General features: G+C 68.2%; 54 protein-coding genes, 3 tRNA genes, 2 other RNA genes and 2 pseudogenes (1 of these 61 running past the window's edge). 35 read left to right on the top strand and 26 right to left on the bottom strand.

Annotation, left to right across the window (positions count from 1 at the left end):
- A protein-coding gene (locus ROA7023_RS09615) for a pyridoxal-phosphate-dependent aminotransferase family protein (RefSeq protein WP_085878804.1) crosses the window boundary here: on the bottom strand, positions 1 to 230 show its start. 976 nt of this gene lie to the left of the window's left edge; only the first 230 of its 1,206 coding nucleotides appear in the window; the start codon lies at positions 228 to 230; the stop codon falls past the left edge of the window.
- 190 nt (positions 231 to 420) lie between these two features.
- Here ROA7023_RS09615 and ROA7023_RS09610 point away from each other — a divergent pair, with 190 nt between their 5' ends.
- From ROA7023_RS09610 to ROA7023_RS09600, 3 genes are all read left to right on the top strand, one after another.
- Complete coding sequence (locus tag ROA7023_RS09610) at positions 421 to 2,175, top strand: ABC transporter ATP-binding protein (protein WP_234992117.1); 1,755 nt, start codon at positions 421 to 423, stop codon at positions 2,173 to 2,175.
- A complete protein-coding gene (ygfZ, locus tag ROA7023_RS09605) occupies positions 2,172 to 2,936 on the top strand; it encodes a CAF17-like 4Fe-4S cluster assembly/insertion protein YgfZ (RefSeq protein ID WP_085878802.1) in 765 nt (254 codons plus the stop codon). The genes ROA7023_RS09610 and ygfZ overlap by 4 nt, the downstream gene beginning before the upstream one ends.
- 213 nt (positions 2,937 to 3,149) lie before the next feature.
- A complete protein-coding gene (locus ROA7023_RS09600; RefSeq protein WP_085878801.1) occupies positions 3,150 to 3,476 on the top strand; it encodes a DUF6280 family protein in 327 nt (108 codons plus the stop codon).
- A gap of 103 nt (positions 3,477 to 3,579) precedes the next feature.
- On the opposite strand, the gene ROA7023_RS09595 is transcribed toward ROA7023_RS09600, so the two are convergent.
- A complete protein-coding gene (locus ROA7023_RS09595) occupies positions 3,580 to 4,152 on the bottom strand; it encodes a cobalamin biosynthesis protein CobQ (protein WP_085878800.1) in 573 nt (190 codons plus the stop codon).
- A 51-nt stretch (positions 4,153 to 4,203) separates the two neighbouring features.
- Here ROA7023_RS09595 and ROA7023_RS09590 point away from each other — a divergent pair, with 51 nt between their 5' ends.
- Positions 4,204 to 5,685, top strand: a complete 1,482-nt coding sequence (locus ROA7023_RS09590; protein ID WP_085878799.1) for a cobyric acid synthase — start codon at positions 4,204 to 4,206, stop codon at positions 5,683 to 5,685.
- Between the two features lie 117 nt (positions 5,686 to 5,802).
- Here ROA7023_RS09590 and ROA7023_RS09585 read toward each other — a convergent pair whose 3' ends face one another.
- Together ROA7023_RS09585 and ROA7023_RS09580 are read right to left on the bottom strand one after the other, a co-directional pair.
- Positions 5,803 to 6,768, bottom strand: a complete 966-nt coding sequence (locus ROA7023_RS09585; protein WP_200812483.1) for a DNA cytosine methyltransferase — start codon at positions 6,766 to 6,768, stop codon at positions 5,803 to 5,805.
- A gap of 47 nt (positions 6,769 to 6,815) precedes the next feature.
- The gene (locus tag ROA7023_RS09580; RefSeq protein WP_200812482.1) at positions 6,816 to 7,922 is read right to left on the bottom strand and encodes a hypothetical protein; all 1,107 of its coding nucleotides are present in this window, start codon (positions 7,920 to 7,922) and stop codon (positions 6,816 to 6,818) included.
- 219 nt (positions 7,923 to 8,141) lie between these two features.
- On the opposite strand from ROA7023_RS09580, the gene ROA7023_RS09575 reads away from it, so the two are divergent.
- Together ROA7023_RS09575 and ROA7023_RS09565 are read left to right on the top strand one after the other, a co-directional pair.
- Entirely contained in the window at positions 8,142 to 8,660 is a 519-nt protein-coding gene (locus ROA7023_RS09575) for a hypothetical protein (RefSeq protein WP_159458474.1), read from the top strand.
- Positions 8,661 to 8,922: 262 nt separating this feature from the next.
- Entirely contained in the window at positions 8,923 to 9,165 is a 243-nt protein-coding gene (locus tag ROA7023_RS09565) for a hypothetical protein (RefSeq protein WP_085878795.1), read from the top strand.
- A gap of 74 nt (positions 9,166 to 9,239) precedes the next feature.
- Here the strand turns inward: ROA7023_RS09565 and ROA7023_RS09560 are convergent.
- Positions 9,240 to 9,313: transfer RNA gene (locus ROA7023_RS09560), tRNA-Cys, on the bottom strand.
- A 125-nt stretch (positions 9,314 to 9,438) separates the two neighbouring features.
- On the opposite strand from ROA7023_RS09560, the gene ROA7023_RS09555 reads away from it, so the two are divergent.
- From ROA7023_RS09555 to ROA7023_RS25475, 4 genes are all read left to right on the top strand, one after another.
- Positions 9,439 to 10,092: a protein-L-isoaspartate O-methyltransferase family protein gene (locus tag ROA7023_RS09555; protein WP_085878794.1), complete on the top strand. Its 654-nt coding sequence runs from the start codon at positions 9,439 to 9,441 to the stop codon at positions 10,090 to 10,092.
- 73 nt (positions 10,093 to 10,165) lie between these two features.
- Positions 10,166 to 11,530 carry a TolC family outer membrane protein gene (locus tag ROA7023_RS09550; RefSeq protein ID WP_085878793.1) on the top strand — a complete coding sequence of 455 codons (1,365 nt, stop codon included), beginning with the start codon at positions 10,166 to 10,168 and terminating at the stop codon, positions 11,528 to 11,530.
- Positions 11,531 to 11,674: 144 nt separating this feature from the next.
- Positions 11,675 to 13,480: a hypothetical protein gene (locus ROA7023_RS24405; protein ID WP_085878792.1), complete on the top strand. Its 1,806-nt coding sequence runs from the start codon at positions 11,675 to 11,677 to the stop codon at positions 13,478 to 13,480.
- Positions 13,481 to 13,625: 145 nt separating this feature from the next.
- Positions 13,626 to 14,843, top strand: a complete 1,218-nt coding sequence (locus ROA7023_RS25475; protein WP_143535505.1) for a 3-deoxy-D-manno-octulosonic acid transferase — start codon at positions 13,626 to 13,628, stop codon at positions 14,841 to 14,843.
- Here the strand turns inward: ROA7023_RS25475 and ROA7023_RS09535 are convergent.
- Together ROA7023_RS09535 and ROA7023_RS09530 are read right to left on the bottom strand one after the other, a co-directional pair.
- Positions 14,818 to 15,951, bottom strand: coding sequence for an acetoin utilization protein AcuC (locus ROA7023_RS09535; protein WP_234992115.1), 1,134 nt, complete (start codon positions 15,949 to 15,951; stop codon positions 14,818 to 14,820). The genes ROA7023_RS25475 and ROA7023_RS09535 overlap by 26 nt on opposite strands.
- On the bottom strand, positions 15,941 to 16,489 hold the full coding sequence (locus tag ROA7023_RS09530; protein WP_085878791.1) for a glutathione peroxidase: 549 nt from the start codon (positions 16,487 to 16,489) through the stop codon (positions 15,941 to 15,943). Before ROA7023_RS09530 ends, ROA7023_RS09535 begins: the two co-directional genes overlap by 11 nt.
- A gap of 44 nt (positions 16,490 to 16,533) precedes the next feature.
- Here ROA7023_RS09530 and ROA7023_RS09525 point away from each other — a divergent pair, with 44 nt between their 5' ends.
- From ROA7023_RS09525 to ROA7023_RS09510, 4 genes are all read left to right on the top strand, one after another.
- Positions 16,534 to 17,061 carry an NUDIX hydrolase gene (locus ROA7023_RS09525; protein WP_306372483.1) on the top strand — a complete coding sequence of 176 codons (528 nt, stop codon included), beginning with the start codon at positions 16,534 to 16,536 and terminating at the stop codon, positions 17,059 to 17,061.
- Positions 17,062 to 17,214: 153 nt separating this feature from the next.
- Complete coding sequence (locus ROA7023_RS09520; protein ID WP_085878789.1) at positions 17,215 to 17,694, top strand: DUF1178 family protein; 480 nt, start codon at positions 17,215 to 17,217, stop codon at positions 17,692 to 17,694.
- Entirely contained in the window at positions 17,694 to 18,335 is a 642-nt protein-coding gene (locus tag ROA7023_RS09515) for an SDR family NAD(P)-dependent oxidoreductase (protein WP_085878788.1), read from the top strand. Before ROA7023_RS09520 ends, ROA7023_RS09515 begins: the two co-directional genes overlap by 1 nt.
- 16 nt (positions 18,336 to 18,351) lie before the next feature.
- Complete coding sequence (locus ROA7023_RS09510) at positions 18,352 to 20,166, top strand: M3 family oligoendopeptidase (protein ID WP_085878787.1); 1,815 nt, start codon at positions 18,352 to 18,354, stop codon at positions 20,164 to 20,166.
- 280 nt (positions 20,167 to 20,446) lie between these two features.
- On the opposite strand, the gene ROA7023_RS09505 is transcribed toward ROA7023_RS09510, so the two are convergent.
- Positions 20,447 to 20,755, bottom strand: a complete 309-nt coding sequence (locus ROA7023_RS09505) for a DUF4389 domain-containing protein (protein ID WP_085878786.1) — start codon at positions 20,753 to 20,755, stop codon at positions 20,447 to 20,449.
- A gap of 28 nt (positions 20,756 to 20,783) precedes the next feature.
- Positions 20,784 to 21,755 carry a Gfo/Idh/MocA family protein gene (locus ROA7023_RS09500; RefSeq protein WP_085878785.1) on the bottom strand — a complete coding sequence of 324 codons (972 nt, stop codon included), beginning with the start codon at positions 21,753 to 21,755 and terminating at the stop codon, positions 20,784 to 20,786.
- A 106-nt stretch (positions 21,756 to 21,861) separates the two neighbouring features.
- Here ROA7023_RS09500 and ROA7023_RS09495 point away from each other — a divergent pair, with 106 nt between their 5' ends.
- Positions 21,862 to 22,716, top strand: a complete 855-nt coding sequence (locus ROA7023_RS09495; RefSeq protein WP_085878948.1) for an oxygenase MpaB family protein — start codon at positions 21,862 to 21,864, stop codon at positions 22,714 to 22,716.
- A 218-nt stretch (positions 22,717 to 22,934) separates the two neighbouring features.
- Complete coding sequence (locus tag ROA7023_RS09490) at positions 22,935 to 23,735, top strand: endonuclease/exonuclease/phosphatase family protein (RefSeq protein WP_085878784.1); 801 nt, start codon at positions 22,935 to 22,937, stop codon at positions 23,733 to 23,735.
- Positions 23,736 to 23,917: 182 nt separating this feature from the next.
- Here the strand turns inward: ROA7023_RS09490 and rpoH are convergent, their stop codons facing one another.
- Together rpoH and ROA7023_RS09480 are read right to left on the bottom strand one after the other, a co-directional pair.
- The gene (gene rpoH, locus ROA7023_RS09485; RefSeq protein WP_085878783.1) at positions 23,918 to 24,814 is read right to left on the bottom strand and encodes an RNA polymerase sigma factor RpoH; all 897 of its coding nucleotides are present in this window, start codon (positions 24,812 to 24,814) and stop codon (positions 23,918 to 23,920) included.
- A gap of 165 nt (positions 24,815 to 24,979) precedes the next feature.
- A complete protein-coding gene (locus tag ROA7023_RS09480; protein WP_085878782.1) occupies positions 24,980 to 26,005 on the bottom strand; it encodes an RluA family pseudouridine synthase in 1,026 nt (341 codons plus the stop codon).
- On the opposite strand from ROA7023_RS09480, the gene ROA7023_RS09475 reads away from it, so the two are divergent.
- A complete protein-coding gene (locus tag ROA7023_RS09475) occupies positions 26,004 to 26,312 on the top strand; it encodes a DUF6476 family protein (RefSeq protein WP_085878781.1) in 309 nt (102 codons plus the stop codon). The genes ROA7023_RS09480 and ROA7023_RS09475 overlap by 2 nt on opposite strands.
- 64 nt (positions 26,313 to 26,376) lie before the next feature.
- Here ROA7023_RS09475 and ROA7023_RS09470 read toward each other — a convergent pair whose 3' ends face one another.
- From ROA7023_RS09470 to ROA7023_RS09460, 3 genes are all read right to left on the bottom strand, one after another.
- On the bottom strand, positions 26,377 to 28,434 hold the full coding sequence (locus ROA7023_RS09470) for a capsule polysaccharide biogenesis protein (RefSeq protein ID WP_234992113.1): 2,058 nt from the start codon (positions 28,432 to 28,434) through the stop codon (positions 26,377 to 26,379).
- Entirely contained in the window at positions 28,397 to 29,533 is a 1,137-nt protein-coding gene (locus tag ROA7023_RS09465) for a polysaccharide biosynthesis/export family protein (RefSeq protein ID WP_085878779.1), read from the bottom strand. Before ROA7023_RS09465 ends, ROA7023_RS09470 begins: the two co-directional genes overlap by 38 nt.
- A 342-nt stretch (positions 29,534 to 29,875) precedes the next feature.
- Positions 29,876 to 30,913 (bottom strand): ABC transporter substrate-binding protein, encoded by a 1,038-nt coding sequence (locus ROA7023_RS09460; RefSeq protein ID WP_159458473.1) that lies wholly within the window; start codon positions 30,911 to 30,913, stop codon positions 29,876 to 29,878.
- A gap of 674 nt (positions 30,914 to 31,587) precedes the next feature.
- Here ROA7023_RS09460 and ROA7023_RS09455 point away from each other — a divergent pair.
- On the top strand, positions 31,588 to 32,010 hold the full coding sequence (locus ROA7023_RS09455; protein ID WP_234992112.1) for a VPLPA-CTERM sorting domain-containing protein: 423 nt from the start codon (positions 31,588 to 31,590) through the stop codon (positions 32,008 to 32,010).
- Positions 32,011 to 32,726: 716 nt separating this feature from the next.
- Positions 32,727 to 33,671: pseudogene (locus tag ROA7023_RS23765) on the top strand (transposase); the annotation flags it as partial.
- 59 nt (positions 33,672 to 33,730) lie between these two features.
- Here ROA7023_RS23765 and ROA7023_RS09450 read toward each other — a convergent pair.
- Complete coding sequence (locus ROA7023_RS09450) at positions 33,731 to 35,017, bottom strand: capsule polysaccharide biogenesis protein (protein WP_085878776.1); 1,287 nt, start codon at positions 35,015 to 35,017, stop codon at positions 33,731 to 33,733.
- A gap of 171 nt (positions 35,018 to 35,188) precedes the next feature.
- Between ROA7023_RS09450 and ROA7023_RS09445 the strand changes: the two genes are divergently transcribed.
- The 7 genes from ROA7023_RS09445 to ROA7023_RS09415 all read left to right on the top strand — a co-directional run bounded on the left by ROA7023_RS09445 (position 35,189) and on the right by ROA7023_RS09415 (position 39,554).
- Positions 35,189 to 35,791: a riboflavin synthase gene (locus ROA7023_RS09445; protein ID WP_085878775.1), complete on the top strand. Its 603-nt coding sequence runs from the start codon at positions 35,189 to 35,191 to the stop codon at positions 35,789 to 35,791.
- A complete protein-coding gene (locus ROA7023_RS09440; RefSeq protein ID WP_085878774.1) occupies positions 35,788 to 36,009 on the top strand; it encodes a hypothetical protein in 222 nt (73 codons plus the stop codon). Before ROA7023_RS09445 ends, ROA7023_RS09440 begins: the two co-directional genes overlap by 4 nt.
- A 197-nt stretch (positions 36,010 to 36,206) precedes the next feature.
- Positions 36,207 to 37,337 (top strand): 3,4-dihydroxy-2-butanone-4-phosphate synthase, encoded by a 1,131-nt coding sequence (gene ribB, locus ROA7023_RS09435; RefSeq protein WP_085878947.1) that lies wholly within the window; start codon positions 36,207 to 36,209, stop codon positions 37,335 to 37,337.
- A complete protein-coding gene (locus ROA7023_RS09430; RefSeq protein WP_085878773.1) occupies positions 37,337 to 37,876 on the top strand; it encodes a 6,7-dimethyl-8-ribityllumazine synthase in 540 nt (179 codons plus the stop codon). The genes ribB and ROA7023_RS09430 overlap by 1 nt, the downstream gene beginning before the upstream one ends.
- On the top strand, positions 37,873 to 38,352 hold the full coding sequence (gene nusB, locus ROA7023_RS09425) for a transcription antitermination factor NusB (RefSeq protein WP_085878772.1): 480 nt from the start codon (positions 37,873 to 37,875) through the stop codon (positions 38,350 to 38,352). The genes ROA7023_RS09430 and nusB overlap by 4 nt, the downstream gene beginning before the upstream one ends.
- A gap of 213 nt (positions 38,353 to 38,565) precedes the next feature.
- Complete coding sequence (locus tag ROA7023_RS09420) at positions 38,566 to 38,922, top strand: hypothetical protein (protein WP_085878771.1); 357 nt, start codon at positions 38,566 to 38,568, stop codon at positions 38,920 to 38,922.
- A gap of 83 nt (positions 38,923 to 39,005) precedes the next feature.
- Complete coding sequence (locus ROA7023_RS09415) at positions 39,006 to 39,554, top strand: HdeD family acid-resistance protein (RefSeq protein ID WP_085878770.1); 549 nt, start codon at positions 39,006 to 39,008, stop codon at positions 39,552 to 39,554.
- A 62-nt stretch (positions 39,555 to 39,616) separates the two neighbouring features.
- Here the strand turns inward: ROA7023_RS09415 and ssrS are convergent.
- A non-coding RNA gene (gene ssrS / locus ROA7023_RS25800) (6S RNA) lies at positions 39,617 to 39,772 on the bottom strand.
- A 198-nt stretch (positions 39,773 to 39,970) separates the two neighbouring features.
- Here ssrS and ROA7023_RS09410 point away from each other — a divergent pair.
- A complete protein-coding gene (locus ROA7023_RS09410) occupies positions 39,971 to 40,432 on the top strand; it encodes an MmcB family DNA repair protein (protein ID WP_085878769.1) in 462 nt (153 codons plus the stop codon).
- Positions 40,433 to 40,476: 44 nt separating this feature from the next.
- Here the strand turns inward: ROA7023_RS09410 and ROA7023_RS09405 are convergent, their stop codons facing one another.
- Positions 40,477 to 40,677 carry a DUF6324 family protein gene (locus ROA7023_RS09405; protein ID WP_085878768.1) on the bottom strand — a complete coding sequence of 67 codons (201 nt, stop codon included), beginning with the start codon at positions 40,675 to 40,677 and terminating at the stop codon, positions 40,477 to 40,479.
- Between the two features lie 78 nt (positions 40,678 to 40,755).
- Between ROA7023_RS09405 and ROA7023_RS09400 the strand changes: the two genes are divergently transcribed.
- The 3 genes from ROA7023_RS09400 (at position 40,756) to ROA7023_RS09390 (ending at position 43,622) form a co-directional block, all read left to right on the top strand.
- Positions 40,756 to 41,241 carry a GNAT family N-acetyltransferase gene (locus ROA7023_RS09400; RefSeq protein WP_085878767.1) on the top strand — a complete coding sequence of 162 codons (486 nt, stop codon included), beginning with the start codon at positions 40,756 to 40,758 and terminating at the stop codon, positions 41,239 to 41,241.
- Between the two features lie 125 nt (positions 41,242 to 41,366).
- Positions 41,367 to 41,443: transfer RNA gene (locus tag ROA7023_RS09395), tRNA-His, on the top strand.
- 184 nt (positions 41,444 to 41,627) lie between these two features.
- Positions 41,628 to 43,622: a hypothetical protein gene (locus ROA7023_RS09390; protein WP_159458472.1), complete on the top strand. Its 1,995-nt coding sequence runs from the start codon at positions 41,628 to 41,630 to the stop codon at positions 43,620 to 43,622.
- A gap of 27 nt (positions 43,623 to 43,649) precedes the next feature.
- Here ROA7023_RS09390 and ROA7023_RS09385 read toward each other — a convergent pair whose 3' ends face one another.
- Together ROA7023_RS09385 and rpmG are read right to left on the bottom strand one after the other, a co-directional pair.
- A complete protein-coding gene (locus ROA7023_RS09385) occupies positions 43,650 to 44,144 on the bottom strand; it encodes a GNAT family N-acetyltransferase (protein ID WP_085878765.1) in 495 nt (164 codons plus the stop codon).
- 110 nt (positions 44,145 to 44,254) lie between these two features.
- Positions 44,255 to 44,422, bottom strand: coding sequence for a 50S ribosomal protein L33 (gene rpmG / locus ROA7023_RS09380; RefSeq protein ID WP_028093607.1), 168 nt, complete (start codon positions 44,420 to 44,422; stop codon positions 44,255 to 44,257).
- A gap of 326 nt (positions 44,423 to 44,748) precedes the next feature.
- Here rpmG and ROA7023_RS25660 point away from each other — a divergent pair, with 326 nt between their 5' ends.
- Positions 44,749 to 45,171, top strand: coding sequence for a GFA family protein (locus ROA7023_RS25660; protein ID WP_370739212.1), 423 nt, complete (start codon positions 44,749 to 44,751; stop codon positions 45,169 to 45,171).
- A gap of 236 nt (positions 45,172 to 45,407) precedes the next feature.
- On the opposite strand, the gene rnpB is transcribed toward ROA7023_RS25660, so the two are convergent.
- From rnpB to ROA7023_RS09345, 6 genes are all read right to left on the bottom strand, one after another.
- Positions 45,408 to 45,804: RNase P RNA component class A (gene rnpB, locus ROA7023_RS09370), an RNA gene on the bottom strand.
- Between the two features lie 85 nt (positions 45,805 to 45,889).
- Positions 45,890 to 46,531 carry an N-acetylmuramoyl-L-alanine amidase gene (locus ROA7023_RS09365; RefSeq protein WP_085878944.1) on the bottom strand — a complete coding sequence of 214 codons (642 nt, stop codon included), beginning with the start codon at positions 46,529 to 46,531 and terminating at the stop codon, positions 45,890 to 45,892.
- Positions 46,532 to 46,617: 86 nt separating this feature from the next.
- Complete coding sequence (locus tag ROA7023_RS09360; protein ID WP_085878764.1) at positions 46,618 to 47,412, bottom strand: hypothetical protein; 795 nt, start codon at positions 47,410 to 47,412, stop codon at positions 46,618 to 46,620.
- A gap of 36 nt (positions 47,413 to 47,448) precedes the next feature.
- Complete coding sequence (gene gatA, locus ROA7023_RS09355) at positions 47,449 to 48,927, bottom strand: Asp-tRNA(Asn)/Glu-tRNA(Gln) amidotransferase subunit GatA (RefSeq protein WP_085878763.1); 1,479 nt, start codon at positions 48,925 to 48,927, stop codon at positions 47,449 to 47,451.
- A complete protein-coding gene (gene gatC / locus ROA7023_RS09350; protein WP_085878762.1) occupies positions 48,924 to 49,211 on the bottom strand; it encodes an Asp-tRNA(Asn)/Glu-tRNA(Gln) amidotransferase subunit GatC in 288 nt (95 codons plus the stop codon). Before gatC ends, gatA begins: the two co-directional genes overlap by 4 nt.
- Positions 49,212 to 49,242: 31 nt before the next feature.
- Positions 49,243 to 49,905 (bottom strand): ceramidase domain-containing protein, encoded by a 663-nt coding sequence (locus tag ROA7023_RS09345; protein WP_085878761.1) that lies wholly within the window; start codon positions 49,903 to 49,905, stop codon positions 49,243 to 49,245.
- Positions 49,906 to 49,962: 57 nt separating this feature from the next.
- Between ROA7023_RS09345 and ROA7023_RS09340 the strand changes: the two genes are divergently transcribed.
- From ROA7023_RS09340 to ROA7023_RS23760, 4 genes are all read left to right on the top strand, one after another.
- The gene (locus ROA7023_RS09340) at positions 49,963 to 50,655 is read left to right on the top strand and encodes a metal-dependent hydrolase (protein WP_085878760.1); all 693 of its coding nucleotides are present in this window, start codon (positions 49,963 to 49,965) and stop codon (positions 50,653 to 50,655) included.
- 119 nt (positions 50,656 to 50,774) lie between these two features.
- Positions 50,775 to 52,541 carry a single-stranded-DNA-specific exonuclease RecJ gene (gene recJ / locus ROA7023_RS09335; RefSeq protein WP_085878759.1) on the top strand — a complete coding sequence of 589 codons (1,767 nt, stop codon included), beginning with the start codon at positions 50,775 to 50,777 and terminating at the stop codon, positions 52,539 to 52,541.
- Between the two features lie 103 nt (positions 52,542 to 52,644).
- A tRNA-Glu gene (locus ROA7023_RS09330) sits at positions 52,645 to 52,719 on the top strand.
- 263 nt (positions 52,720 to 52,982) lie between these two features.
- Complete coding sequence (locus ROA7023_RS23760) at positions 52,983 to 53,603, top strand: hypothetical protein (protein WP_143535503.1); 621 nt, start codon at positions 52,983 to 52,985, stop codon at positions 53,601 to 53,603.
- 74 nt (positions 53,604 to 53,677) lie between these two features.
- Here the strand turns inward: ROA7023_RS23760 and ROA7023_RS23755 are convergent.
- Positions 53,678 to 53,792, bottom strand: a pseudogene (locus ROA7023_RS23755) (IS5/IS1182 family transposase); the annotation flags it as partial.

Here is a 53,792-nt window from a genome sequence, read left to right as displayed (position 1 = left end):
ACATTGGCCAGCGACGCCTCCCAGACGCCATGGCCGTTGGCGCCGTAAAGCGCGACCTGGCCGGTCGTGCCCGCGATCGTCTTCAGATCCCGGGTCACGCCCTCCATCAGGGTGACGATGTCGCCCTCGTAGATATTGGGGGCAGGCTGGTGCATCGCGGCGAGAACTTCGTCGGGCATGACCGACGGTCCGGGGATGGCAAGGTAATGGCGGCCGTTCGAGAGTGTCATGGGCGGGGTCCGGAGGTTGTGGGCGGCGCGACCGGCCGACGGCAGGACATTAGACCCATGGCCCGAAAGGTCAACGCGCGACCGGTCGCAGCGGGCGCACATCCGGCCCGCGCCGGCACGGGCCCGCTTGCAATGCCCGCCCTGCCCGCCTTATCTGCCCGCCATGAAAGCCGCCAGCGCCCCCAAAGAAATGGCCAGCCGCCCGCTCTTCACCTGGCTCTGGCGCGGATACCTGCGCAAGCACCTGTGGGGATTGCTCGCGGCGCTGGCCATCATGTCGATCGAGGGCTCGTCGCTCGGTCTCTTCAGCCTGCTGGTGCAGCCTATGTTCGACACGGTGCTGGTGGGCGGGGATTACACCGCGCTCTGGCAGGTCGGATTCGCGATCTTCGCGATCTTCCTGGTGCGCGGCATCGCCGCCATGGCGCACCGGATCCTGTTGACCCGCATCGCCCAGCGCACCGCGGGGGCGATCCGCTCGGACCTGCTCGCGCATCTGATGACCCTTGACAGCAGCTTTCACCAGACCAAGGCCCCGGGCGAGCTGATCGAGCGGTGCCAGGGCGACGTGCAGGCGATCAACTCGGTCTGGGCCACGATCATCACCGGGGTCGGGCGCGACATGGTGGCGCTGGTCTGGCTGTTCGGCGTGGCGCTGTCGATCGACTGGCGCTGGACGCTGGTGACCATGGTCGCGGCGCCGCTGCTGGTGATCCCGTCCTACCTGGTGCAGCTCTACGTCCGCCGCGCCTCGCGCCGCGCCCGCGAGATCGCAAGCCGGATGTCCACCCGGCTCGACGAGGTCTTTCACGGCATCAACCCGATCAAGCTGAATGCGCTCGAACGCTACCAGTCCCGCCGCGACCGGGCGCTTGTGGACCAGCGGATCGAGGCCGAGGTGACGACTGCGGTCTGGCAATCAGCCATCCCGGGGCTTCTCGACCTGATGTCGGGGATCGGGTTCCTGTGCGTGATGCTTTATGGCGGCAGCCAGATCATCGAGGGCGACAAGACCGTGGGCCAGTTCATGGCCTTCTTCACCGCCATCGGCCTTGCTTTCGACCCGCTGCGCCGGCTGGGCTCGCTCTCGGGCAAGTGGCAGAACGCCGCCGCCAGCATCGAGCGGATCCTCGGCCTGTTCAACGAGAGCCCCACTATCCTCGGCCCCGCAACGCCGAAACCCGCGCCCAGCGGCGCACCCGACCTGGCGCTTGACGGCGTCAGCTTCGCCTATGGCGACATGTCCGTCCTGCGCGACGTCTCGTTCACCGCCCCCGCCGGCAAGACCACCGCCCTGGTGGGCGCTTCGGGCGCGGGCAAAAGCACCATTTTTCACGTCCTGACCCGGTTGCAGGATCCGACCTCTGGCCGCGTCCTGATCGGCGGCACCGACGCGCGGGACCTGGCGCTCGGCGAGCTGCGCGGGCTGTTCTCGGTCGTCTCGCAGGACGCGGCGCTGTTTGACGAGACCCTGCGCGAGAACATCCTGCTGGGCCGCGAGGGCGTGTCCGACGCGCATCTGGACGAGGTGCTGCGCGCCGCCCACGTGGCCGACTTCCTGCCCAACCTCGCCGACGGGCTCGACAGCCCCGCCGGGCCGCGCGGCTCGAACCTGTCGGGCGGCCAGCGCCAGCGCGTGGCCATCGCCCGCGCCCTGCTGCGCGACACGCCGGTGCTGTTGCTGGACGAGGCGACCTCGGCGCTCGACACCCGCTCCGAGCAGATCGTGCAGGGGGCGCTGGAACGGCTCAGCCAGGGCCGCACCACGCTGGTGATCGCGCACCGGCTCTCGACCGTGCGCGATGCCGATCAGATCGTGGTGATGGATCAGGGACGGGTGATGGACATCGGCACCCACGATGCCCTCCTTGAACGGGGCGGGATCTATGCCGATCTCTATGCCATGCAATTCAAATCCGACGACGCAGACGCCGAGGCTTCATGACCGACCGCACCATCATCGCCATCACCGGCGCGGACCGCGAGAAATTCCTCGACGGGCTGGTGACCAATCGCCTGCCCGCCGTGGGCGACGGGCTGCGCTATGCCGCGCTGCTGACGCCCCAGGGCAAGTATATCGCCGATTTCCTGATACTGACCGAGCCCGACCGTCTCCTGCTCGACGTCAGCGCCGCCCTGGCCCCCACGCTGGCCCAGCGCCTGGGCATGTACAAGCTGCGCGCCGACGTGGGCATCGACGACAGCGGCCTGTCGGTGTCGCGCGGCACCGGGCCGGCCCCCGACGGCGCCTGGCCCGACCCCCGCCACCCGGCGCTCGGCTGGCGGCACTATGGCGATGGCGGGCTGGACGACGGCACCGATTGGGACGCCCTGCGCATCGAGCACCTGATCCCCGAGGCGGGGTCCGAGCTCACCCCCGAGAGCTACATCCTCGAGATGGGGTTCGAGCGGCTGCACGGGGTCGACTTACGCAAGGGCTGCTATGTGGGCCAGGAGGTCACCGCACGGATGAAACACAAGACGGAGCTGCGCAAGGGTCTCGCCCGGGTCAGCCTCGACCGGCCCGCGCCCACGGGCGCCGAGATCACGGCCGCCGGAAAACCCGCCGGCACCCTGCTGACCGCGCGGGCCGACCGGGCGCTGGCGTACCTGCGTTTCGACCGGGCGACGGGGCCGCTCGCCGCGGACGAGGCCGGTGTCACGATGGAGGTGTCGGCGCAAGAGGCGGCTGCATCCGGATTGTGACGATTCCGTGGCGGAAACTTGATCTTGTTCCGGTCCAAACTATATCCGGCGCATGACGAAGGGAATTTCAACCAAATACGGCGCAAAGAGGTGCCAACCTATGCGCCGCACGCATAGCAGCCATTCCGAGATCGGCGACCCGAATCGGATCGAAACCTGCATATTCCCCCAACGCTGAAAACGACAAGATCAAAAAACAACGAAGGACGCGAGATGACCGATTTCGTTGATGGCACCGCCTTCAACAATGAGCAAGGCAAGCGCGCACGCAAGCTTTTTGCGGCGGTGGTTCTGGCTGCGCTCGACGATGCAATCGCCGACGACAAGAAGTATGGCAATGGCCCGGACCAGATCGCCCGCTGGGCACGCTCCCGCGACGGGCGCGAAGTTCTGTCCTGCGCCGGCATCGACCCGAACGAACGTGTCGTGAAGGGTCTGATGGACTTCGTGGGCAAAGGTGTGCGCACCTCTGTCGCTCTGTCTCGTGAAGAGAGTGAGCGCCGCAATGCGGCCGAGGCCTTGGCCCGCGCCGCCGCCTGATCGTCAAAACCCACCTTTGACGCGGCTCCCCCCCGGGGGGCCGCGTTTTTCGTTGGACCGGCAGGGTCTTGGCGCCATCCGCCGGTTGGCGGAGCGCCCTCGCCTAACCGAACACGACCGCCCAGAGCACGAGCGGCGCGAGTTCGGCGAGGCCCAGCAGCGCGATTCCGCCCCGCAGCGCTGGATGCCGGAACCGCAACCACAGCAGGACGCAAAGCGCGAGGCTCGCCGCGATCTCCAGCGTGCCCACAAGCTCGCCATGATGGTCGGGGTCCCAATAGCTGACCAGGCTTTCAAACACCCAATCGCTCAGCGGCCAGAAATGGGCGCGGGCATCATCGTGGTGCAGCAGAAAATCGCAACCCACATGCAAGAGCCCGGCCCCGGCGAAGGCCACCCCCACGCGTGACCGGGTCATCAACGCGAGCGTCAGCCCCGCCCCCCACAGCACTGCCGAATTGTCGACCCGGAAGATCGCCTGCCAGGTGTCCGAGTAATAGAGCTGTCCGAAAACCACCTGCGGCGACAGCTGCGAAACCGTCAGCGCCCAGCCCGTCAGCAGGTAAAGCGACAGGTCCGGCAACAACGCCCCGGCCACCGCCGCCGTCGTCACGGCGGGCTGGTGCGCCCGGCCAAAGGCCGCGGCCCCGAATATCAGATGCGCCGGTGTGTTCATGGCTTTTCCCTGCCGTCCGATTTGCCTAGAGACCTAACCCGGAGGCAGGCGATGACCAAGGCGATCATGATCCAGGGCGCGGGCTCCAACGTGGGCAAATCGCTCTTGGTGGCGGGCCTGTGCCGCGCGGTGCACCGCCGCGGCCTGTCGGTCGCGCCGTTCAAGCCGCAGAACATGTCCAACAATGCCGCCGTCACCGCCGATGGCGGAGAGATCGGCCGCGCCCAGGCGTTGCAGGCCCGCGCCGCCGGGCTCGCGCCGACGGTCGACATGAACCCCGTCCTGCTCAAGCCCGAGACCGACACCGGCGCCCAGGTCATCGTCCAGGGCCGGCGCACCGCGACCCTGCGGGCGCGCGACTACGGCCGGATGAAATCGACCCTTCTGCCCTCGGTTCTGGAAAGCTACAGGCGTCTGGCCGCGGCCCATGACCTGGTGCTGGTCGAAGGGGCGGGCAGCCCGGCCGAGGTCAACCTGCGCGCCGGCGACATCGCCAACATGGGCTTTGCCGAGGCCGCCGGCTGCCCCGTGGTGCTGGTCGGCGACATCGACCGGGGCGGCGTCATCGCCCAGCTTGTCGGCACCCACGTGGTGCTGCCGCCCGAGGATCGCGCCCGGATCAAGGCCTTCGCGATCAACAAGTTCCGCGGCGACCCGACCCTCTTTGCCGAGGGCATGACGGCGATCCGCGACCATACCGGCTGGGCCGGGCTGGGCATTCTGCCCTGGTTCGCCGACGCCTGGCGTCTGCCCGCCGAGGACGTGATGGACATCCGTCCGAAACCGGACGGCGGTCCAGTGCGCATCGCGGTCCCGCGCCTCGGCCGGATCGCCAATTTCGACGATCTCGACCCGCTCTCGGCCGAGCCCGGCGTCTCCGTCGACATCATAGAGCCCGGCCGCCCCCTGCCCGGCGACGCCGCCCTCGTGCTGATCCCCGGCACCAAGTCCACCATCGCCGATCTCGCCGATTTCCGCGCCCAGGGCTGGGACGTGGACCTTGCCGCCCATGTCCGCCGGGGCGGTCATGTGCTGGGTCTTTGCGGCGGCTACCAGATGCTGGGGCGCCGGATCGCCGACCCGGACGGCATCGAAGGCCCGCCGGGTGCGGTTGCGGGGCTAGGCCTTCTCGACATCGAAACCACCATGGGCCCGGTCAAGGAAGTGACCCTGACGACCGCCACCCACCGCGCCTCGGGCCTGCCCGTGACCGGCTACGAGATCCATATCGGGCGCACCACCGGCGCCGATTGCGCCCGGCCCTGGCTCGACCTCGCCGGACGGGCCGGCCGGGCCGGGACGCCCGAGGGCGCAAGCTCCGCCGACGGCCGCATCCTCGGCTGCTACCTGCACGGGCTCTTCGCCGCCGACGGGTTCCGCGCGGCCTATCTCGCCGGGCTCGGCGCCCCCGCCGCGGCGCAGGGCTTTGACGCGGGGGTCGAGACCACGCTCGACGCCCTCGCCCGGCACCTGGAGGCGCATCTGGACGTGGAGGCCCTGCTGGACCTCGCCTCCCGCCTGCCCGCCCCCTAGGACCCGCCGCGACCTCCGCCCGGGTCGTGGCACCTCGCCACGCGCTGAATGAGAGGCGCGCGGCAGCGCGGCCGTTTGGCTGGCTCCCCCGCGCGGCGCGGGCCTTGACGGCCCGCGCTACTCCGCCGCCATCGTGGGCAGCGCCTCGCCGCCCAGCGCCGCGAGCGTCCTTTGCAGGCTCGTCCCCAGATGCCAGGCCAGCACCGGCGGCACCGCATTGCCGATCATCCGCTCGGTCTCGCGCAGCCGCGCCTTGAACAGGTAACTGTCGGGAAAGGTCTGGAACCGCGCCGCCTCGCGCATGGAGATCCGCCGCGGCAGGGCATAGTGGAACTGGTTGTTGCCGTGACATTCCGCCCGGATCGTGTGCGAGGTCTTGCCCGGATCGAGCCGCCGCCCGCCCTGGTCGCTGCTCTTGCGGGCCAGCGACCAGATATGGCTGAATTCCGCGTCCTGCGCCCGCGTCTCAAGATCCGCGATCGCCGCCTTCGAGGTGATCCAGCTGGTCTTGTCCAAGAGCGGCGCCGGCGCCTCGAACGGCGCCGCGCCTCCGCGCACGCCGACGATGAACACCCGCTCGCGCCGCTGCGGCACCTCGTAATCGGCCGCGTGGTAAAGCTGGTAGGTCACGTCATAGCCCAGCCCCGAGAAGTCCCGCAGCACCTGGCGCAGGGACTCCTCGTTGTATTTGTAAAGCAGCCCACGGACGTTCTCGGCCACGAACACCTTGGGCTTCAGCCGCCGCACCGCCTCGACCATGGCGCGGTAGAGCCCGCTGCGCGCGCCCGCCACCCCCGCCCGCTTGCCGTTGATCGAGATGTCCTGGCAAGGAAAGCCGCCGACGACCACGTCGCAGCTCTCGGGCAGGGTTGCCATGTGGTCCCAGATGTCGCCCTGCCGGATCGCGTGGCCCAGGTTGTGGGCATAGGTCAGGCAGGCATAGGGGTTGAGGTCGTTGGCCCAGACCACCTCGAACGGCCGCCGCGCATAGGGTTTGCCCAGCACCTCGAAGCCGCCCATCAGCCCCAGATCCATCCCGCCGCAGCCGCTGAACAACGAGACGATACTGTAGGCTTTGATCATGCGCGTCGCTCCATGGGCCCGGCCGGGCATGTCGTATCCCGAACTGGTTAACACTTTCCTTGCTCCTGCAGGAACAGGAAGCCGGACGGTGTCCACCCCTGCGCGAAGCCGTCTGCCCGGCGGAGCCATTCCAGAAGCCTGCCCTCGGGGTCCGGGCAGTCTCCCCAATACTCCAGAAACAGCGCGTCCTCAAGATGTAGTGCGGCCTGGCGCAGCTCGTGCTGTATGTCGATGAGCGAATTGAGCACAAAGTTGTCCGTCGGCCCCTGCTCGCCGACGCTGCCGGCGGAATAGAGGTCGCGGGCCTGCGGGCAGAGCACGCCGCGATAGGTCATCAGATACATCACCGCATCAACGTATTTGCGCCGCTGCCGGGCCCCGCCCACAACCTGCGGGCACATCAGGGCAGCTTCCGCCCGAAGCCGCCGTTTCTCGTCCCGAGGCAGGTCCATGTAGACCCGGACCTCCAGCGGCAGCGAGTGGGTCTGCTCCTCGGGGTCGGTGTCCTCCAGCCACCACAACCGCTCGCCGGGCCTCAGGCGGCCCCGGGCGTATTGGCGGATCAGCGGCATCTTGTCCTGCATCGGCAGGCCGCGGAAGGACTCGTAAGCCAGCCCCAGCTGGTCGAAGAGCGGGCGCCGGGTGCCGATCTCGATCTCGAAGCGCGGCACGTGGCTGGTGCGGACATGCATGATCGAGGCGCCGTAATCGGCCCAGCGCACCTCGGGCCGGCCGCCGAACTTGCCGTAGACGACATATATATGATCGACCTCGAGCGCCCGCTGCCCTTCGGAAACAGACTTGGCGATGCAGCGCCAGCTGTCGCTCTGCGTGGCCTTGACCTCCACCCCGAAGGCGCCCACGACGATGTCCGGAAAGCCCTGGTCGATATCGGGCGCGGCCTCATGGCCGGTCCCGGCGAGCAATGCCCCCAGCACGGCACGGACCCGCCCCTCGAAGGCGGCCGGCCCATGGTGCTCGGCCGAGGCCCTGACCTCCGCGGTCAGCCTCTCGCAGAGCGCGGCCAGATGTCGCTCGAACTGGTCCCTGTCCATATCCTGTGTCCCCTCGCCTCCGACAGTGCAGATCTTGCCGCGATTCGACCAGCCAGAGCGGCCCAGGACCATCCGCTCATCCCCCCCCCGCAGCGCCATGGGCAGACCCGGGCTCGGGCCCAGAGGACGACGGGTCGAGATATGTCAAATATGGGCCAGCCACCAAGCCCGCCACGCAACACTCGCCGGCCAGGGTCAGGCTTGAGGAACAGCGGTGAGTGTCACGGTCGGCACGCACTTGATGCAATTGCATTTTTCGCTTTGCCTCTTGTCGCTCATCTGCATGAATACAATTGTATTAATATGCGATGATCGATGATGGACATGTTTGCTCACCGGTATTCCGCGGCCGACGTTGCCGAAATTGCTCGCATCAAGCCGCCAACTCTGCAGGCATGGCTGAAGCGGTATGAGCGGACTGAAGAAGCTGGTCCTTCCGGTGGAGGCAGGCAAGGGAAGGCGCACAGCTTCAACTATTTCAATGTGATGCACTTCGTGATTGCGGCCGAGTTGGTCGATCAAGAAGTTGACACGCCGCAGGCACTCAAAGCCAGTGCGCACTTCGGGCAGGCCGGCTCAATTCCGTCGACCCGCAGCTTTGGGTTACCATTCGATGAAGACGGCGGGCGGACCGATACAATGCTACTGACCTCGGGTAATGGGACCTGCATTGTGCCGATGCGCAAAGGAGAGGACTGGTGGACTCAAGGCATCATGCTTCTGGGGAACCCGTCTGGCGCATTCTGCATGCCGATCCTTCGCGTTTGGCAGGATGCTTGCCGGCGCATGAAGGTTTCGCCGGGTGCAGTGAGGGCCGCTGCAAAGGCAACGACCTGATGCCCCGTCCGTCCCTCCACAAGGTGGACCGCCTCGAGGTGGTCCGGACCCCGGCGGATCGTGACGCGATCGACGCCAAGGCCCTCGAATGGGTGCGCCGCATTCTCCGCGCCGCCTGCGAATCCGCACGAACAAGCGCGGTCGCGTGGCACATATCCAGGTCACTCCGGAACTTGCCGGGTTGCACGACGCGCCCCCGCGCGACCGCCTCTTGATACGGACCAACGCAACGGAGGGTCTATTTGCCGGGCATCGGGCCTCCGTGGGCCTGCGCCACTGGCACGACAAGGCCGTCCTGAGCCGCGACCTCTGCTTGCAGGACTGCCGGGTCACGGTGTCGACCCGGCTGCTGAAAACGGCTCCGACCCTGTCGGAAATCGCCAATCTCATGGCTTGGCCGATCCGCCATGCCGCCAACGTGATCGAGCATTTCGCCCGCGTCTCGCCAAGCAACAAGGGCGGTGTGCCGGTAAAGCCGGCGCAGGCGAAAGGAGGCGGACAGTGAAGAGAACCGTAGACGCCCCTGAAAACCGCGCACCCTGCGCAATCAGAAAGTCGACCCAAGTGCTTGAAATGAAATGGAGGCGAGTACCGGAATCGAACCGGTGTGGACGGATTTGCAATCCGCTGCGTCACCACTCCGCCAACTCGCCGACCGTCGCTGTCTTAGCTGAGGCACATTCGCATCGCAAGGGGCGATCCTTGCACATGCCCGTTGCCCGCTGCGCGGCCCTGTGGCATCACGGATGCGTTGAAACTGAACGGAAGAGTCTAGCCCGTGGCCGATTTCAAGACCCGCCGGACATTCATGGTCGACACCCAGGTCCGGCCCTCCGACGTGACGAAGTTCCCGATCATCGACGCGATGCTGTCCGTCCCGCGCGAAGCCTACGTGCCCCATGACCTGCGCGAGGCCGCCTATATCGGCGAGAACCTCGCCCTCGGCGACGGCCGGGTCATGCTCGAGCCGCGCTCCTTCGCCAAGCTGCTCGATGCGGTCGCGGTGCAGCCGACGGACGTGGTGCTCGACCTCGGCTGCGGGCTTGGCTACTCCACCGCTGTTCTGGCCCACATGGCCGAGTTCGTCGTCGCCATCGAGGATGACGAGGCCCGCGCCGCCGAGGCCCAGAGCACACTGTCCGAGCAAGGCGTCGACAATGCCGCGGTGGTCCACGGCCCCCTCGCCGAGGGCGCGGCCGACAGCGGGCCCTATGACGTGATCCTGCTCGAAGGCGCGGTCGAAACCGTGCCCGACTCGCTGATCGACCAGATCAAGGACGGCGGCCGCATCGGCGCGATCTTCTCCGAAGGCACGCTGGGCGTCGCCCGCATCGGCCACAAGTCGGGCGGCCGCCTGACCTGGCGCTATGAATTCAACGCCTCCGCCCCTGTTCTGGCCGGTTTCCGCCGCGCCCCGAGCTTCGCCCTGTAAGTTTCGCAGTCAACGTATTCCCGTGCACAAGATCACAAGACGCGGTGCACCAGTCAGTTAGCCGAGAGGACACATGAGCAGGTTCATACATCGGATCGGAGGGCTGGCCACCGGGCTGCTTCTTGCGATCACCGCCCCCGCCGCCTGGGCCAACAGCCTGGCCGACACGCTCGCCGATGCCTACGAGGCCTCGGGCCTTCTGGAACAGAACCGTGCCCTGCTGCGGGCCGCGGACGAGGATGTGGCCCAGGCCGTCTCCAGCCTGGCGCCGATCCTGTCATGGTCGGCCAATGCCAGCGTCACCGACCCGCGCCCGGTCGGCGGCGATTTCCTGACCACCAACGTGGCGCTCAATGCCGAGCTGCTGATCTATGACGGCGGCGGCTCGCAGATCGCCATCGAGGCGCAGAAGGAACTGGTGCTGGCCACCCGTCAGGAGCTTGTGCAGATCGAGCAGGAAGTGCTCCTGCGCGCCCTCGAGGCGCACCTGAACATCCGCCGGGCGTTCGAATTCGTCCAGCTTCGGCAAAGCAACGTCCGCCTCATCACGCAGGAACTGCGCGCCGCCCGCGACCGGTTCGATGTGGGCGAGGTGACCCGCACCGACGTCTCGCTCGCCGAGGCGCGCCTGGCCTCCTCGCGCAGCTTCCTGGCCTCGGCCGAGGGCGATCTGGCCCAGGCGATCGAGGAATATCGTGCCGCCGTGGGCCGTGCGCCCGGCAACCTCTCGCCGGTGCCGCCGGCGAACATCGGCTACGATGCCAACGCCGCGCGCTCCTTCGCGGTCCGCAACCATCCCTCGATCCGGGCCGCGATGCACAATGTCTCGGCGGCGGAGCTCAACATCCGCCGCGCCGAGGCCGCTCTGCGTCCGCGCGTCACCTTCCAGGGCTCGGTCGGCTTCAATGACGATTGGGACAGCTCCGAGAGCATCGGCCTGAACATCTCCGGCCCGATCTCGCAGGGGGGGCGCCTGGCCAGCACGAGCCGCCAGGCCATGGCGCGCCGCGACGCCCAGCGCGCCGGCCTGCACATCGTGCGCCAGCAGATCGAGCAGCAGGTGGGCAACGCCTATGCCCTGCTCACCGTCGCCCGCGCCAGCCGCGAGGCGTCCGAGCGGCAGATCCGCGCCGCCCGGGTCGCCTTCCAGGGCGTCCGCGAAGAGGCGACGCTCGGCGCCCGGACAACGCTCGACGTGCTCAACGCCGAGCAGGAGTTGCTCGACGCGCAGGCCAATTCCATCGCCGCCCAGATCGACGAGACCCTGGCCAGCTACCGCGTCCTGTCCTCCATGGGCCTGCTGACGGCCGAGGATCTGAACCTCGGGGTGCAATCCTACGACCCGTCGGCCTATTACAACCTGGTCAAGGACGCGCCGCTGGGCCAGTCCGACCAGGGCCGGGCGCTCGACCGGGTGCTGCGGGCCATCGGCGATTGACCTGATCGTGCCGGGCCGGACCGGCGGCGCGGACCGCGGCGAATGCGCCGCAACGCCGCCGGGAATTGCTTCGGATTCGTCCTATCTGTTGTCCGGCGGTCGGAGGGAGGCTAGTCTGACCCCCGAGGCCAAAGCAGGAATCGCATGTCTGATCCTCTGACGAATGTCGAGATCGAGGACGTTCTCGCGTCCATCCGCCGTCTCGTGGCCGCAGGTGATCCGGCGGACGAGGGCGACGGGAAGGAGTCCGGGCCGCGGACGGACCGGCTTGTCCTCACCCCGAATTTCCGGGTCAAGGACGCCCCCGAGGTTACCGCCGCGCCCCCAACCCGGACCGCGCCCGCCGCGCGAGAGCCGTGGCAAGACCCCAAGGCGCAGGCCGCACAGCCGACCCCAGAGCGTGATGCCCCGGTCGATGGCACCGTGGATCGGCCATCCCATGGGGCGGGCAAGGCCGCCGACAGCGCCGCGACCACCGAAGACACGGAGAGACCCCAGACCGGGGTGTTCACCCGGTTCTCCCGCAGCCAGCGAATGGCCCGCAAGGCAGACGGCAACAGTGCGCCCGCTCCGCGCGAAGCCCGTGCCTCCGACGGCGACACATCCACCCCGCTCACGCTCACGTCCCCCATCCTGCCGGTCCCCGACCCGCCGGAAGCGCCGCCCGCGCACACCACAGGCGCGGATGCACCGGCGACCGGCCCCACCGCGACGACGGCCACAACCGACATCCGCGCGGATTGGCCCGAGGCTGACAGATGGCCGGAAACCCCCAAGGCCGCCAGCCGCGCCGAGAGACCCGCGGCTGACAGCCGGCCCGAAACCCGGCCGGAAACGCCCGCGCCCCCCCCCCACGTCGATAGCCCCGCGCCGGCCCCTGAAAAGGACACCCCCGACGCGGAAGCGGCAGGCCCCATCGACGTCGAAGACGACGCAGAGGTCGAGGCGCTGCTCGAAGGTGTCATCTCGGCCATGCGCCTCTCCCGCGAGGACATCCCGGACGCCGAGCTCGTCGAGACGACTGACGACCATGACAGGCAGCGCGACGACGAGACCGCCGAGCCGTCCGCCGCAGACAATCCTGGCACGACCCCGGTCGCAGAGGCAATGCAGAGCGCCGAGAGCCGTGCGCCGGACGCGCCCGTCGCCGAGCCCCCGCTCATCCTCGAGACCCCCAGCACCCCGCGCCAGCGGATCGAGGAAACCATAGCGGAACTCGAAGCCGCGGTGACCTTCTCCGGTCAGGACTTCGAGCCCGACGGCAGCGAACTGGCCGATTGGGCCCCCACCGGCCGAGGCCGCCCCGGCCGGCTTCACCTCGTCGTCACCGGCGAAGATGGCCCCGCCCCCCCGAAGCCCGCCGACGACCTCGACCTCGACCTCGACCTCGAAAATGACAACGACGAGCCCCGGTTCCGAGTCTATCCGGGCGAACGTCTCTTCGACCGCGCCGGCGTTGAAAACAGCGATGGCGCGGCGGCCGAAAATGTCGCCGGGCACGACCGCGCGGCGGAAGACGGGAAAGCGGACGACAGAGCCGCAGCAGACCTCGCCGAGCAAGACGTCGCCGAGGCCGCAACGCCCGCAGCAGCGACACAGCCCAATGGGGCCCCTGCCGGCAATCAAAACGCCCCGGCGGATACACAGGCCCCCTGGCACAGCCCCGAAGACAGCCGCGCGGACACCGCCGCCCGATCCAGACCGGGCGCACCCGCCCGGGGCGACGCAGACCGCCGCCCGGTGCCGAGCCCCGATCTCGACGACGATGCCGAGCTCACAGCCTATCTCGAAGAGGAAAGCCTCCTCGACGAGGAAGCCCTGCGTGACCTCGTCGGCACCATCGTCCGCGAAGAGCTTCAGGGCGTGCTGGGCGAACGCATCACCCGCAACGTCCGCAAGCTCGTCCGGCGCGAGATCCACCGCATCCTGAACAGCCAGGAATTCGACTGACCTGCCCGGCGTCCCGCACCGACGCCCATAGGGGATGGTGGGCGGGGCGATGCTCCGCGCCCTGGCGCGGGGCGAGCGTCGTTCACCATCCCGACAATCCAAGTCCCGCGGGACCCGCCCGCCGGGCTCCGCCCAGGGCCCGCTCGTGATCGGCTACCGCCTCCTCGTCAGCCTCGCCGCGCCGGTCCTCCTGGCCCTGGCCCTCTGGCGCCGGCTGAAAGGGCGCGAGGACGGCGCCGCCCTGCGCGACCGCCTGCTGGGCCCCGGACCGCCCGAGGGCGCGATCTGGATCCACGGCGCCAGCAACGGAGAGCTCGCCTCCGCCCGGCCGCTGATCGAGGCGCTGCTGGCCGATCCCGACCGGCAGCTGCTGATCACCGCCAATACCCGGACCGGGCGCGACCTGGCCGCCGGCTGGCACCTGCCCCGCACGCAAACCGGTGTCGCCCCCTTCGACCTGCGGCTCTGCACCGCGCGGACGATGGCGCGGATCTCGGCGCTGGTCCTGCTGGAAAACGAGGTCTGGCCGAACCGGATCGCGATGACGCAGAGCCGCGGCCTCCCGCTGATCTTCGCCGGCGCCCGGATGTCGGCCCGCAGCGCCCGGCGCTGGGCCCGCCGCCCGGCCCTGGCCCGCGCCCTGCTGGGCGGGGCCCGGCTCGTGGCCCCACAGGACAGCGCCAGCGCCGCGCGGTTCCGCGACCTCGGGGTCGCGCCCGACCGGCTGCTGCCCCCGTTCCAGCTCAAATCGCTCTACCTGCCACGCAGCGCCCCGCCGGACCCGGCACTGGCCCGCACCTTTCCCCGCGACGCCAGCCTGCTCGCCGCCTCCACCCATCCGGGCGAGGAAGACATCGCGCTCGACGCCTTTGGCATCGCCCGCAAGCACCGCCCCGACCTGCGGCTGATCCTCGTGCCCCGGCACCCGGATCGCGCCCCGGCCATCGCCCGGCTGGCCCCGATGGCCCGCCGCAGCCTGGGCGAGGACCCGGCAAGCCACCCGGTCTATCTCGCCGATACCTTTGGCGAGATGGAAACCTGGTACCGCCTGGCCCCGGTGGCCCTAGTCGGCGGCTCGCTGACCGAGACCGGCGGCCACACGCCCTATGAGCCCGCGGCGCTCGGCTGCGCCATCCTCCACGGACCCCATGTCGCGAACTTCGCCGAGGATTACGCGCATCTCGACGCCGGCGGCGGCGCCCTGCAGGTCAGCGACGCCGCAAGCCTCGCCGCGGGCTGGCTCGCCCATCTGGACGCCTCCGCGATGCCCGCGCGTGCGCGCGGCCTGCTGACCCCGGCCGACCCCACCGAGATGATCGTCCGGATCGAGGCCGCGCTCAGACCCAGGCCGCCTGCCGCCTGATCAGCCCGTCGACCCGCGCCCGCAGGTCGCCGCCCAGCGGGCCGGTCCGGGGCGCGTCGCGCAGGGTCTCGACCCAGTGATCCTGGGGAAAGACCTCGCGCCGCTGTCCCTGCCAGCGCAGGGTGCGCAGAACCGCCTCGCCCGCGGGCGGCAGCCGGTCGGGCAGCTCCTCGCCCAGCAGCGTGCCCCAGACCCCGGCCCAGAGCCGCCCCACCGACCAGGGGTTGTAGCCCCCGCCCCCCAGCACGACGAAGCGCGGCGCCAGCCCGCGCAGCCCGGCCACCACCGCCCAATGCGCGTTGTTCGACAGCGCCAGCCGCGATTGCGGATCCTCCAGCACCGCATCCGCCCCGCATTGCAGCACGATCGCGTCGGGCCGAAAGGCGGCGACCACGGGCAGGATCACCTCCTCGCGGATCAGCGCCATCTCGTCGTCATGCAGGCCGCGCGGCACCGGCAGGTTCCAGACCTGCCCCAGGCCGCGGTCGGTCAGCGCCCCGGTGCGGGGCCAGCGGCCCTCCTCGTGGGTCGAGATCAGGCAGACGTCGGGATCGTCGGCAAAGGCGGCCTCGACCCCGTCCGCATGATGCGCGTCGATGTCCACATAGGCCACGCGGCCCGCCCCGTTGCGCCGCAGGGAGAGGATCGCGAAGACCGGATCGTTGAGATAGCAGAACCCGTTGGCGCGGTCTGGCATGCCGTGATGGGTGCCCCCCGCCGGGTTGTAGATCACGCCCCCTTCCCGCAGCAGCTCTCCGGCGAGGATGGAGCCGCCCACGGCGGTGGCCGGGCGGCGATACATCTCGGGATAGACCGGGTTCGACGGGGTGCCCAGCGCATAGGTCGCCCGAACGGCGTCGGTCACGAATTGGCGGCGCTCCGCCTCCTGCAGGGCGGCCACGTAATCGGGCCGGTGGAACGCCCAGAGCGCCGGCGGCTTCACCCGGGGCGACTGGAGGAACCGCGCCGGCGGCAGCCAGCCCAGCGCCCGCGCCAGGTCGGTCACGGTCGAGACCCTCGGAATGCGCAGCGGATGCCAGTCGCCGTAGGAGGAATGCCGGTAGATCTCGGACCCGATGAACCGCGGGCCGATCAGGTCAATCGGCAAGCGCCGCCTCCACGGCCCGGGTGACCGGCGCCGACATCGGCCGCACCGAGGCCGGCCATTGGCCCAGCACCGTCCCGTCGCGGCCGATCAGCACCTTGTGAAAGTTCCAGCCCGGGACGACGCCCTGCCCCGCCAGCCAGCGGTAGACCGGATGCGCTTGCGGGCCGCGGACGCTGGATATCGTCGTCATCGGCAGGTCGAGCCCGAAGGTGAGCGCACAGAAATCCTTCACCTCCGCATCGCTCGACAGCTCCTGCCGGAAATCGTCGGACGGCACGGCCAGCACCACCAGCCCCGCGTCGCGATACCTCTCCCACATGGCCTGAAGCCCCTCGTACTGCGGCGTGAACGCGCAAAGCGACGCGGTATTGACCAACAGCACGGGCCGGCCGCGAAACTCCGCCAACGAGATCTCTCCGCCGTCGATGGAGGGGAAAGGCGCGTCGGGCACCACTGCCCCCGTGGCACCGAAGGCCGCCGGGGCGCAGACCGCCGCGGCCAGCACGGCGATCAGTCGGCGCCTGATGTGAGAAACCATTTGAGACCCTCCGCGAACATGGTCAAACTGGGTAAGGAGGTATCTTGGACAAACCAAAGGACAAGTCGGCAGCCATGTCGATCCAGACACCCATACAGCGGCCCCTGCAGAACACCGGGAAAGCCAAGACCGAACCGCGGGCCCAGTTCGCGGTCCTGCCGTGGCGTCTGGAACCGGCAAAGTCGGGGGGCAAGTCCGGCGAAAAGATCAGGATTTGCCTCGTGACGTCGCGCGGCACCCGGCGGTGGATCCTGCCCAAGGGCTGGCCCATGGGCAACCTGACCCCCGCCCGCGCCGCCGAGATCGAGGCCTGGGAAGAGGCCGGCCTGCGCGGCATCATCTCGCCGCAGCCGATCGGGCTCTATTCCTACCGCAAGCGGCTGGACAACGGGGACCTGCCGGTGATCGCCGTGGTCTACGGAATGCAGGTCACCAGCGTGGCCAAGGTCTTTCCCGAACGCGCCCAGCGCAACCGCAAGTGGCTGAGCCCGCGCAAGGCGGCGGCCCGGCTCGACGACGACGAGCTGGCCCATATCGTGCGCCATTTCGACCCGCGCAACCGGCTTGGCTAGACCCGCGCAGCGCCGCGCGGCGTTGCAACCGCCGGCCCGGTCCCTACATTGTAGCCGTGAGCCGGGCCCCCGGTCCGCGACGGCCCGCGCCCCCCGGCGCCGTGGCCATCCCCACCCCGCACCTTCGGGCGCGGCTCAAGAAATCAAGGCGCCATGATCCGCTACGCTCTGAAATGCAAGGACGGTCACATGTTCGACAGTTGGTTCCAGTCCGCCGCCGCCTACAACACCCTGGCCGGCAGCGGCCACCTGAGCTGCGCGGTCTGCGGCTCGGCGGCGGTCGAGAAGGACCTGATGGCGCCCCGCGTCCGCCCCGATGCCGCCGCCCCCCAGACCCCCGCCAAGCCGGACGCGCCCGCCGGCGCCGGGCAGGCCGCCCCGCGCGGGGCCGGCCCGCTCTCGCACCCCGCCTCGGTCGCCGAACAGGCCATGGCCGAGCTGCGGCGCAAGATCGAGGCCGAGAGCGTGGATGTGGGCAGCCGCTTCGTAGACGAGGCGCGCAGGATGCATGACGGCGACCTGCCCAAACGCTCGATCCGGGGCGAGGCACAGGTCGGCGAAGCGATCAAGCTGCTCGAGGACGGCATCCCCATAGCCCCCCTGCCGTTCCTGCCAAAGCGGCGGGCGAACTGATGCGGGTGCTGGTGACAGGGGCCAACCGTGGCATCGGCGCGGCCCTGCTGGCCGCGTTCGAGGCCCGCGGCGACACGGTGCGCGGCACGGCGCGCCGCCCGGGCGGCGGCGACCTGCTGCCCCTCGACGTGACCGACCCCGCCTCGGTCGCGGCACTGCCCGGGCAGGTCGGCGCGCTCGACCTGCTGGTCTGCAACGCCGGCATCTTTCCCGACCGGGGAGAGGCGCTCGACACCGGGTTTCCCGCCGCGATGTGGGCCGATACCTTTGCCACCAACGTGACCGGCGTCTTTCTGACCGTCCAGGCCCTGTTGCCCGCGCTCAAGGCCTCGCGCGGGCGGATCGCCATCATTTCCTCGCAGATGGGCAGCAGCGCCCAGGCAACCGGCGGCGCCTACATCTACCGCGCCTCGAAGGCCGCCGCCCTCAATCTCGGCCGCAACCTGGCCACGGACCTGGCCGTCGACGGGATCGCGGTCGGCATTTATCACCCCGGCTGGGTCCGCACCGAGATGGGCGGCAGCGCCGCCGATATTTCGGTGACCGAGGCCGCCGGCGGCCTGCTCGACCGCTTCGACAGCCTCTCGCCCGCCACCTCGGGCACATTCGAAACCTGGGACGGACGTCCCCACCCTTTCTAGACCTAGGACCGACCCAATGACCAAGACACCCGTCTTCGACGCCGACCTCTCCGGCGGCCGCAACCTCGGCGACCTGCCCGAGTGGGACCTGACAGACCTCTACCCCGGGCAGGATTCGCCCGACCTCAAGCGCGATCTCGACTGGCTGGAGGCCGCCTGCGCCGATTTCGCCCGCGACTACGAGGGCAAGCTCGCCGGCCTCGACGCCGCCGACATGCTGACCGCGGTCCAGCGCTACGAGAAGATCGACGTGATCGCGGGCCGGATCATGTCCTATGCCGGGCTGCGCTATTACCAGGCGACGACCGACAGCAGCCGCGCCAAGTTCATGTCCGACATGCAGGACCGGATCACCACCTACACCACGCCGCTGGTCTTCTGGTCGCTGGAATTCAACCGCCTGACCGACGACCAGGTCGCGGCTCTCTGGGCGGCCAATGGCGACCTCGCCCGCTACAAGCCGGTGTTCGAGCGGATGCGCGCCTTGCGCCCCTACCAGCTCTCCGACGAGCTCGAGAAGTTCCTCCACGACCAGTCCACCGTCGGCGCCTCGGCGTGGAACAAGCTCTTCGACGAGACCATCGCCGGGCTCACCTTCACCGTCGACGGCGAAGAGCTGGGGATCGAGGGCACGCTCAACCTGCTGACCGAGCAGGACCGCGACACGCGCGAGGCCGCCATGCGCGAGCTGGCCCGCGTCTTCGGCGACAACGTCCGCACCTTCGCCCGGGTCCACAACACCCTGGCCAAGGAGAAGGAGATCGAGGACCGCTGGCGCGGCATGCCCACGCCGCAGACCGGCCGGCACCTGTCCAACCATGTGGAACCCGAGGTGGTCGAGGCCCTGCGCAACGCCGTGGTCGCGGCCTATCCGCGCCTGTCGCACCGCTATTATGCGCTCAAGGCCAAATGGCTTGGGCTGGAGCGAATGCAGGTCTGGGACCGCAACGCACCGCTGCCGATGGAAAGCGAGACGATCATCGACTGGCCCCGGGCCCGGGCGATGGTCATGGACGCCTACGCCGACTTCGACCCGCGCATGGCCGACCTGGCGGAACCGTTCTTCGACAAGGGCTGGATCGACGCGGGCGTGAAGCCCGGCAAGGCCCCGGGCGCCTTCGCCCACCCGACCGTCACCGAGGTGCATCCTTACGTGATGCTGAACTACCTGGGCAAACCGCGCGACGTGATGACCCTCGCGCACGAGCTCGGCCACGGCGTCCACCAGGTGCTTGCCGCGGGCCAGGGAGAGCTGCTGTCCTCCACCCCGCTCACGCTGGCCGAAACCGCGTCCGTCTTCGGCGAGATGCTGACCTTCCGCAAGCTGCTGTCAGAGGCCCCCAGCCAGGCAGAGCGCAAGGTTCTTCTCGCCGGCAAGGTCGAGGACATGATCAACACGGTGGTCCGCCAGATCGCCTTCTACGATTTCGAATGCAAGCTGCACGACGCCCGCCGCGCGGGCGAGCTCACCCCCGACGACATCAACGCGCTCTGGATGTCGGTGCAGGCGACGAGCCTCGGGCCGGTCTTCGACTTCGCCGAAGGATACGAGACGTTCTGGGCCTACATCCCCCATTTCGTCCACTCGCCGTTCTACGTCTACGCCTATGCCTTTGGCGACGGGCTGGTCAACGCGCTCTACGCGGTGTTCGAGGAAAGCGGCGAGAGCTTCAACGACAAGTATTTCGCCATGCTGAAAGCCGGCGGCTCGCTCCACCATTCCGAGCTTCTGGCCCCGTTCGGCCTCGACGCCTCGGACCCGGCCTTCTGGGACAAGGGCCTGGCGATGATCTCGGGGCTGATCGACGAGCTCGAGGCGATGGAGGACTGACCCGCGCCCGACAGCCCGCCATGCTCGACCCGGCCCCGCCGTCATCCGGCCTGGCGATCATCGCGCCCCGCTGCAACCCGGGCCAACCGTCATCCCGGCCGGCGCTTTTCGCGCTCGCCGTGATCCCGGACAGCCTCCATCAAGGCCCGCACGCACATCGGCCAACCTTCATCTTGGCCGGCAAACTCTCGGGGGTGAATTGCGCCGCAGGCGCAAGAGGGGGCAGACAGCCCCCTGCCCGCCCTCCACCGGGCCGAGCCGCCCGAACACGCGCGGCCGGCTAGTCCAGCTCGCTCCAGGGCCAGGGCTTCACCTGCGACGCGGCGGTCTGATACCGTGCGGCCTTGGCCATCCAGATGCCAAGGTCGGTGCCGAAATCGGACAGCCGCTCGTTCGGCTGGCCGTTGCTGACCAGCATGATGATGAACTGGAACACCGTCATCACCCCAAGCACCGTCCCGGCCAGCGACAGCATGATCCCGATCAGGATCATGTAGACCAGCCGGAACACCAGGTTCTCCTTCTCGTCCGGCTCGGGTTGCTCGCCCAGGGCGCGGCCCATCATCTTGTCTTCGTCGTCAGACCCCATTCCCGGTCTCCCTCTGCACCCGGCCAGATTACCGGCTCGCGGCCGCAAAAACCATGTCGATCATCGCCTGCGTGCCGCGGCTGAACTCCAGCGGGCAGGCAAAAGCCTCCTCGCCGCGCACCGCCCGGCCGAAGGCCTCCACCTGAAGCACGTATTGATCCACGGCGGGCCAGCGCTCGGTCACGACCGTTCCCGCCTCGGTCTCCAGCCGCAGGCTGGCCACGTCGAAGACGTTGGCATTGTAGGGGCAGGTCAGGGTCAGCACCCCCCGCTCCCCGTGGAACGCAAGGGACTGCCGGGGCGCGGCCCGCATCGACACCATGCCCGAATAGACGAAGCCCGGAAAATCCGCCGTGATCTGCGCCAGCACGTCGACATCGTTCTCGAACCGCAGCCCGGCATGGGTGATCGTCACCGGCTCCTGCCCGGTCACGAACCGCGCCGAACCGATGGCATAGACCCCGATGTCGGGCAGCCCGCCGCCGCCGGTCTCGGGCCGGTTGCGGATGTTGCCGCCGTCGCGGTTGTCGTAGCTGAAGACCGTATCCACCAGCACCAGATCGCCAATCGCCCCGTCCTGGACCAGCTGGCGGGCCCGCTGGAACTGCGGGTGATGCACGATCATGAAGGCCTCCGCCGCCAGTAGCCCGGTTGCGTCCCGCCGCGCGATCACCGCGTCGAAATCCCCGGCCTTCAGCCCCAGCGGCTTTTCCACCAGCACATGCTTGCCCGCCTCCAGCGCCTTCAGCGCCCATTCCACGTGCAGATGGTTCGGCAGAGGCACGTAAACCGCGTCGATCTCGGGGTCGGCCAACAGCGCCTCATAGCTGTCATGCAACCGGATCCCCGGGGCAAACGCCTGAAATCCCTTCGCTTTCTCGGGCGACGAGGTGGCCAGTGCTGCGAATTCCGCGCCCTCGGCGGCGTGGATCGCCCGCGCCATGTGATTGCGGGCAAACTCGGCGGCCCCAAGAACGCCCCAGCGGATCGTGTCGGTCATGTTCAGGCTCCTTCTTTTCGTTGCCGCCACACAACGCCAGATCGCGCCCCAAGGAAACCCCCCGGGCGGGCTGGACGCGCCGCGCACCGCTCACGATACTGCCGCCATGTCCAGGTATGCACGCGAGATCGCCGGGCTCGACCCCGCCACCGACTTTGAGCGGATCGGCTATCTGCTGGGCGCCTATGAGTTTGCCTGGGACATTGAAAAGGCTCTGCAATTCGCGCTCTTCCGGACATATGCCGTGCCGTCGATCTCGGCCCTGCTGTCGCGCACCGGAGAGTTCGGCCAGCGCCCCCGCAAGCGCTATGACGATACCGAGCTGATCCTGGCCGAGATCGGCGAGCACGGGCAGGACAGCGACCGCGGCCGCGCCGCCATCGCCCGGATGAACGCCATGCACGGCCGGTTCCGGATCTCGAACGACGACATGCGCTACGTCCTCTCGACCTTCGTGATGGAGCCTCTCCGCTGGATCGACCGGTTCGGCAAGCGGCCCCTGACCGAGGCGGAAAAGCTGGCCGGGCTCAACTACTACCGCGCCCTCGGGACACGCATGGGGATCTCCGACCTGCCCGAGACGATCGCCGGATTCGACGCGCTCAACCGGGCCTATGAGGCCGCGCATTTCCGCTTTGCCGAGAGCAATGCCGAGATCGGCGGCACCACCCGCGACCTGCTTCTGGGCTTCTATCTGCCGCGTTTCCTGGCGCCGCTGGGCCGGCCGGTCGTGCACGCGCTCTGCGATCGGCCGCTGCGGGACGCCATGGGCTTTGCCGATCCGCCTCGCTGGCTGGAGCGGCTCGCCGTGGCGGGCCTGCGCGGGCGGGCCCGGGTCCTGCGCTGGCTGCCCGCCCGGCGGCGCCCCCGGCTGATCACCACCAAGCGCCGCGCGACCTATCCGCAGGGCTACAGGATCGAACACCTGGGCACCTTCGCCCCGCGCGAGCGCCCGGACTGACGCATCCCCTTCGCCAACCTTCCCCACCTTCCCCGACCTTCCCCGACCTTCCCCGTGGGGAATACGCACGTTGCGCCGGCGGTTCGCGCAACACCGCCGGCGCCCGGACAACCGCGCCCAGGACAACCGCCCGCAGGACAACCGCCCGCCTCGGGCGCATCTTGCCTCTTGTCGCCATCGCGGCGAGAACTAGCCCCCGGGGGAGGACGGTGCGCGTCATGGAGATCATGTGTCTGAACGGCTGGGGCGGCACGCTTCATGCGGCGCTGCTGCCCTATCTGGCCGAAGCGGCGCCCGATATCCTGTGCCTGCAGGAGGTCATTCACAGCCCGTCGTCGGCGCAGGATTGGCTGACCTACCGCGATGGCGATCACATCCTGCTCCAACGGGCGAACCTCTTTCGCGACGTGGCCTCTGCGCTGCCGGAGCACGTGGCGGTCTTTTGTCCCGCCGCGCAGGGCGAGCTTTGGGACGGGGACGTGTCGATCCCGTCGCAATGGGGCCTTGCGACCTTCGTGCACCGGTCCCTGCCGATCATCGGCCAGGCGCAGGGCTTCGTTCACAAGGATTACTCTGCCGTCGGCTTCGGCGCTCACCCCCGCTCTCGCAGTGCCCACGGGGTGCGGGTCTGGGATCATGAGGCGGGCCGCGCCGTCAGCGTCACCCATATGCACGGGTTGCGGGATCTGGCCGGCAAGATGGACACGCCCGAGCGCAAGGCCCAGGCGCAGAGGCTGCTGGAGCTGTCGCGCCAGGTCGCCGCGCCCGACGACCTCACGGTGATCTGCGGCGATTTCAACGTGGAGCCCGACAGCGAAACGCTGGCGATCCTGGCAGGTAGCGGCATGACCGATCTGGTGACCGCGCGGGGCTTCGAGAGCACGCGCACCTCGCACTACGGCAAGCCCGGGCGGTTCGCCGACTACATGCTGATCGACCGCGAAGACGCCGTGGCGCGGTTCGAAGTGATCCGCGACCCGGAGGTGTCGGACCACTGCCCGCTCAGCCTGCGGGTCTAGCCCGGGTCGGACAGCCGGGTTCCGCGCAATCCGCCGCCCCGCCCGCGGTGGCCATATGCCGAACGCCACCGCCCTCGCTCAGCTCAGCGAGGGCGGTGGCGATTTGAAGGCCGCGGCGCCCGGTCGGCGCGGGGCGGCGCGTCGGTTTCGGGGCTGTCGGCGGCCGGTGGCGCAGGACCTCCTCAGGCGCTGGCCAACATCCCGGTTTCGCGGGCAAGCTCGGTCATGCGCTTCTGCAGCTTCTCGAAGGCCCGCACCTCGATCTGGCGGATCCGCTCGCGGCTGACGTCGTACTGGCCCGACAGATCCTCGAGCGTGACCACCTCGTCCTGCAGGCGACGCTGCACGAGGATGTCCTTTTCGCGGTCGTTGAGCACCTCCATCGCCTGCGCCAGAAGCTCGCGCCGGGCGGTCAGCTCGTCCCGCTCCTCGTAGTCGCTGGCGGTGTTGGCGTCCTCGTCCTCCAGCCAATCCTGCCATTGCGTCGCGCTGTCACCCTCGGAGCCGATCATCGCGTTCAGCGAGGCATCGCCCCCCGACATGCGGCGGTTCATCGACACGACCTCGGCCTCGGTCACGCCGAGATCCGTGGCGATCTGCTTGACGTTCTCGGGCCGCAGGTCGCCCTCTTCGAGCGCACCGATGCGGGCCTTGGCCTTGCGCAGGTTGAAGAACAGCTTCTTCTGCGCCGACGTCGTGCCGAGCTTCACCAAGCTCCAGGACCGCAGGATGTATTCCTGGATCGAGGCGCGAATCCACCACATCGCGTAGGTCGCAAGGCGGAACCCCTTTTCGGGGTCGAAGCGCTTGACCGCCTGCATCAGGCCGACGTTCGCCTCCGAGATCACTTCGGCCTGGGGCAGGCCGTAGCCGCGATAGCCCATGGCGATCTTGGCCGCGAGGCGCAGGTGCGAGGTCACCATCTGGTGGGCGGCGTCGGTATCCTCGTGGTCGACCCAACGCTTGGCGAGCATGTATTCCTGCTCCGGCTCCAACATCGGAAAGCGACGGATCTCCTGAAGGTATCTGTTCAGGCCCTGTTCCGGCGTCGGCGCCGGAAGATTTGCATATGTTGTCATGTCTGTCCCCTCCCAATGTATATGGGGTTAACATGGATATGGTCGCGCTATCGGACCTGTTCAAGACTCGGTAGTTCAGTTTTCTTACGCGGACATTAACGCACCATGCAATGGGTCATACCCCCATGACAGCGCGCTCCCGCACATGTGTATGTGTATTGCAGGTTAAACGCGCAGAATGTCGCAGAGTTCCTGCATGTCTTGCGGCATTTCGGCGACGAATTTCAGCATTTCGCCCGTGACCGGGTGGCGAAAGCCCAGCGTGGCGGCGTGCAGGGCCTGGCGCGGGAAGGCCGCGACCGCGTCTCGGGCCGCCTGAGAGGTCGCGGTCCGGGACAGCTTGCGCCGTCCGCCATAGACCGGATCGCCGATCAGGCCGTGGCCGACATGGGCCATGTGCACCCGGATCTGATGGGTGCGCCCGGTTTCCAGCTGGCATTCCAGCAAGGCCGCGACGGGCGGTGCGCCGAAGGGTTCGAGCACCCGGGCCCGGGTCGTGGCGTGGCGCCCGCCGGACCAGACCACAGCCTGCCGCTGACGGTCGGTCTTGTGGCGGGCAAGCTCGGTCTGGATCTTGAGCACGCCGCCCGGCTCGAACGAGGTGCCGCGCACGCCGCGGATCCGCGGATCGCCCGGGTCCGGCAGGCCGAAACAGAGCGCGAGATAGCGCCGCTCGGCGGTATGCGCCTCGAATTGCAATTGCAGGCCGTGGTGGGCGCGGTCGGTCTTGGCCGCCACCAGAAGGCCGGTGGTGTCCTTGTCGATCCGGTGCACGATGCCGGGGCGACGTTCGCCGCCGACGCCCGAGAGGCTCTCTCCGCAATGGTGGATCAGCGCGTTGACCAGGGTCCCGTCGGGGGTGCCGGGCGCGGGGTGGACGACCATCCCGGCGGCCTTGTTCACGACGATGATCTCGGCGTCCTCATGGCGGATGTCGAGGGGGATGGCCTCGGCGCCCATGTGGCTGGGCTCGGCCATGTCGAGGGCGATCTCGACCGCGTCGCCGACGCCCACGCGGGCCTTGAGGTCGGTCACGATCACGCCGTTCACCCGCACCGCGCCCTCGGGGATGATCCGGGCCAGGCGCGACCGCGATAGCGCGGCCTCGGCTGGCACATCCCGCGCCAGCGCCTTATCAAGACGGGGCGGCGGATCGGGGCGGATCCGGAAAGTGACGAGAGAGGGCGGCATGAACGGGGCTCCTGAAGACGACGACGGCAAGCTGCCGCCGCACCTGAACAGCCTGAGACGGCTGGTCACCGTGCTGACGATGGTGATGATCGGAGGGTTTCTAGTGCTGATCGCGGCGCTTGTCATCCGACTCAACGCGGACCCTTTGCCGCTGCCCGATCGGATCGTCTTGCCCGCGGGCGCGACGCCCTTCGCCTTCACTCAGGGGTCGGACTGGTTCGCGGTGGTCACCACCGGCGACCAGATCCTGATCTATGACCGCGCCTCGGGCCGGCTGCGCCAGGAGATCGAGGTGACGCCGCCCTGACAGGCGGCCCGGCCGGACCGGTCGCCCGGCGGGACGCGCCGCCGCTGGCCCATGCGGGGACCGGCTAGCGGCGCCAGAGCCAGGCGTGGCCCGCCAGCGCCCCCTGCGCCTTGGCAAGGCCGCGGTTCCAGCGCGAAGGCCGGGGAATCTCCCCCGAGATCAGCCGGTCCACGGCGACCTGCACCGGGCAGGGCCGGCGCGTGACCGGGTCGAAATAGCGCGGATAGTCGATCAGCGCCGCATGGGCGAGCGCCAGGAGGTCGGGCCGCGCCCGGCGGTGGGGCACGCCGCCGCCGCGATCCTCGGTCAGCCCCCAGCCCGCATAGAACGGCCGCCCGAGGCAGACCACCCGCTTGCCGCGCAGCAGCGCCTCGAACCCCAGGGTGGATGTCATGGTCCAGACCTCGTCCACCGCCGCCAGCGCCGCCATCGCGTCGGTCCGGTGCAGCACCGCGTCGGCGAGGCTGTCGGCATCGGGCACGGCGCCGTCCCGCAGGCCGGCCTCCACGTCCGGGTGGGGTTTGTAGAGGATCACCGCCGCCGGGTTGGCCGCCCGGGCCGCCGCGAGCAGCGCGCGGTTGGTGCCCACATTGGTGGCCCCGAGGCGGATCGAGGCGTCATCCTCCACCTGCCCCGGCACCAGGATCCGCAGCCCCACCGGCAGACCCTGGGGCAACCCCGCGCCGCCCAGGTTGTACTTGCCCACGCCCTCGGCCGTCAGACGCCGGATCAGCCGCGCCGCACGGGCGCGCGCACCCTCCGACAGGCCGCCCGAGGCCGCGATCAGCCGGTCGAGGCGGCTTTCGCGGATGGGGTCGTAGTAGATGCCCAGATCGTCGAGCACGAGGCTGAGCGGCGCGATCAGGTCCGCGCCAAGCCCGCGCGAGCGCAGAAAGCCGTCCTCGACACGGACCGCGCCGGCGGCGTCGAGCTCTGGCGTACATTTGCCGGCCCAGACCATCAGCCGCGTGTCCCCGGCCCTGGCGATGGCCTGGGCGGGCTGCTCGACATAGCGGATCGAGCGGGTGCGGCCGAAGACATCGCGCAGGGGCTTGCGCTTCCACAGGCGCATCCCGGTGGCGGTCCAGCCCTTGCAGTCGTCGCGCCAGGCGCGGGTGTCGGCGTCCAGCAGCATCAGCGCGTCCTCGAAGGAACAGAGCTGGTCGCGGAACGGATCGTACCAGACCGGATAGAGGATCATCGCCGCGGCGAAGAGCTGGGCCCGGGTCAGCCGGCGCTGCCGGCGGTCGAGCGGCTGGCGGTCGTCGGTCAGCCCCCAACCCATGTAGAACGGCTGGCCGGTGACCACGGGCCGGTGCCCGGCCAGGATCGCCTCGAACCCCAGTTGCGAGGACAGGGTATAGACACCGACCGCCCCCTCCATCAGGTGCCAGGGCGAGACCGCGTCGGTCAGCAGCGCCTCGCCCGGGCGCAGATCCGCGGCCGTGATGTGGCCCGGACGGTGGCCGGTGGCGGTCTCGGGGTGGGATTTGACAACGAGACGGGCGCCGGGATGCTCTTCGCGGGCGAGCATCATCAGCTCCAGAAAGCTGTTGCGGCCGCCGCGGCTGGCACGGACGCTGGCATCGCCCTCGGTCTGGTCGATCACCAGCACGTAGCCGGGGTCGGGCACCGGCGTGTCGGGGTCGAACCCGGTGTATTTCGTCAGATGCAGCCGCCGGAGGTCGGCGATGCCGCTGCGGGCGCGGTCAAGCAGGACGGTGTCGTCGAGCGGCGCCTCGGCGCACAGACGCTCCAGGTCGCTGACGGTGGCGGCGTCGAAATGCACCCCCGAGAGGTCGAGATGCAGGCCGAGGCCGGGCCCGCCCCCCGCCCGACCCGGCAGGACCGAGCGCAGGAAGGCGTCCTCGACCCGCAGGACGGGCGCGTCGCGGCGGGCGGCCACGGCCTCGCCCCTGGGCGCGGTGGGCGACTGGCCCCAGACGCCCACCAGGTCGCCCGGGCCGGGGGCGCCGATACGGATGTCATAGCCCGAGAGCGAGAGGATACGGCGGACCCGTCCTTGCGTCAGGAATCCGCCGTTGTAGACATAGAGGCGCCGGGGGTCGCCCGCGCCCGCCACATCATTGACCGACGTTGGCCGCGGCGTTCGTCGCTGCACCCACGGAGTTCAGCGAGCCGGTCAGCGCCGAGATCGCCTTGTTGAACTGGGTGAAGGGCGCTTCGGTCACATAGACCGTGTCCCCGTCGCGGATCGCGAAATCGCGCGCGAAGAACAGCCCGTTGGGCCGGGTGAGGTCGAGCACGTAGACCACGCGCTGGGTGCCGGTCAGCTCTTCGCCCACCAGCTGCTCGGTGATGGCCTCGGGCTCGTTGCGCAGGATGAAGACGCCGGTCGGGTCGGCCAGCGCGGGATTGAGGCCGCCGACCTGGGCGATGGCCTCGATGGCGCTGATGGTCTGGCTCTCGAAGGGTACGCGGCTTTGGGCGCCGGTCGCGCCGAGCGCGGTGAAGGAGCGGGTGTCGGCCTCGACCAGGATCCGGTCGCCGCTGCGCAGGGCGATGTCGTTCTGGGCCGCGTAGACGTCGCTGAACCAGACGTCGCCGGTATGGCCGCCGCGGCTGACGGTGACGCGGGCGATCTCGGGCTCGACGGCGACGCCGCCCGCCCGCGCCAGCATCTGGCTGAGGGTCCGGGTCGGCCGCTCGATCGCATAGACGCCCTGGGTGCCCACGGCCCCTACGACCGACACGGTCGCGCCGTCGCCGGCCAGGCGGCGCACCTGAACCTGGGGATCGGGGGTCTGGTCGCCCAGCCGTTCGGTGATGATCTGGCGGATGCGGTCGGGCGTGTTGCCGGCGGCGCGGATGCGGCCCGCGTAGGGCACGAAGATGAAGCCGGCGCCGTCGACCTGCACCTCGTCCAGAACGGTCGCGTTCTGGCCGGTGGGGACCAGCAGGCCGTCGCTCACGTTCTCCCAGATCGTCAGGCCCAGCGTGTCGCCGGGGTTGATGATGTCCGAGCCGACGAGGCCCGCGTTGAGAAACTCCGACGAGAACCCCAGCGCCGGGGCGACGCTGGCAATCGAATTGACGCGATCCGTGACCACGAGGACGAAGGCATCCCCCTGCTGCAGCACCGATCCGTCGAAAATTTCGCCGCGGGTTGGCCCGGACCGCGGAAGGCCGCAGGCGGCCGTCAGGGCCACCGCGGCAAGAAGGGCCACGCCCCGTGTCAGGCGCAAGCGTCTCGCTGTCACTGCTCGGTCTCCTCGACCTGTGTCTGCCTCGATCGTCTGGCGGCTTTTCACCGCGCTATTGTTACAAACGATAGCGCACCGGGCCGGGTCTGCCTAGGGGGGGCGCGGCGCTGCGAATCACCACTGTTGCTGCAAGGTCGCGCAGCGCAAGGTCTAGAGGCCGCGGGGCGTCGGAATACGAGATGAAGCGTCGGGGCGGGCCTTGAGGGCTGTCGGCAGGCCCCCTGCCCGCGCACGACGGGCCCACCGGGGAAACCGGCCGGGCCCGCTTTGGTCCTGTGTGGTCCGCTGTCAGGTGGCGCGGTCCCCGCACAAGGTTCGTGCGGGGACCGCGCCGCCGGCTCACATGTTCTCGTCGGCCCAGGCCTGGACCTCGGCGGCCACCTCCTCGCGCGACCAGTCGTTGGCGGGCGCGATGAAGCTGTCGTCGAGGAAGGTCTCGACGGGGATCTCGGTGTCGATCGCGCCGACCTTCAGCAATCCGGGCTGCAGGCCTTCCCAGGCTTCGAGCTGCAGATCGCCGTGCAGCTCGGTCAGCGGAACGGTGATGTCGATCGCCACGGCCAGGAAGCCCTGGCCAAACTCCTCGTCCTCCCATTCGGCGGGCACGGCGCGGCGCGAGATCTCGGCCAGCACGTCGCGGTTCACCTCGGCCACGTAGGCGCCCTTGGACCAGGCCCGCAGGAAGCCTTCGACCGGGTCGCGCAGCTCGTCCAGGCGATCGGTGTTGATCGCGAAGGAGTTGGCCGGGTTGCGCAACAGGGATTCGGGGGTGATCATCCGCACCTCGATCCCGTTGGCCTGCAGCGCCAGCCAATCCGACGAGGCACCGGAGATGGCCGAGACGGTCTGGTCGCGGAACGCGGCCGCCAGGGTGGGCCCGGAACCGCCGACGACGACCGTGTCGACATCCTCGATGGTCAGCCCCTCGGCCTCGAGCGCCTGGGCCAGGAAGTTGCGGTCCCGGTCGGCCACAAGCCCAACGGTCGTGTCCTCGAGCTCGGCCATGGATTGCGTCTCGCTGGCGGCGGAGACGGCGATGCCCTCGGGTGCGCGCTGGTTGACCTCGTAGATCGTGCCGAGGCTGGCCCCCGCGGTGACCGCGGCCAGGGTCTCGTTCGGATCGAGAATGGCAAGGTCGGCCTGCCCGTTCTCGAGAAACGCCACGTAGGGAATGGACGTCTCGGAGGGCAGGAGATTCACCTCGATCCCCTCCTCCTCGAAATAGCCGAGCGCCTCTCTGGCGATCAGCGGATAGAAGATCGTCGACCGCGGAAGCGGGTTGATCAGGTTGATCGTCGTCATCTCCTGCGCCCAGCTTGCCGCGGGCGCGACCATCCCGACGACCGATCCGACCAGAATTGCCTTGGTGATACTCATGTGTCTCTCCTCCCCGAAAGTGACGTCCGGCGCGGCGTCGCTACTGCGACGCGCGCCCGGACGATCCATGATACGTGCAAACGATTGCATAAAGCGAGCAATCGTTTGCACTGCGCTATTTACAGACTCTCTGACCATGCGTCAAGCCGCCTGTTGGAAAGCCTTGAATGGCAGGCCCTGCGGGGGTGCGGCACCTTGCCTGCGCATTCCATCTGCACACCTTGCCTAGATCTGCACACCCTGCCGGGCCGGCAGGACGCGGCGGTCCCGGGACCCGGAGCCCGATCCAAGGGCACCGACAGCGTCGACGCCCAAAAAGGCAGCAATTTGCAAATACACGGCATCACAGGACGCCGAAACCTACAGGAAATCACAGAAAATACTTGCACCAGCGTCAAAGGTTAATAAAAGTAAGGACAGAAAAGTAAGGGATCGGATGGCGCGATTGCGTGACCTGGAGACAGGACATGCAGGTAAGGCCATTCGGGTCGGTATTATGCGACGAAGGAGTCGATAAAAGAATGTTTAGCAGAATCAAATCACTTGCCGCAGCAGCGGTACTGTCCATCGCACCGGTCATGGCGGGTGCGGTAACCTTCGACTCGACCCTGCAGACGAGTGCAATGTCGGTTGGAACGCCCGATTCGTCCACGATGACGTTCAGCTGAGCCGGAGTGGCTCCGGGCAACCCCGCGCGAGGGTTCGTCACCTTCACCACGGCAACGGATGTCATCCTGTCGTTGACCAGCTTTATGTCGACGCAGTCGGGCATCTCGACGGTGGCGGTCTTCAATGGCGTCCAGACATTCTCTGCCCAGCCGATCGATGCCACGGTTGTTCCGACGACCATGATCAGCCCCGGCGGGTCGGGCGACATCGCTACTCTGACTGGCGGCGGGCAATACACCTTCCTTCTGCAGGAATATGGCAATCCGTCCAACGGCCTGGCGACGTTCAGCCTTGCGGCCGTGCCGCTCCCGGCTGGTTTGGTGCTGCTGCTGACCGGCCTTGGTGGCTTGGTGCTGCTGCGCCGCAAAGGCGTCTCGGCCGTAGCCTCAGGCGACCACGGGCGGGGTAGACCCGCCCGACACAATTAAGAAGCCCGACTGATTTTTAAGAGCGCATTCCGGGTTTCGCGGCACAAAGAGGCTCCGGCGAGATTTTTCGCCGGGGCCTTTTTGCGTTCGTGGTCACCTATCGTGTTTCGAACGTCCACGAGAGCGGCGGGCCCCGGAACAACCAGGGACGATAGAGCATCCGGCGAAGGTCGTGCGCCTTGTCCTGTGCGTCGGCGGCCCCCAATCGCATCGCCGGCGTCCGCATCACGGGACTCGACAATCCACGCTTCGGCCCTTGAACGACCTCGGACGAGCCCGGAACGCCGACCGAGGACAGCCCCGGTTCGACATCTGTGTTCCACTGTCCGCAGATGCCGGCCCGACGTAGTGTAGAGGCTCGAACCAGTTGCAGTAGACCCGATGGATGTTGGCCATGGCGACCAGGACGGCCGGACTGAATACCGCACCGTCGAAGTGGCTGGGACCGTAACAGGCGGATTTTCCACCCGCACGCTCGATCGAGATCTTTGGCGTCCGCAAGGAATTCACGAACGCCGAAACAGGCTGGATCGTTGCAATGGGTATGCGTCGCGCGCGTGCATGACGCGGATCGGTATCGGCAATGTCCGAGTCGAAACCAGTCGAGCGCAACTTCTTGCGGTATTTTCTCGGATGAGTGGGCTCTGTCGCACAGATCTCGTGGTGGATTCATCTCGTGGCTCCAGCGTGGTAGCTCGGCTCCGTGAGCAGACCGACACCCCCGACCGACACCCCCGACCGACAAGACCAGGGATTGGCCAGCCTGCACTGAAGCGCGCTCGTGCGCCCCGCTGCGGCCTCGCTGACGATCTGGTTCCACCCCGAGATGACGTGGGGCACCCAGCCGACTGGCAGACGCGGCCCCCACAGACCGCTGCACCTGCTGATCCCTTCTCATGGTTTGCAAGCAAACCGCTGTCAGGCGCTGGATGGCACCGGGATCGAGGTCGAGGGCCAAGGCGGGTGGAACGCCCGCAAGCATGGCGGTCCCAAGCGGGGTCGCCAGTGTCACTCGGACCAATGGCGCGACATGGCTCACCTGGCGCCGGATCCAACTCGGGATCGACGAGCAAACACCGGAAGTCCGAGCTGTTGAAATCGCCAGAAACCATGTCGGCGACGCACCTGTCTTGCCCGATCTGCTTTGCCAGTTCCCGGCCGATGAGCAGATCGGCAGCGACACTGCCCGCTCTCGGCAGATGGGTTTGCATTCGCCTGCCGGGCAATGGACAATGCCCAGGAGATGCGCAAATGCCACGACGTTTTCGCCGACCGCGATGCGCATGCCGCAAGCCCCCAGGGCTTGGCCCGTTGAGGGCTGAATTGATCACCCGGATCATTTCCTGATCGACCTTCGCTCTTGCAGGAACGCCCAGCCCTGTCAGCCAACGACAGCACCGAGGTGCTTCGCACGTCGGAATACCTCGGTCGTGCCATCTGGCAAAATGGACCGGACACCACCGCCGAAGCCGCGTCGAGACGATCCCTCTCGTGACATTGCTGCTCAATGCACTGCCGGTCAGTGGATGCACTGCATGAACCTGCCGGGCCGACGCCTTGTGGCGCGGGACCTCGACCGTCGGGTCACAGAAGTCCAAGGCCGCATCGCCGTCATGAACGGCGACACCGCGCTCGGCCTGACCGTCGCAATAGCCGTGGGACAATTCCGTCCGGGGATTTGGGTCGCCCGATCACAAGCGACTTGTGCAAACGACTCCTGTCAGTTGACCACGCGAAGCGGCTGGCGCGGCGCGGCCTTGCCGGATTTCAGCGCGTCGTAGGGGTCTTCCTCGTCCAGCATCATGTCGACCACCTGCCGCATCAGATGCCGCCGCCCCCGCGCTGAATAAAAGCCCCCGGCGACCTGGCTCGTCTCCAAAAGAAAGCGGCGGTAATCCTTGTAGGCCCGGTTGTCGGGCCGCCCGGGCTGGGCGAAGAAATCCGGCAGCGGCAGGGTCGAGACGAATTCGGGCTTGTTGTAGACAGCCTTGCCGAAGACCTTGAGCGGGATCCCCCGCCAGAGCACCTGCTGCGCGGCGGTCGAATTCACGGTCACCGCGGTGCGGGCGTGATCGAGCAGCCCCGCAAGCTTGCCGCCCCGCACATAATGCACCCGCGCGTCCACGCCCTTTTCACGGGCCACCGCCATGATGATCCGCCGCAGCGGAGAGCGTCCGTTCTCCAGCGGATGGGCCTTGAAGACCAGGTGGTGATGGCGCGGGGCGCCCTTGGCGAAGCCGTCCACCACCAGCTCGATGAACTCCTTCATCCGGGTGAAGGGCGAGTGCATCTGAAAGCTGGCGTCGTGTTCCAGCTGCATGAGCACCAGGTGATAGGGAAAGCCGCCGTATTTGATCCGCGCAGTGGCGATGATCCGGTCGAGCGAGACAAATGGCATCAGCAACAGCCGTCGGGTATAGAGCAGCCCTTCCTTGGCGACGGTCAGCTCCCGATGCCGGCGAAAGTTGCGATACTCCGCACTGCGGAACAGCAGGAACCAGTGGTAGAGCGCCCCGTAGAAGACGTGCTGCCGCATGTCGCCCCAATGGGCGGGCGGCTCGGGCACGTCGAGGTCCGACATCTCGAGCGCGCGGGTCATCTCGGCGATCGTCATGTCCATCAGGCGGGAATGGCCGTTGGTGCCGTCCCGCTCGTAGGTGACCCAGTAGGGCCGCATGTAGCCCTCCTCGAAGACATGGATCGTCAGCCCCAGATCGCGGGCGGCGGCGACCGCCTCGGCATGGATCGGACGGGTATCGCCGTAGAGCACGATGTCGGTCACGCGTTTTTCCGCAACGATGGCGCGGAACGTGGCCGGCCAATCCTCGGGCATGCCCTTGAAGCCGATGTAGTTGTGAAACGAGAACCAGAACGCCCGGTCGCCGCCGTTGAAGCCCACGCGCCAGGTGCGCACACCTGCCCGGTCGAGCATCTTGCTCAGCCGGTGGAAGAAGGGGCCGTGGGGGCCCTGCAGGAACAGGAACGTGCGGTCTTGATGCATGGTCATTGGCTATATGGCCCGTGATATTTGCGAAAGCGTTAAGCCCGCAAGCCGGCGGAAGTTGGGCAGGATGCGCTCGCTCGCGTGGCATGATCCTGGGCGCGCGACGGGCTTCCGGCGCGGCGGCGATGCTGCTAAGCGGGGGCCTGTCCGAAGACACCCACGCGGAGGCAAGACATGTTCACCGGCATCATCACCGACCTGGGCGAGATCCTCTCTGTCGAGCACCGCGGCGACCTGCGCACCCGGATCGGCACCGGATACGATGCCACCGGGATCGATATCGGCGCCTCGATCGCCTGCGACGGGGTCTGCCTGACGGTCGTGGCCAAGGGCAGCGAGCCGCGGGGCTGGTTCGACGTGGACATCTCGGCCGAGACCGTATCGAAGACGGCGATCGGCCGGAACAACTGGGCTCCGGGCAAGCGGCTGAACCTGGAACGGGCGCTGAAGGTCGGTGACGAGCTGGGCGGTCATATCGTCTCGGGTCATGTGGACGGCGTGGCCGAGGTGGTGGCGGTCCGGGAGGCGGGCGACAGCACCCGGATCACCTTTCGCGCTCCCGAAGAGCTCGCGCGATTCGTAGCACCCAAAGGGTCGGTCGCGCTGAACGGCACGTCGCTGACCGTCAACGAGGTGGAAGGGCGGGACTTCGGCGTGAACCTGATCCCGCACACCAAGCAGGTCACGACCTGGGGCCTCGTTGCTGAGGGCGACGCGGTGAACCTCGAGATCGACACCCTCGCCCGCTACTTGGCGCGACTGCAGGAGTGGGGATGACCCCGAAGCCTGTCGTCGTCGCCTCGCCCGAAAGCGCGGACGGCACCCGCTGTGTGGACATCTACCGCTGGCCGGACGGAAGCTTCGGCTTTCGGGAATGTCGGCGGGACCCGGAGGACGGTCACGGCTGGCGCCCCCTTGGCGCCGGGCGCGACGGCTTCGCCTCCCAGGCCGCCGCCTTGCGGGCCGCCAGGGAGAGCGCGGGCTGGCTGCTCTGACCGGGTGCGCGGTCGATACCGGGCCCCGATTATTCGCGAATAATCGGACACGATCTTCGCGAAGATCGTGCAAGACTATTCGCGAATAGTCTTTGGCGCCCCGAGCAAGCGGAGGTGTCACAGGCAATGTGCGCCGCCCTCCCCTTCCCAACATGCGCACCATGGTCTATCTGCCACTCCAAAAGCGCGGATGGATCATGACACAGACCTATGAAAATCCCGGTCCCGTCGAACAGGACTGGTCCGATGCCATCTCCCCGATCGAGGAGATCATCGAAGACGCCCGCAACGGCCGGATGTTCATTCTTGTCGACCACGAGGACCGCGAGAACGAGGGCGACCTCGTGATCCCGGCCCAGATGGCCACGCCGGATGCGATCAACTTCATGGCGACCCACGGCCGCGGCCTGATCTGCCTCTCGCTGCCAGGAGAGCGGATCGACGCGCTTGGCCTGTCGCTCATGTCGACCAACAATTCCAGCCGGCACGAGACCGCCTTCACCATCTCGATCGAGGCCAGGGAAGGCGTCACAACCGGCATCTCGGCCCATGACCGGGCGCGCACGGTTTCGGTCGCCATCGACCCCGCGCGAACCGAAGCCGACATCGCCACCCCCGGCCATGTCTTCCCCCTGCGCGCCCGGACCGGCGGTGTGCTCGTCCGCGCCGGCCATACCGAGGCCGCCGTGGACATCTCGCGGCTGGCCGGCCTCAACCCCTCCGGCGTGATCTGCGAGATCATGAAGGAGGACGGCGCCATGGCCCGCCTGCCTGATCTCGTGTCCTTCGCCCAACTGCATGGGCTCAAGATCGGCACCATCTCGGATCTCATCTCCTATCGCCGGCGGCACGACAACCTTGTCCGGGTCCGAGCCGAAAGCACGATCGAGAGCGAGTTCGGCGGCACCTGGCAGATGAAGATCTACACCGACGAGACCCATGGCGACGAACATATCGTCCTGACCAAGGGCGACCTGACCGGCCCCGAGCCGGTGCTCGTCAGGATGCACGCCATGGATCCGCTGCTCGACGTGATCGGCACCGGGCCCAGGGGGCGGGCGGCCGAGTTCTCGCAGGCGATGCTGGCCGTCGCCGAAGAGGGCCGCGGCGCGGTCGTCCTGCTGCGGGACACATCGATGAAACTGACGCTCGATGATGATTCATCGCCCCAGACCCTGCGGCAATACGGGCTGGGGGCGCAGATCCTGTCCTCGCTCGGCCTGTCGCAAATCACCCTCTTGACGAATTCACCCCGGCCCAAGGTGGTGGGCCTCGAGGCCTATGGCCTGGAAATCGTGGGCACCCGCAAGATATCGGAGCTTGGCTGATGGCTGGCGCGTCTCATACCGAACTCGACCTTCCGACCTTCGACGACCCCGTGAAGGTGCTGCTCGTGGTCGCCCCGTTCTACCGCGACATCGCCGACGGGCTGATCGCCGGGGCGACCGCCACGCTGGAGCAGGCCGGCGCGACCTGGGAGATCGTCGAAGTGCCCGGGGCGCTCGAGATTCCCACCACCGTGGGCATCGCCGGGCGGTTGTCGAATTTCGACGGCTACGTGGCGCTCGGCTGCGTCATCCGGGGCGAGACCAGCCACTACGACACCGTGTGCAACGATTCCTCGCGCGCACTGACCCTGCTGGGCCTGTCGGGCCATTGCATCGGCAACGGGATCCTGACGGTCGAGAACCACGAGCAGGCCGCCGTCCGCGCCGACCCCGCCCGGATGAACAAGGGCGGCGGGGCGGCCGCCGCGGCCCTTCACCTGGTCGCGCTCGCCCGGAAATGGGGCGGGGCGCGCAAGGGCGTGGGCTTTGCCCGCGACGTCCAGATGGCCGGCGACGGCGACGGGCCGGCCTCGGCATGACCCAGACCGCAGGCATTTCCGGCAACCAGCGGCGCAAGATGCGCTCTGCCGCACGGCTCTATGCCGTTCAGGCCCTGTTCCAGATGGAGCAATCGGATTCCTCGGTCGACCGGGTGATGCGCGAGTTCGAGGATTTTCGCTTTGGCGCGACCTACGACGAGGTCGAGATGGCCGAGGGCGACGTCGACACCTTCCGCGCGATCTGCGAGGGGGCGGTCGATGCCCAGGCGAAGATCGACCAGATGACCGATCGGGCGCTGGTGGCCAAGTGGCCCATCGCCCGGATCGACCCGACCCTGCGGGCCCTGTTCCGCGCCGCGGGCGCCGAGATGCTGGGCGACCAGACCCCGCCCAAGGTGGTGATCGTCGAGTTCGTGGACGTGGCGCGGGCCTTCTTTCCCGATGGCAAGGAGCCGTCCTTCGTCAACGCGGTGCTCGACCACATGGCCCGCGAGGCACGTCCGGAGGCGTTCTGAGCCACCGGCCCGTCGGATCGGCCCCCCCCCGTGCGCCGTCGGATCGGCGGCCCTCTGCGCCGCGACCCGGCGAGGGAAGCGGCCTGGCGCCTCACCGAGCCCGCGCTGCCGGCCATCCCGGGGCCCCTGTGCGCGGCGCTCCGCCACAGGCGGTGGCGGTATGCTGGAGCCGGGGCCGCGATTGCGGTAAAGTAGCGATAACGGAGAGTAGCGATGACACCGACCCCCAGCCTTGTGCGTCTTCCCAGCCTTGTGCATCTTCCCAGCCTTGTGCGCCTTTATGTGCGCAGTTGCCTGATCGGCTTCGGCGCCGCGGCGATTTTCGTGGTGCTGATCCTCTGGGCCGACGTGGCCAACCTGCGCCACCTGGTGATGTCCGCCCCGGGCGGGTGGCTCGCGGTCGGATTGCTTTGGATCTTCAACGGGATTGTCTTCGCTGGAGTGCAGTTCGGCATCGCCGTGATGGCCATGGCCGAGCCGCCGAGCGATGACAGCGGCCCGCCGGAGCCCGTGGCCGAGCGGCTGGCCGTCCCGATCCGGATCACCGAGGCGCCCGGCCGGGCCCGCTGAGCGCTGCACATGCCCTGCCCTGCGCCTCACTGCACTGACCTGCCGGGTCAGGCCGTCAGGCAACAGCAAAGACGGAGACCGCGATGACAGACCCCCGCATTCCGCAGGACCTTGTTGACAACATCCGCGAGAACCGGACCCGACTGCGCTGGATCGGCGTGGGGCTGCTGGTCGCGGGCACGCTGGCAATCCTCTTTCCGCTGGTGGCCTCGATCTCGGCCAAGGCCCTGTTCGGCTGGTTCCTGCTGATCGTGGGCGCGGCGGTTCTCTGGCACGCGTTCCAGTCGCGGTCCTGGAAAGGGGCGCTGCTGTCGGGGGGGATCGGCGTGCTGCAACTCGCGCTGGGCGTCTACCTCGCGTTCTTCCCGCTGACCGGGCTTGTGGGGTTGACGGCGCTGGTGGGGATCCTTTTTGCCCTGCAGGGGGTCGCGGAGCTGGCCATCGCCTTCGGCCACCGCGAAGGGGCGCAGGGCTGGGGCTGGATGGCGTTTTCCGGCGCGGCCTCGCTGGCGCTGGGTCTGTTGCTGGTCCTCGGGCTGCCGGGCACCGCGCTCTGGGCGCTGGGGCTTATGCTGGGCATCAACTTCCTGTCCTCGGGGATCGGCCTGTTGGCGCTTGTGGCGCGGGTCTAGGCCCGGCAAAGGGGCTGCGCCCGTCTGGCGGCGCAGTCGCCCGTGCGGGCGGGGTCGAAGTGGCGGGAACCGCTGCAGCCGTGGGGGTATGAATTCCCGAGGACCTGTATGTACAGGTGGGCGCCAGGTAACCGGACCAGGGCCCGGACAGAGCCAGCTCCCTCGGATTTGCTTAAGGCCACTGGAATTATCCCATGTCACGAGAAGAGCAGAAGCCCGCCACCGAAAGACGTAGGCCCATGCCCCCGCTTGAGCAAGGGGCGGCATCGAGAAATCGTGGCAGGGGTGAGCGTTGCCGGGGACGGACTTTCATGGGAGGGGCGCGGCCGGCGGCCAGCGGCGGAGCCTCCGGCGGGAGTTTTCTCGCCAAGATGAGGGGGATTTACAGATGTTCCTTCTTTGTTCATATTTCAACCATGGCGGATGATCTCTTCACGGTGGAGCTGAAACCCGGGCAGGTATTGGCCCGGGGGGTGTGCCGGCACCTGCTGAGCCTCGATTTCGTGAGCGTGGAGGAGCTTGTGCCGGAGCGGGGGCTGCGCGTCGACGTGATGGCGCTGGGGCGCAAGGGGGAGATCTGGGTGGTGGAGTGCAAATCCTCCCGCGCGGATTTCCAGGCCGATCAGAAATGGCAGGGCTACCTGCCCTATTGCGACCGGTTCTTCTGGGCGGTGGACGAGTCCTTTCCGGTCGAGCTTCTGCCTGAGGGGACCGGGTTGATCCTGGCCGACGGCTATGACGCGGAGATCGTGCGGATGGCGCCGGAGGAGAAGCTGGCGCCGGCGCGGCGCAAGGCGATGGTGGCGAAATTCGCGCGCCACGCGGCCCTGCGGGCGCAGCAGGTGCGCGATCCGGGTGCGCGGCTGTCCTGGGGGTGATCCTGTCGGACCTCGGGACCAACCGTTGTGGCCGGCCGGGCCGGTCAGCCCTTCTTGCGGCCCAGCCTGCGGGCGGCCTTGGCGGCGGCCTGGATTTCCTCGGCGATTTCCTCGGCCTCTTCGGGGTCGAAATCCATCGGGATCTCGAGACCGCCGGCGGCCTCGACAAAAATCCGCACCATGCCCTTGTCGGTGGGGCCGATCTGAATGTTCGCCTCGATGTCGCTTTCCGTGTCGATGCCCATGGCCTGCCCTTTCCAGTGATCGGGGTCATATCGCGTCAAGGGGCTTGATTGGCAAGGGGGCCGGCGCGAGGATAAGCCATGGAAAAGATCACCCTGCGGCCCTTCGATCCTGACGACACCGAGTGGCTGGTCACACGCCATGCGGAGCTTTACGCCCTGGACGAGGGATTCGACGGCACCTTCGGCCCGCTGGTCGCCGGGATCATCGCGGATTTCGTCGCCGGGCACGACCCCGCGCGAGAGGCCGGCTGGATCGCCGAGCAGGACGGTGCGCGGATCGGATCGGTGTCCTGCACCAAGGGCAAGGACCCGGCCTCGGCCCGGCTGCGGCTGTTCCTGATCCTGCCGGAGGCGCGGGGGCAAGGCCTGGGGCACAGGTTGCTTGACCGCTGCATGTCGTTCGCGCGGATCGCGGGCTACACCCGGATCGAGCTCTGGACCCACGAGAGCCACCGCGCAGCCTGTGCGCTCTATGCCAAGTTCGGCTGGCGGCTGGTCGACAGCCACCCGGTGCGGTCCTTCGGCGTGGACCTGATCGAGCAGAGCTGGGAGATCGACCTGTGACCGCACGGCTCAGGCCCGGCGGGGCCCCACGATCCGCCGCCCGCCGTGACGTTCCCGGGTTGCACGGCCCGCCGTGATCTGGCATAGCCTGCCCGCGCGGGCGGCTTTTCAAGGCCTCTGTCAGGGCCGGCATAGCTCAGTAGGTTAGAGCGCTTGATTGTGGATCAAGAGGTCCCCCGTTCGAGCCGGGGTGTCGGTACCACCGCAACGCAACAGATAGACAGGTCAGACAGCGCTGGCACGCTTTAGCGGGTTGGCTTTGACGCGCCGCTATGGCAACAGGCGCTTCGCGTCGACCGCAGGCTCCGCAGATGCCCGTGGCAACCGGGCCCGTCCGGCCAGCCCCTCGGGACCGGCGACCGCGACAGACGCGCGGAGGACAGAGCTTGACGCAACGCCCGATGACCAGAGAGACGATCCGCAGCGGGCTCGTGGACGCGATCACGGCGGACCGGCAGGACGAGGCCGCAAGGTTGCTTTCCGGCATCCGCAGCGGCGAGCTGGTGTTCGAGACCTGGCGGCTGGTCCATCTTTATGACGGCCTCGACCAGGCCAAGCTGAGCGACGAGATGCGGCTGAACCTCGCCCATACGATCATCGCCGCGATCCCCGCCCGCTACAACCTGGTGCTGCGGATCACCGCGCCGATTCTCAAGACCCACGGGCGCGATTGGGCGCAGGAGTTCCTGCTGGCCCTGCAGCGGCGGATCGAAACGCTGGCGCCCTCGCTGGTGATGGGGCTGACGCAGCCGGACGACGTGATCATCGAGGAGCTGCTGCCTGACCAGACCGCCCGCTATCGCGCCACCCCGACCCATGCGCTGATCTCGCGGGCCTGGGCCGCGTTCTGCGATGGCGGCCCGATCGCCGATGCCGACCTGGAGGCGCTGGAGGCCCTGCGGGAGGAGGATTACGAGACCTACATGATCGTGGAGCGTCCGGTCCGCGACATACGCACCACCAGGGACCTGCGCCTGCCCTGGAAACGCCGGGGGCTCGGCCGGATGATCGGGCCGCTCAAGGCGGCGATGGGGCTGTCGCGCTGGCAGGGCTGGAGCAGGGCCAACCCGTTCGCGCTGCACGACAGCATCCTGCGCCGCGGGGACCTGGCCCTGCCGCTCGAGGGGGTGCCCCGGATCCGCTACACCGATTGCCTGCTGAGCTTCGACCGCGTGGTCTATCAGTTCGACCGGCCCTGCCCCTGGCTGCTGGTGACCGGGGGGCGCAGCGGGCGCCTTGTGGGCGCGGTTCTGCCGGGCCAGGGCATCCTGATCAGCCTCGGCAAGTCCCTGCAATACGCGATGAAACCCACCAACGTGGCGCGGACCCTGGCCGCCGCCCTCGAACGGCGCATCCGCCAGGGCCGGCTGCCGGCGCGGGCGCAGGGTTACGGCCGCAAACGGGTGATCGCCTGCGTTGCCGGGACCGAGAATTTCGCCCACCAGATCTGGGAGAGCCTTCCGGGGCTGGAGCGTGCCATATCCGATCCGGACCTGAACCTGCCCGAGGTCCTGCGGTTCTATGGCACCGAGTTCTTCGGCCCGGTCGAGACGCTGTTTCCGGAGCTAGCAGATTGCACGGTGGAAAAGCTGCCCAACCGGGGTGTGAACCGGCACGATCTGGTGCCACAGACGGATATCCTGGTGAACCTCGGCTCGAAATTCGTGACCGAGAGCCTGCTGCGACGGATCAACTGGCTGTCCGATGTGGACGCGCAGAAGACCCCCCGCGTGCGCGAGATCCGCGCCGGCCTCGACGGGCGCGGGCCGGTGGTCTGGCTGGGGGCGAGGGCGAACGACAAGGACTGGACAGGTCAGTTCGACGGCTTCCTGAGGATCATGGAAGCGGTCCGCGCCCGCTGGCCCGAGGCGCGGTTCCTGCTCGACGGGTTCAGCTATCCCTCGGGCACCGACCGGATCAGCCATCGCTGGACGGGGTATATCGAGGCGGTGAACGGCCTGATCGACCGGCTGATCGCGGCGGGGCCCGCCGGCGCCGTCGCCTCGGTCAGCGGGCTGACGCTGAACGAGGCGATCTCGACCGCGCAATGGGCCGATGCCTATGTGGCGCCGCTGGGGACGACGCAACACAAGATCGGCTGGTTCACCGAGGTCGAGGGGGTGATCTATGCCTCCGAATCCTGGAGCGACCACGTCAACCTCTGCCGGGTGCCGGGCGAGCCTCTGGGCGGCGTCTACCGCAACCCCGAGGTCGTGCTGGGCCGGCCCGCGGGCGGGAACCCGGCGCAGAAATCCCTGCATGACAACCGCCAGAACCTGCAATCGGTCGAGGTGGATGTCGAAGAGATCCTGAGGATCCTGATGGCCCAACTCGACCGGCGCGAGGCCCGCGGCTGGTCCGTCACCACCGCCCGCTGGTAAGACGCCCCCGGGGCGCAAGGGGCCGGGTCAGAGCGGCCGCCACATCTCGATCGCCGGAAAGGCGATGCCGGGGGCGAGCGGCACCATCGCGGGCCCGATGCGGGCAAAGCCCATGGCGGCATAGAATGCCTCGGCCGTGCGGGTGGAGTGGCAATGGAGCCCGGTCACCCCGGTCGCCCGGGCCGCATCGAAGGCGGTCTCGAGGATGGCGCGGCCGATGCCGCGGCGCAGCTCCCGGTCGTCGGTCACCATGTGGCGCACATGCGCAACCCCCGGCGCGGTGCCGCCGGCGCCCGGGCCCCTGGCGGTCCAGCCACCCGCGCCCAGCAGGCGCCCCGCCTCCTCGGCCACGTAGTAGCTGCCCGAGGCCAGCAGGGCCGGCTGCGCCCGCGCGATGAGGGGGATCGCGGTCACCAGGACCGATGGCGGATAATCCGCGCGCAGCAGCCGCGGATAGGCCCGCGCGAAAAGCGCATCGAGTGGCGCCAGGTCAGAGCGCCGCGCCTGCCGGACAACGAACATGACCGCCCTCTCCCCCCGATGAAAAGCTCGCGATGAAAAAGAAGATGAAAAAGAAAACGGGGCCGCGCTGTGGTCAGCGCGGCCCCGTTTCGTCCGTCCCGAAAGGCAGATTACTTGATCTTGCCTTCCTTGTACTCGACATGCTTGCGCGCGACCGGGTCGTACTTCCGTACGGCCATCTTCTCGGTCATCGTGCGCGCGTTCTTCTTGGTGACGTAGAAATGCCCGGTCCCCGCGGTGGAGTTCAGGCGGATCTTGATGGTGGTCGGCTTCGCCATGGTCCAGCTCCTGCTCCGCAGGCCATTGGCCCACGTGAAATCCGTTGAAGCCCGCCTTTTAAGCCAGACGGCCCCACTGTCAACCGGATTCGCCCGATTTCGGCCCACCCGTCCCCTCTGTGCCAATGGCTAGCCGAGGCCCCCGGCCGGACCTTCCCGTCCGACAGCCAGCCCGTTTTCTTGATGATGCGGGTGCGTGATGCCGGGAGACGGAACACGATGACCGCGTCGCGCCCCGAACGGAAGCAACACCCATTCCGGAGCATGAACAGGCGTCCGCACCCATTCTGGTTGTGCAACGCCGATGGCGCCAAAATGTCGGGCGCATGATGAGTATTGCCGGTAAATGCCTTTGCGGCGCAGTCACGTATACTGCCGATCGCTCGCCCGTCATCGTTGCTCAATGCCATTGCGAAGAGTGTCGGCGACTGAGCGGGACGGGCCATACCGTAGGTGCCATGTTCCGTGCTTCCCAAGTCGCCGTGACGGGAAAACTGGGCGAATTCCGCTACGTGTCCGATCGTGGGTCCGAAGTGACCAGGGCTTTTTGCGTCAATTGTGGGAGCCCGATTTACGGGAAGAACACGCGGTCGCCGGATCATCTGACACTGTCGCTTGGCACCATGGACCAGGCGACGGGGCTGGACGTCGAGGTTGTCATATTCGAACGTGACAAACCTCATTGGGATCGTGTCGGAGAAGACGTCGTTTCCTGCGCGACCCAACCGGATTGGATACCGGACAGCTGAGCCGCCCGAGGCGCGGGGCCTCATTCGGTTGGCAGCTCCATCCCACCAGGCCGACCTCAACGGTCGAAGGCTCCCCCGAGGTTTCCTCGGGAGCCATGATGAGACATGGCAGCTTGCCGACGAGGAGGTCGACGCCACGCCACACCATGAAATGCAAAGGGCGGACCGCCGCCCCTTCATCTTGGCAGGAAAACTCCCGCCGGAGGCGTCCACACACCGGCCAGGGGGCGGGAGATTTGCGCGGACGACCTGTAAGCCGGATTCTGTCCCCCGGGGGTCGCCCCCCGGATGGATGACCATTCCTCTGAGCGCGAGGTTGCCCCCGCGCCTCCAGCTGCCTACCCGGGCCTCTCGGGTCAGGCGTCCCTGCCGGGCTTGCACCCGGCACGAGGCCCCTATTCGGCATTGCTCCCGGTGGGGCTTGCCATGCGGCCCCGGTTGCCCGGCGCCCGGTGGGCTCTTACCCCACCGTTTCACCCTTACCCCGGGCGAGCCCGGGGCGGTCTGTTCTCTGTGGCGCTATCCCTGGGGTTGCCCCCGCCGGGCGTTACCCGGCACCGTGCCGTCTTGGAGTCCGGACTTTCCTCCGACGCGTTTCCTGGGAAACCCGCCAGCGGCCATCCAGCCATCCGCGCAAGGACCTGCTATGCGCCCGTGTGCGGGGCGTCAACCGCGGGAGCCTCCGGCGGGAGTTTTTGCGCCAAGATGAAGTTGAAGATCAGGACGGCTTGACCGGGAACCGGGCCGCGAGATCCTCGGCCACCTGCAGGTCGGTCGCGTCGAAAGCTCCTGCCCCGGGGCGGAAGCGTTGGCGGAAGGCGTCGAAGACCACCATCGCCTGGCTGCCGCGATAGCCGAAGGTCGTCAGCGCCGCCATCAGGCGGGCCTGGCGCTCGGGTGTCGCGACGAAGGCCGCCGCCGGCGGGGCCGGGTCGGGTTCGGCCGTCGTCGGCCAGACCGCGAGGCCCGCGCGGGCGAGGCTCTGCCAGGGGAAATGCGGGCCCGGGTCGCGCTTGCGGCCCGGGGCCATGTCGGAATGGCCGATTACCCGCTCCGGCGGGATGCCGCGGCGGGCGAGGATATCCGCAAGCAGGGCGCGGAGCGCATCGATCAGGGGGGCGGCGAAGGGGATGTCGCCGGAATTGTCGAGCTCTATTCCAATGGAGCGCGAGTTCACGTCCGTCACCGGCCCCCAGGCCCCTGCGCCTGCGTGCCAGGCCCGCTGTGCCTCGTCCACGAGCTGGATCACCGTGCCGTCGCGGTCCACCAGGTAATGGCTCGAGACCGCGTGTTCAGGCGCACAGAGGCGGTCCCGGGCCGCCGCGCAGCTGGCCATGGCGGTGTAGTGCAGCACGACCATGTCCGGCGCGGCCCCGTCGCGCCGGGGGCCGAAGTTCGGCGAGGGGTGCCACAGCGCGGGCGGGGCCGACACGCCCACCCCCGCGCCTAGCTTCCCCGCGCCGCGCGGAACGGGGCCGGGTCCCAGCCGCAGGCGAAGCCGTCGCCGTCGGGATCGAGGCCGAGCCGATCGGTATCCGGCCCGCCGCGGGTCAGGAAGTCGCGCTGTGCCTCGTCCGGCGTCCGGTAGGCGGCGCAGTTGCGCTGAAACCGGCTCTGGCTGGGGGCGAAGCGCTGGTAGACGCGCTGGCCGCGGGCATTGGTCGTCTGCAGCGCATAGGCCACGATGTTCGGCCCGGTCTCGCCGCTGCGTTCGGGCACCCCGCCGCCGACCACCTGGTAGGCCGCCGCCGCCTCGGCGCGACGGCGGGCGTCGCCCTCGATGCTGCGGCGGTCGGAGACCGCGCCGAAGTCCTGCTCGTCGGACAGGCCGGGATTGTTCACAAGCACCGGGGCGGCGTTGCCGGGCGTGGCCTCGACCGCGCCGGCACGGCCGGCCTCGGCGAGGGTATCGCGCTGGGGTGGGAACCCCAGTGGCAAGGTGCCGGGGCCCGCGATGGGCCGCGCCGCGCCGGCGGTTGCCGACAGTGGCGCATCTGTGCCGGACCCAGTCCCCGCCCCGGTCCCTGCCGCCGCGCGGCTGGGCTGCGGGCCGATGCCGACGGCCGCCAGTTCCTCGGCGGTGATCGCGGCCCCCTGCCCGCCCGGCGCCGGCGTGGCCACGGGCGCGGATTGATAGGTCTCGTAATCGCCGAACCCCACGCCCTGACCGCTGTCAGGCACGGGCTGGGAACAGGCGCCCAGCATGACGAGCACCCCGGCCGTCGTCAGTAAACCTCGCATCGCAGCGTCCAATCGCAGGTCATCAAAGCCCGCGCTTTACCACCACTTTGTCGGTTTGGAAACGAATCCTGCGGCCTGTTCCAGCGCATAGGCGGTATTGAGCAGATCGCCTTCGTCCCAGGGCCGCCCGATCAGCTGCAGGCCCAGCGGCAGGCCCTGGCGGTCGAGGCCCGTGGGCACCGCGATCCCAGGCAAGCCCGCAAGGTTGACCGTCACCGTGAAGACATCGTTGAGATACATCTGCACCGGGTCGGCATCCGTCATCTCGCCCAGGCCGAAGGCCGGCGACGGGGTGGCGGGGGTCAGGATCGCGTCGACACCGGCGGCGAAGGCCTCCTCGAAGTCGCGCTTGATCAGGGTGCGGACCTTGCGGGCGCGGTTGTAATAGGCGTCATAGAAGCCCGCTGACAGCACGTAGGTGCCGACCATGACCCGGCGCTTGACCTCGGCGCCGAAGCCCTCGGCGCGGGTCTTCTCGTACATTTCGACGATGCCGTCACCCTGGGCCAGCCTGGCGCGGTGGCCATAGCGGACCCCGTCGTAGCGGGCGAGGTTGGAGGAGGCCTCGGCCGGGGCGATGACGTAGTAGGCGGGCAGCGCGTATTTCGTGTGCGGCAGCGAGATGTCGACGATCTTCGCCCCGGCATCGGCCAGCATGGCGCGGCCCTCGGCCCAGAGCGCCTCGATCTCGTCCGGCATGCCGTCCATGCGGTATTCGCGGGGGATGCCGATGGTCTTGCCGCGAATGTCGCCGGTCAGCATCGCCTCGAAATCGGGCACGGGCAGGTCGGCGGAGGTGCTGTCCTTGGGGTCGTGGCCGCACATGGCGCGGGCCATGATGGCGCAATCGCGCACGTCGCGGGCCATCGGTCCGGCCTGGTCCAGCGAGGAGGCGAAGGCGATGATCCCCCAGCGCGAGCAGCGGCCGTATGTGGGCTTCAGCCCGGTGATGCCGGTGAAGGCGGCGGGCTGGCGGATCGAGCCGCCGGTGTCGGTGCCTGTCGCGCCAAGGCAGAGGTCGGCAGCCACGGCCGCGGCCGACCCGCCCGACGAGCCGCCGGGCGTCAGGCTGCGGTCGTCGATCTTCCAGGGGTTCACGACGGGCCCGTAGGTCGAGGTCTCGTTCGAGCTGCCCATGGCAAACTCGTCCATGTTGAGCTTGCCCAGCATCACCGCGCCCGCGTCGCGCAATTGCGCCGAGACGGTGGATTCGTATTCCGGCTTGAAGTCGTGGAGGATGTGGCTGGCGGCCTGGCTCTCCACGCCCTCGGTGCAGAACAGGTCCTTGATGCCGAGGGGGATGCCGCAGAGATCGGGGGCATCGCCGGCCTTGATCCGCTGATCGGCCGCCCGCGCCCGCTCCATCGCGATCTCCGGCGTCCTGTGGGCGAAGGCGTTCAGCGCGGAGGCCCCGTCGATGGCGGCGAGGCAGGCCTCGGTCAGTTCCACGGCGGTCACGTCGCCCTTGCGCAGGGCGTCGCGGGCATCGGCGATTTTCAGGGTGTTGAGCGTCATTCGACCACCTTTGGCACGGCGAAAAAGCCCTCGCGGGCGTCGGGGGCGTTGGACAGGACCTTGGTCTGCTGGTTGCCGTCGGTCACCACGTCGTCGCGGCGCGCGAGGCGCATGGGCTCGACCGAGACCATGGGCTCGATGCCGTCGACATCGACCTCCTGCAGCTGTTCGATGAAGCCCAGGATCGTGTTGAACTCGGAGGCGAGCGCGGGCAGCGCGTCGTCCTCGACCTTGATCCGGGCGAGATGCGCGACCTTGCGGGCTGTCTCGATGTCGATGGACATGTGGAATTCCCCTGATTGACCGGCCTTGCCTCTACCCTGCCCGCTGGGCGCCTTCAAGCATGTGGCGGCGGTAGATCTCTATCATCATCGGCAGCAGGACGGCGTTGAGGCTGTGCCAGAGGAAATGGGTGCCGAGCGGGAAGACCTCGCAGAGGATCAGGTCCAGCGAGCGGACCGAGATCGACGTGGACAGGAGCGCCGCGCCCGCCACGAAGCCGGCCGCGGTGGCCCGGTTGCGGCGGGCGACGATCGGCGCATAGACCAGCAGCAGGATCGGCACGGTCCAGTAGAAATCCGAAATCCGCAGGAAGGCGATCCGGTCCAGCAGCGGCACGGCGACGGCGGCGTACGGAAAAAAGCCCGCAGTGGCGAAGCCCGCCCGCCACCACAGCATCCGCAGCACGTCCCGGTTCACGGCGAAAAGGTAGATCAGGATGAAGATGCCGATGGGCGCGGTATCGGCGGCCGAGGCCCAGGCGGTGGCGGTGGTGTGGAACAGGAAGGAGCCGATGGCAATGAGGCCCAGCATGACCGACAGGGCGGTGGCCAGCGGCAGGCCGTCGCGGCGGGTGCGGGCGAACATCAGGATGGCGCCGGCCAGGTAGAGCCCGTTCGTGAGCGCGTTCAGCGGCTCGGACCAGAAGGTGAAATCAGTCCGCTCGCAATAGGCGTCGATCTGTCGGGTCCAGTCCATCTGGCGGTGCGTCTATTCTCTGCTAGGGTTGCGGAAACAGCATCATGGAGGAACACGATGAAGATCACATGGCTCGGACACGGCTCGTTCCGGATCGAGATCGGCGATCAGGTGCTTTTGATAGACCCGTGGCTGAACGGCAACCCGGTGTTTCCGGATGCCGAGCGGGCCGGCGCGATCGCGGGCGCGACCCATATCCTGCTGACCCATGGGCACGGAGACCACGCGAGCGAGGTCCTGGCCATCTCCGAGGAGACCGGGGCGCCGATCTGCTGCTGTCACGAATTGTCCGAATTGTGGATCGGCCCGGCCGGCGGCAAGGCCATCGCCTTCGGCAAGGGCGGAACGCTGGCGCTTGGCGATGTCGCGGTGAGCATGGTCCACGCGCTCCATTCGTCATCGCTCGATTTCCTGGAGGATCCGCCGCCGGCTGGCTCGGAGGCCGGCTTCGTGATCCGCGGAGAAGGTCACGCGATCTATGTTTCGGGGGACACGGACGTGATGTCGGACATGGAGCTGATCGCCCGGCGCTATGCGCCCGACATCGGGATCCTCTGCGCGGGGGGGCATTTCACCATGGACATGGACGGGGCGGCCTTCGCAGCCAGGACATTCTTCAATTTCAAGATGGTGATCCCGTGCCACTACGGGACGTTTCCCTTGCTCGCCCAATCCGCAGACACCCTCGTCGCGGCCCTCCCCGACATCGACGTCCGCACGCCTGCAGTGCTGGAAACAGTCGAAATCTAGACGCTCCGATGGCGTCGAGGCCCAGAAAATTCGCGAATTTTCTGTCCGATTATTCGCGAATAATCGGGGTCCAGGCGGAAAGCGTGGCGAATCTCCAATGCCGGGTCTAGTGTGCTTGCATGCTGGAGCTACAAGATATCGCCTCGCAGGCCTTTCTCAAGGTCGAGCGATCCTTGACGGGACGGCGCTGGGTCGGCCCCGGCGTCAGCCAGGAACGCGCCGCCGAAGCCATCGCCCAGACAACGGGTCTTGCCGCGCCGCTCTGCCGGCTGCTGGCCCGGATCGGGGTGGCGCCGGACGAGGCGTCTGCTTACCTCGCCCCCTTGGTGCGGGATCTGCTGCCGGATCCAAGAAGCTTGCGCGACATGGAGGCCGCGACCGCACGCTTCCTCAAGGCGGTACGACAGCGAGAGCGCATCGCGATCTTCGCCGATTACGACGTGGACGGCGGCGCCTCCGCGGCGCTGCTGCTCGACTGGCTCTCCAGGATGGGGCACCGCGCCACGCTATACATTCCCGACCGGATCGACGAAGGCTACGGCCCCAACCCGCCGGCCATGGCCGCGCTGGCCGAGGCCCATGACCTCATCGTCTGCGTCGATTGCGGGACCCTCTCGCACGAGGCCATCGCCGCCGCCCGAGCGGCCGACGTGCTTGTCCTCGACCACCACATGGGCGGCGAGACCCTGCCTCCCGCGCTTGCCGTCGTGAACCCCAACCGGCAGGACGAAAGCGGTGATCTTGGCCATCTCTGTGCCGCCGGGGTCGTGTTCCTGATGCTGGTCGAGGCCGGACGACAGCTCCGCGGGGCCGGCGCCAAGGGGCCTGACCTGATCGCCATGCTCGATCTCGTGGCGCTGGCCACCGTGGCAGATGTCGCCCCGCTGGTCGGCGTCAACCGCGCATTCGTCCGCCAAGGGCTCGCCGTGATGGCCCGCCGGCATCGCATTGGCCTCGTAGCACTGGCCGATGTCGCCCGGCTGGATACCGCCCCCAGCGCCTATCACCTGGGCTATGTCCTGGGCCCCCGGGTCAACGCGGGCGGGCGGATCGGCGCCGCCGACCTCGGCGCCCGCCTGCTGGCCGCCGCCGACCCGCACGAGGCCGCCGCCCTCGCCGAACGCCTCGATGCGCTTAACACCGAGCGGCGCGACATCGAGGCGGCGGTGCGCGACGCCGCCCTCACCCAGGCCGAGGCCCGCGGGCTCGACACGCCACTGGTCTGGGCCGCCGGAGAAGGCTGGCACCCCGGGGTTGTCGGCATCGTTGCCGCCCGGCTGAAGGAGGCCACCAACCGCCCAGCGGTCGTCATCGGGCTCGACGGCGACGAGGGCAAGGGCTCGGCCCGATCGGTCGCCGGGATCGACCTGGGCGCCGCGATCCAGCGCCTGGCCTCCGAGGGCCTGTTGCTCAAGGGCGGCGGGCACAAGATGGCCGCCGGGCTCACGGTGGCCCGCGACCAGCTGGAGCCCGCGATGGCCCGCCTGGCCGAGCTTCTGGCCCGCCAGGGCGCCGGCAGCATCGGCCCCGCGGACCTGCGTGTCGACGGCTTGCTGATGCCTGGGGCCGCAACGGTCGAGCTCGTCGAGGCCCTCGAGACCTGCGGCCCCTTCGGCCAAGGCGCCCCCGGTGCCCGGTTCGCCTTCGCCGACATGGCGGTCGCACGGGCACAGGAAGTCGGCACCGGCCATCTCAAGGTGGCCTTCAAGGACGGGCTCGGCGCCCGGCTGGAGGCGATCGCCTTCGGAGCGCTGGACACCCCGATGGGTCAAGTTCTGATGGCCCACGGCGGCGCGAGGTTTCACGTCGCGGGCCGGCTCGAGATCAACACCTGGAGAGGCCGCCGTAGCGTCCAGCTCAAACTCGAGGACATCGCTCCGGCCTGACGGGCTCCACCTACCGCTGTCGCTTCGCAAAGGGGTGAGAAAACGTCACGAATCCTCTTGCACCGGCAAATTGGTTTGGCTAGACGACGGTCCACGGCAGCGTGGCCCGTTCGTCTATCGGTTAGGACGCCAGGTTTTCAACCTGGAAAGAGGGGTTCGATTCCCCTACGGGCTGCCACTATTCTCTGTAAGTATCTAAAAATAAACAGAAATACGAGGTCGCCGCATCTCGTTATACCCCTCCTTATACACTACAGCTTGTGGCGCGATGGAGTGTTTCCCTTTCGCGTGTCAGGTCACGGTTGGCGGTACGGTGATGTGCTGGGCACTGCTCTGCCTCCGTCAGGCGGATCGGCACGGCCAACATCGCTTGGTTTGGCTGTAGCGCGACACCCTACCTCGACTTAGTATAGTTGCAGCTAAGCTGAAGGAGTTTGGGTAGTGGCCAGACATGAACCTTGGGCGCGCCCAGAATTCAGCGCTATTCCCAATCGACCGGGCGACCGGGAAGCGGAGCCTCTTTACGCGGCACTCGGTCATGCCGTTTCGGACTGGGAGGGAGTAAACGCAGTGACCGCTGCGCTTCACCGTGCGCTTTTGTTGGACGATGACCGCGACTCTTTCGAGTCGGCAGAAATCGAAGCGTTTGGCGGGCTGAACAACGTCCATCGGCGCGCAAAGGAGCTATCAGATTTGTCCAAGGGTTTCTTTGGCGCAGCGTTCGGCGACCAGCAGGACGAGGCGAACGAAATATGTAAAGAGATTGCATCGTTACTCGCAGCCTATCGCGGATGGGCCGAACGTCGGAACGATCTGGCGCACGGCTATGTAACGCGGGCCGATGGGCCAGATTATTATCAAGAAGATCAACCAATCGTGGCGACTTATGCGCTGTGCCCTTCTCACGCAAGAATACCTAAGTGGCCGTTTGGGGAACCAGATTACAACTACGTTGCGGAAGATATTTCAAGTTTTGCCGCAGCTTTTCGCGCGCTCGACATTGAGATAGAGGCAATGGCCAATCGCATTGAAAACCTTCGACCCTATCGGTTGGGGACTTGATGGAAGGCGGCGCGGCTCAGGCGGGTTTGTTAACTCTCGGCGCGTGCTGGCGCGCAAAATGCTAGGCTCAGGACTCATAGCCAAAAGATCACGGTTGCGGCGAGAGCAATGGCCGAGAGGAAGACCTTGGGACTTCTGTCATAGCGCGTGGCGACGCGCCTCCAGTCTTTCAAGCGTCCGAACATGATC

Source organism: Roseisalinus antarcticus, from assembly GCF_900172355.1.
Classification (GTDB): Bacteria; Pseudomonadota; Alphaproteobacteria; order Rhodobacterales; family Rhodobacteraceae; genus Oceanicola; species Oceanicola antarcticus_A.
Note: the sequence above shows the minus strand (reverse complement) of the source record. Positions and strands in the feature narration are given on the sequence as shown.

Excerpts from the sequence above, each read along its gene's own strand:
- ROA7023_RS09490 (WP_085878784.1), top strand. The coding sequence starts at position 22,935 with ATGGAGATCATGTGTCTGAACGGCTGGGGCGGCACGCTTCATGCGGCG.
- ROA7023_RS09345 (WP_085878761.1), bottom strand. The coding sequence starts at position 49,905 with ATGGACTGGACCCGACAGATCGACGCCTATTGCGAGCGGACTGATTTC.
- ROA7023_RS09580 (WP_200812482.1), bottom strand. The coding sequence starts at position 7,922 with ATGGCGCTGCGGGGGGGGGATGAGCGGATGGTCCTGGGCCGCTCTGGC.
- ROA7023_RS09550 (WP_085878793.1), top strand. The coding sequence starts at position 10,166 with ATGAGCAGGTTCATACATCGGATCGGAGGGCTGGCCACCGGGCTGCTT.
- ROA7023_RS09410 (WP_085878769.1), top strand. The coding sequence starts at position 39,971 with ATGGCGGATGATCTCTTCACGGTGGAGCTGAAACCCGGGCAGGTATTG.
- rpmG (WP_028093607.1), bottom strand. The coding sequence starts at position 44,422 with ATGGCGAAGCCGACCACCATCAAGATCCGCCTGAACTCCACCGCGGGG.
- recJ (WP_085878759.1), top strand. The coding sequence starts at position 50,775 with ATGCTGGAGCTACAAGATATCGCCTCGCAGGCCTTTCTCAAGGTCGAG.
- ROA7023_RS09415 (WP_085878770.1), top strand. The coding sequence starts at position 39,006 with ATGACAGACCCCCGCATTCCGCAGGACCTTGTTGACAACATCCGCGAG.
- ROA7023_RS09515 (WP_085878788.1), top strand. The coding sequence starts at position 17,694 with ATGCGGGTGCTGGTGACAGGGGCCAACCGTGGCATCGGCGCGGCCCTG.
- ROA7023_RS09385 (WP_085878765.1), bottom strand. The coding sequence starts at position 44,144 with ATGTTCGTTGTCCGGCAGGCGCGGCGCTCTGACCTGGCGCCACTCGAT.
- ROA7023_RS09480 (WP_085878782.1), bottom strand. The coding sequence starts at position 26,005 with ATGCCGCCCTCTCTCGTCACTTTCCGGATCCGCCCCGATCCGCCGCCC.
- ROA7023_RS09530 (WP_085878791.1), bottom strand. The coding sequence starts at position 16,489 with ATGGTTTCTCACATCAGGCGCCGACTGATCGCCGTGCTGGCCGCGGCG.
- ROA7023_RS09365 (WP_085878944.1), bottom strand. The coding sequence starts at position 46,531 with ATGGTCGTGCTGCACTACACCGCCATGGCCAGCTGCGCGGCGGCCCGG.
- ROA7023_RS09595 (WP_085878800.1), bottom strand. The coding sequence starts at position 4,152 with ATGAACACACCGGCGCATCTGATATTCGGGGCCGCGGCCTTTGGCCGG.
- ROA7023_RS09420 (WP_085878771.1), top strand. The coding sequence starts at position 38,566 with ATGACACCGACCCCCAGCCTTGTGCGTCTTCCCAGCCTTGTGCATCTT.
- ROA7023_RS09340 (WP_085878760.1), top strand. The coding sequence starts at position 49,963 with ATGAAGATCACATGGCTCGGACACGGCTCGTTCCGGATCGAGATCGGC.
- rpoH (WP_085878783.1), bottom strand. The coding sequence starts at position 24,814 with ATGACAACATATGCAAATCTTCCGGCGCCGACGCCGGAACAGGGCCTG.
- ROA7023_RS09575 (WP_159458474.1), top strand. The coding sequence starts at position 8,142 with ATGGACATGTTTGCTCACCGGTATTCCGCGGCCGACGTTGCCGAAATT.
- ROA7023_RS09520 (WP_085878789.1), top strand. The coding sequence starts at position 17,215 with ATGATCCGCTACGCTCTGAAATGCAAGGACGGTCACATGTTCGACAGT.
- gatA (WP_085878763.1), bottom strand. The coding sequence starts at position 48,927 with ATGACGCTCAACACCCTGAAAATCGCCGATGCCCGCGACGCCCTGCGC.
- ROA7023_RS09585 (WP_200812483.1), bottom strand. The coding sequence starts at position 6,768 with ATGATCAAAGCCTACAGTATCGTCTCGTTGTTCAGCGGCTGCGGCGGG.
- ROA7023_RS09505 (WP_085878786.1), bottom strand. The coding sequence starts at position 20,755 with ATGGGGTCTGACGACGAAGACAAGATGATGGGCCGCGCCCTGGGCGAG.
- ROA7023_RS09360 (WP_085878764.1), bottom strand. The coding sequence starts at position 47,412 with ATGCGAGGTTTACTGACGACGGCCGGGGTGCTCGTCATGCTGGGCGCC.
- ROA7023_RS09400 (WP_085878767.1), top strand. The coding sequence starts at position 40,756 with ATGGAAAAGATCACCCTGCGGCCCTTCGATCCTGACGACACCGAGTGG.
- ROA7023_RS09450 (WP_085878776.1), bottom strand. The coding sequence starts at position 35,017 with ATGACCATGCATCAAGACCGCACGTTCCTGTTCCTGCAGGGCCCCCAC.
- ROA7023_RS09610 (WP_234992117.1), top strand. The coding sequence starts at position 421 with ATGGCCAGCCGCCCGCTCTTCACCTGGCTCTGGCGCGGATACCTGCGC.
- ROA7023_RS25660 (WP_370739212.1), top strand. The coding sequence starts at position 44,749 with ATGATGAGTATTGCCGGTAAATGCCTTTGCGGCGCAGTCACGTATACT.
- ROA7023_RS09500 (WP_085878785.1), bottom strand. The coding sequence starts at position 21,755 with ATGACCGACACGATCCGCTGGGGCGTTCTTGGGGCCGCCGAGTTTGCC.
- ygfZ (WP_085878802.1), top strand. The coding sequence starts at position 2,172 with ATGACCGACCGCACCATCATCGCCATCACCGGCGCGGACCGCGAGAAA.
- ROA7023_RS09590 (WP_085878799.1), top strand. The coding sequence starts at position 4,204 with ATGACCAAGGCGATCATGATCCAGGGCGCGGGCTCCAACGTGGGCAAA.
- ROA7023_RS09440 (WP_085878774.1), top strand. The coding sequence starts at position 35,788 with ATGACCCCGAAGCCTGTCGTCGTCGCCTCGCCCGAAAGCGCGGACGGC.
- ROA7023_RS24405 (WP_085878792.1), top strand. The coding sequence starts at position 11,675 with ATGTCTGATCCTCTGACGAATGTCGAGATCGAGGACGTTCTCGCGTCC.
- ROA7023_RS09510 (WP_085878787.1), top strand. The coding sequence starts at position 18,352 with ATGACCAAGACACCCGTCTTCGACGCCGACCTCTCCGGCGGCCGCAAC.
- ROA7023_RS09445 (WP_085878775.1), top strand. The coding sequence starts at position 35,189 with ATGTTCACCGGCATCATCACCGACCTGGGCGAGATCCTCTCTGTCGAG.
- ROA7023_RS09475 (WP_085878781.1), top strand. The coding sequence starts at position 26,004 with ATGAACGGGGCTCCTGAAGACGACGACGGCAAGCTGCCGCCGCACCTG.
- ROA7023_RS09495 (WP_085878948.1), top strand. The coding sequence starts at position 21,862 with ATGTCCAGGTATGCACGCGAGATCGCCGGGCTCGACCCCGCCACCGAC.
- ROA7023_RS09600 (WP_085878801.1), top strand. The coding sequence starts at position 3,150 with ATGACCGATTTCGTTGATGGCACCGCCTTCAACAATGAGCAAGGCAAG.
- ROA7023_RS09460 (WP_159458473.1), bottom strand. The coding sequence starts at position 30,913 with ATGAGTATCACCAAGGCAATTCTGGTCGGATCGGTCGTCGGGATGGTC.
- gatC (WP_085878762.1), bottom strand. The coding sequence starts at position 49,211 with ATGTCCATCGACATCGAGACAGCCCGCAAGGTCGCGCATCTCGCCCGG.
- nusB (WP_085878772.1), top strand. The coding sequence starts at position 37,873 with ATGACCCAGACCGCAGGCATTTCCGGCAACCAGCGGCGCAAGATGCGC.
- ribB (WP_085878947.1), top strand. The coding sequence starts at position 36,207 with ATGACACAGACCTATGAAAATCCCGGTCCCGTCGAACAGGACTGGTCC.
- ROA7023_RS09430 (WP_085878773.1), top strand. The coding sequence starts at position 37,337 with ATGGCTGGCGCGTCTCATACCGAACTCGACCTTCCGACCTTCGACGAC.
- ROA7023_RS09405 (WP_085878768.1), bottom strand. The coding sequence starts at position 40,677 with ATGGGCATCGACACGGAAAGCGACATCGAGGCGAACATTCAGATCGGC.